The organism is Actinoalloteichus hoggarensis, assembly GCF_002234535.1.
In the GTDB taxonomy this organism is placed as follows: domain Bacteria; phylum Actinomycetota; class Actinomycetes; order Mycobacteriales; family Pseudonocardiaceae; genus Actinoalloteichus_A; species Actinoalloteichus_A hoggarensis.
The window spans coordinates 2648553-2706223 of the sequence record NZ_CP022521.1 but is presented as its reverse complement, the minus strand read 5'-3'; the positions used below and the strand labels follow the sequence as shown (position 1 = coordinate 2706223).

Genomic DNA, 57671 nt, shown 5'->3' with positions numbered 1-57671 from the left:
TCTGGCCCCGTCTGATGCGATGACCCGCATCTCCTCGGCGGTGGTCGCCGTCTCGGCGAGGCCGCCGTGCCTGCCCGCGAACCGCTCGAACCAGCCCGCCAGTCGCGCGGGCTCGACCTCCACGGCCCGGCCGCCGCCCGCGACGCTGCGCACCCGGCTCATCGCGGCGCCACCGCGACCCACACCGGCAGCGGGTGGCCGCTCTCCGCGGGCGAGAGTCGCTGCACCCCGACGAACCCCGCGATCTCGAAGGCCTGGGCGATCTGCTCCCTGCTGAGCACCCGATGCCGCGTGGACGTGCTGTGGGCGACCTCCCAACGGCCCTGGACGCGGTGCAGCCGCATGACCTCGAGCCCGTAGCCGGTGCCGTCCTCGGCCCAGTCCCAGAGCTGCACGATGATCTGCCTCGTCTCCCCCGTGCCGGTGACCTTGGGCGGCGGCGCGGTGGGCCGCAGGCTGCGTAGTCCGCTCAGTTCGGGAACCGCCGCGACCACCAGGCCCCCGGCGCGCAGCGCCCGCCGTGCGGCGGCCAGCGCGCCGCTCACGCTGCCCTCGTAGGCGAGCTGCGGCAGGACGTCGTCGCCGACCCGCACCACGTCGAGCCGCTCGGTGACCTGCCCGTCGAGCACGTCGAGCAGTTCGGCGGTCCGGTGCTGTTCGGACCCCAGCACCGCCTCGGCCACCTGTCCGAGGGCATCCGGTCGCGCAGCGGAGCCCGCCGAGGCGGGCGCGCTGCCGGGAAATCGGCCGCCGGTCATCTCACAGAGCCTAGTGCCGAGGCCGAACGCGGCTGCTCGTGCCGTCACCCGGCGTCGCCGGCACCCCGGGTTCGGGTGACCGCCGGCCGCGCGAATCCAGGAGAATTCGCTTGCCGCCCGACACGGCGAGACGGGATCGTGCCGGGATGTACTCCGACGCCGAGGCCGCCGCGCTCTACGACCGCCTCAACCCCTGGGGTCCCTCCGACGACTTCTACCTCACCTTCGTGACGGCCGCCTCGGCGGTGCTGGACGTCGGATGCGGCACCGGCACGCTGCTGCACCGGGCACGGGAATCCGGCCACGCCGGCAGGCTCCGGGGGCTGGACCCCGATCTCGCGGCCCTCGATCGGGCTCGCCGACGCGGCGACGTCGAGTGGGTGGCGGGTCGGGCCGAGGACATCGACTCGCCGGGCGAGTTCGAGCTGGCGGTGATGGCGAGCAACGCCTTCCAGTGTCTGGTGACCGACGCGGAACTGCGAGCGTCCCTGCGGGCGATCCGCCGCGCGCTGGTCGACGGGGGCCGGTTCGTGTTCGGCACCCGTAATCCCTCGGCACGAGCCTGGGAGGACTGGCATCCCGGCAATCCCACCGACGTCGTCGACGACGCGGGCCGTGAGCTGCGAGTGACGCACGCCGTCGAGGTCGTCCACGCCGACTCGGTCACGTTCACCGAGACGATCGCGACGCGCGACGGCGTTCCGCTGCGCGTCGATCGGTCGACTCTGAGATTCCTGGACGTGCCGGGGCTGCGCCGACTCCTCGGCGAGGCGGACTTCGAGATCGAGGTCTGCCACGGCGACTGGTCCCGCGGTCCGCTCACCGACGACAGCCGCGACATCGTGATCGTCGCCCGCGCCGTGCGGCCGTGACGGCCGCGAACACCGATGGCGAGTCCTCGCCTGTCCGGGAACCCGGGCCCCGAGTGGCAGGGCGGGCCAGAAGGCAGGGCGGGCCCGAGTCACCCGACGGGCCGGAGTGACACGGCGGACGAACCGTTCAGCCGGACCCGCACGACTCGGACCCGCACGACTCGGACCCGCGCGACTCGGGCCGGTCGGCAGGCGAGCGACCGAAGACGCCCGGCGGCCGCCGCGGCAGGACGGCGGTCCCGCCGGCTCGTCGGAGATCAGTGATCGCGACGACCTCGCCGGGGCCTGTGGATCCGAGGACGCTCGCGGGCTCAGAGAACGAGCGCGTCGGCCCAGGTCTGTCCGGAGCGGCCGGACAGGGCGTCCATCAACGCCACCGCCTGTCGATCGCTGAGCGACGCGACGAAGTCCACGACGGCGCGTCCTCTCGCCAGCGCGTACACGGCGTCACGGCCTGCGGGCACCTCACCGGTCGGGCCTGTCAGCAGGCGGGGCTCGGTCGAGGCGAGCTCCTGGTACTCCTGTCCGGCGAGTTCGACGAGGTCGTGCAGTCTGCGTGGCAGCCGGGCCGCCTCCATCCGGTCGGTCAGCCACTGCTCCAAGGCCTCGACGAGGGTGGTGAGCAACCGGGCCTGGCCGCGCTGCTGGAGCGCCAGGTCCGGCCGCAGGAGCACGAAGTGCCGGTGGATGAACTTGAGCACCTGGACGTCGTGCCACTGCTGCGGCGCCAGGACGATGTTCGCGGAGCGGGTGGTGGGCTCCGCGAGCACCCGGACGCCCGCGACCAGTCTGCTCGTCCAGCTCGTGGAGAACCGGGCGACGGTCTGCTCCGCCTCGGTGGAGCCGTCGAAGGGCACCGCGAGCAGACTGTCGACGACCTCACGCTCCACCCGGCTCACCGCCGCGTCGAAGGCGTCGTCGTCGACGATCCACGAGTCCCGCAGATGCAGCCTGCGCCGCAGACCCTCCAGGGCATGCCCGGGCTGGCGGGCGCGGGCGGCGAGGTCGGCGTCGGGCAGGGCGCCCAGAGCGATCGACCGGCTGCGCCATCCGTGCAGTTCGGCCCACACCGTGGCGTGTTGCAGGACGCCGACACGATGGAAGTCGTCGAGGTCGTGGATCGCGTAGGCGATGTCGTCGGCGGTGTCCATCACGGCCGCCTCCACCGTCTGCTGCCAGTTCGGAAGGCGGCCGACGAACGGCGCGCGTGCCTGAGCGAGGTCGTCGAGTTCGGTGACGTAGACGGAGAACTTGGCCGAACCGGTGCCTGGAGAGTCCTCCGGCTCGCTGGCGCCGCGTGGGGGCGGCGACATCGTCCTGGGATGGGGCTGAGGCCGGGAGAGCCTGGTCCACGGGTACTTCAGCACGGAGGCCCGCACCGCCGCGGTCAGATCGAGGCCGGTGGCGACCGGTCCGCCGGGGTCGGTGGTGGTGATGATCCGGAACGACTGGGCGTTGCCCTCGAAGCCGTCGGCGAGACCGAAACGATTGCGGGCCAGCCGGTCTAGCACCTGCTCGCCGAGGTGACCGAACGGAGGGTGGCCGAGGTCGTGGGCCAGCGACGCGGCCTCGACGACGTCGACGTCGAGGCCGCCCAGCTTCGTGACGAGTCGGCCCGCGGCGGGATCGGCGATCAGCCGTTCGGCGATGCCCCTGGCGATCTGGGCGACCTTCAGGCTGTGGGTGAGTCTGTTGTGCAGCAGCAGCCCGGAGCCGGTCGGGCTGACCACCTGGGTGACACCACCGAGCCGGGAGAAGAACGGCGACGCCGCGACGCGGTCCCGGTCGACGCGGAAGGGCAGGGCGGACAGATCCGACGGCGTCCGCACCGCGCCGGACCGCCGCAGTGCGCGCAGCACCTCTGGTGTCGTCTCCTCGGTCACCCGATGACCGTATCCCCGAGCGGCGACGGCGGGGAACGGCGGCGGGCGAGTCGGCGCGGGCGTGCCCAACCGGGAGCCGGTCGCCGCCCGACGGGGCGCGGGAGGCCCTGCGGCGGGCCTGCACCGCGACGAGGCGGACGGGAGCCGCCGGGTCGGCGGAGCCCGCGCGGACCGCACCGCGACGAGCGGGCGCGGGTCGGGCGCACCCGCGCCTCGGCGGCGATCACGGACCGCCGGGGCCGCGGGCCTGCGGTGGCGAACACGTCAGGTCAGCGTGTTCCCGCCGTTGACCGCGAGCCGCTGCCCGGTGATGAAACCCGCCTCAGCCGAAGCGAGGTGGGCCACCGCCGTGCCGACCTCCTCGACGAGGCCGAATCGCCCCATCGGGACCCGCTCCGTGTAGGCGCGTGCCGACTCCTCGGTCACGGTGCCGTGTCGCTCGGTCGGAATCCAGCCGGGGGCGACCAGGTTGACGGTGATGCCGTGGGGCGCGAGCTCTCGCGCCCAGGATCGCGTCAGGCCCAGCTGCGCCGCCTTCGCCGCGACGTAGGCGGAGGACTCGGGCACGCCCAGTTCGACGACCTCCGAGCCGATGTTGACGATGCGGCCGTAGCCGCGCTCTCGCATGCCGGGTATCACCTCCTTGGCCAACAGCAACGGGCTCTTGACGAAGAACTCCAGCTGGTCGAGCATGTCCTGCCAGCTCAGGTCCTCGACCCCGGCGGCGGGCTGGCTCCCCGTGGCGTTGAGGACCAGGACGTCCACCGGCCCCAACGTCTCTCGCACCGCGCGACACAGCTCGGCGACCCGCGCCTCGTCGGTGACGTCGGCGCGGAAGACCTCCGCCGTCCCGCCCTCGGCGCGAATCCGACGGCGCACCTCGCGCGCGCCTGCCTCGTCGCGGACGAAGTTGATCGCCACGGTCAGGCCGTTCCGGGCCAGTGCCTCGGCGATCGCCGCGCCCAAGCCGCGTGAGGCGCCGGTCACCAGCGCGACGCGCCCGGACCGGTCGGACGCGCGCACGCGCGCGCCGAGCGGCTCCTCCCGACCGTCCGCCCCGCCCGCGGTTTCGCGGACTGCGGGTTCGGAGACCGCGGGTTCGGCGGTGGTCGATGTCGTGGCGGCGCGTGACTCGGGTCCGGCGGCGCGTTCCCGTTCACGTTCGACCCGACGCAGGTCCTCGGACGACTCCATGCCCTTGAGGATGCCGACCGGGACGACGAAGATCCACCGATTCTCGCCGTCGGCCGGGCCACACCGCCGCCGGGCAGGCTCCGACGCCCGTCAGGCCGGCGTCGGCGGGTGCAATGCCTGCCGCAGCGTCTCGCCGTACTCGCGCAGCGCACGCCGCGACACCCCGGCGTCGGGCACGCACACGTCGAAGCCGTGAAAGGTGCCCGGGAACAGGTGGAACTCGGTGGGGACGCCTGCCTCCACGAGTCGTCCGGCGTACTCGACCGCCTCGTCCCGCAGCGGGTCGGCATCGGCGGCGGTGAGGTAGACCGGCGGAAGTCCGCCGAGGTTCGCCGCGCGAGCAGGCGCGGCGTACGGGGGGACGTCGCCGCTCCACCCCGCGAGATAGTGCCGCCACATCTGTTCCAGCGCGGGCGAGTCGAAGACGGGGACGCCTGTCAGGCCGGTGCTGGACGGCGTGCGACGTCGATCGTCGAGCACCGGTTGGATGAGGAGCTGGAAGACCGTCTTCGGCCCGCCGTGGTCCCGCGTCCACAGGGCGACCGCCGCGGCCAGCCCGGCGCCCGCGCTGCTGCCGCCGACCGCGATCCGCGCCGGGTCCCAGCCGTGCGCAGCGGCCTCCTCGGCGATCCAGTCGAGCACGGCGAGACAGTCCTGAAGCCCGGCCGGATAGGGATGCTCGGGAGCAAGCCGGTAGTCGACCGACACGACGACGCATTCGGCGGCGTCCGCCAGCCGCGTGCACCAGCTGTCACTGCCGTCGAGGTCGCCGAGCATGAAGGCCCCGCCGTGAATCCACAGCAGCACCGGGGCGGCCACGCCCGCCGAGTCGGGCACGTAGACCCGCACCGGAACCTCGGAAGCGCCCGACCGCCCCGGCACGGTGCGATCGTGCCGGGGGATCTCCGGCAGCTCCGTCAGGCCGAGCAGCGTTCCCTGTCGCGCCCGTTCTTGATCGCGCTCGCGGGCGGCGGCGGCGTCCGACAGGTCGTCGGCCGGTCTCAACGCCGCCTGTTCGACGAGTTCGACGTCCATCTCTCTGGTTCCTCTTCTCACTGTGCACGAACTCCCGACGGGTTCTCGGTGTCCGAGGGCGGGGGTGTGTCGTCGGTCAGGACGATCGACATCGGCGTCGGACCGTCCGGGGTGAGCAGGTGTGTCCGGGGGTCGTCGGTGGGCGCGGCGCGGCCGCCCACGACGCGGGGCAGCCCGTGGCGGGGCAACGTCAGGCGCAACGGACGCGCGGGCGGGCCGGACACCTCGGCCTCGACCCGATCGGGCGTCCAGTGCAGCCGCCGCACCGTGGTCCCGCCCCGGCCGCGCAGGCCGCGTACCGTGCCCGTCGGCCAGGCGGCGGGCGCCGCGGGCAGCAGCGAGAGCGCCCCCGGTGCGGACTGCACCAGCATCTCGGCGACGACGGCGGTCAGTCCGCCGCTGACGTCGACGTTGAACAGCCGGCCGACGTCGTGGGTGGAGGCGAGGTTGGGCCACCAGTAGTCGCCGGTGAGCCGGGTGACGATGTCGTGGGCGTGGTCGGCCAGCCCGAGATGGGCCGCCGCCAGGCCGAGCTGCACCAGGCCGAAGGCCATGTCGCCCGCGTCGGCCGCCTCTCCGGTCCGCCAGGCCAGTCTGCGTTCGATCGTCACCCGTGCCGCCGTCCGCAGTCGAGGGTCGGCGAACGCCGGATCCGGCTCGAACCACAGCGGGTACAGCTGGGAGGCGTGCCGATGGGCGTGATTCTCGTCCTGGCCCGGCGCGATCCACTCGGCGAGTGAGCCGTCGTCGGCGATCCGATAGGCGGGCAGGCGGGCCAGCAGCGCACGCCACCGTCTCGGCCGCTCCGGCGGCACCGACTCCGGGGCCTGCTCGGCCGCCGACAGCAGATTGCGCAGCAGGTCGGCGACGGCGGCGACGTCCATGGTGGCGTCCACGCACGCCTGCGACCCGGTGTTGGCCGGGTGGTTCTCCGGGGAGTAGGACGGCACGAATCTCAACGGTCGGGGCTCGGCGTCGGGCGGCGCACCGTCGCCGGAGCGGTCGGTCAGCAGATCGGCGTAGAAGTCGGCCGCCTCCATCATGAACGGCAGCGCCCGCCGGATGAGGAACTCCCGGTCGCCGGTGTAGAGCCAGTAGTCGTGGTAGTAGCGAGCGGCCCAAGCGGCACCGGCCGTCCAGAAGGTGAGGCAGAACTCCGCGGAGAAGTGATTGTGCAGACCGTGCGTCGGGCTCAGCCTCGGCGGCAGCAGGATGCCCGCCGCCCCGTACAGGCGCCGGGCGTTGCGCCGGAGATCCGGCAGGTGTGCCTCCAGGAGGTCGAAGAACGGCAGCAGGAGTGCGGCGTTGCCGGTGACGAGCAGCCCGGCGATCGCGCTCTGCACGTTGCCGTCCAGGGTCCAGTCGCTCGACCACGCAGGCTCCCAGTCGCCCTGCCACACGCCCTGGAGGGTCGGCGGCAGCAGGCCCGTGCTGGAGATGATGTTGTGTCGTCCCGCGTCGAAGGCCAGCCGGACCAGCGCGGGCGAACCCCGGTCGGCGAGCAGTTCCTCGACGGGACGCGACTCGACGATCGACTCCCCCAGCTCCAGTCCGACCGTGTCGAACAGGGCCGCGTGTTCGCGGGCGTGCGCGGCCAGCAGCCGTTCGGCATCGGCGGGCAGGGCGGACAGCGGCGGCCCGTGGGGCGCGGGCGGGAGGGCCGGTCTGCCCTCGTGCTCGACGGTGAGGCGCAGGAGCACGAGCAGCTCGGCCGCGTCGGCGAAGCGCAGGCGTTCCCCGTCGACCGTCGCCGTGCCACCCGTCCGGATCACGCGGGCCTCGGCACGGACCCCGCGGACACCGCCGGGGAAGGAGTCCAGGAAACTCATCGAATAGGTCAACCCGACCTCGTGGCCCGCCGCCGTGATCTCCGTCGGGCCTGTCCGATCGGGCACGGACTCCTCGCGGTGTGCCCGGACCGACCGCCGCACTCGGGAGGGCGGCACCCCGTCGCCCTCGGGAACGGTCAGCGCCACCACACCGGTCAGCCGCGCGTCGCCGAGGGCACGCAGCCGGAACACCACGACGTCGGCGTCTCGCGACACGAAGGTCCACCGGTCGAGTCCCGTCCACCGAGTGGTGGTCAGCCCGGATCGGAAGTCGACCTCGTGTCGAGGAGCCGCTGTTCGCGCCGCGGGTCGCGTGTCCACGGCCAGGGTGACGCCGGGTACGAGCGGATCGGTGAAGTGCGGCGGCCGATAGCCCTCCGCACGGGCGATCCGCTCCACCAGTTCGGCGGCCTGCCTGGGTCTGCCGCCCAGGATCAGCGACCGCAGCTCCGGCAGGACGGCCGCGGTGTCCGGCGGGTCACGCGGCGGATGCAGGGGCCGGAACAGCCGTTCGTGGGCGACGGTGACGCGATGTTCGCGTTCCGAGCCGAACATCGTGGCGCCGTGCACACCGTTTCCGCTGATCAGACCGCGATCCCATCGTTCGGCGCGCGTGCTTCCCGTGACGCCGCCGCGGGGCGGTTCGCTCGACGTCGACGGCTGTCGTCTCATGTTTCCTCCGACCACGCACGTCGCTGTGCCACGCCCGCATACCCGGCGCGGACTCCTCCCGGGGCAGCCTGGCCCGCGACGCGACGGCTGTCCATGCTCCGATCGCGTACGGCCGCCGGTCGACCGGTTCCGGCCGAGCCCGCAGGCATCCGCCGACCGCGATCGTCGGCGAGCGGACGCGGACCGGATCAGGTCCGTTCGTCAGGTGGCGGCGGTGCCTGGTAGGCATGGGAGCGTGGTCGATGTCGTCGTCGCGGGGGCCGGTCCGGCCGGGCTGGCGCTGGCCGCGGCCTGCGTGGACGCCGGTCTGTCGGTCACGGTGGTCGATCCGGCGCCGCATCGGCGGTGGCGTGCCACCTACGGTCTGTGGCGCGACGAGCTTCCCGGCCTGCCCGACCGTCTCGTGGCGGCCCGCGCACCCGGCGCCGCGGTCGTCGCAGGCATCCGACGTCGGCTGGACGACCGGGAGTACTGCGTGCTCGACGACGCCGCGCTGCGTGCCGAGCTGGCCCGGCCCGAGATCACGCTGCGGCGCGGGCGGGTGCACGGCGTCGACCATCATCGACACGGAACGCACGTCCGGCTGGCCGACGGGACGAGTCTGGCGGCCCGGCTGCTGGTCGACGCGGCGGGCGCCCGCCGCCGCACCGGGCGTCCCGTCACGGCCCAGACGGCCTACGGGCTCGTCCTGCCCGCCGAGGCCGCCCGGCCCTACCTCGGGGCCGACGAGGCGATGTTCATGGACTGGCGGGCCGCGGACCCCGCCGAGCGGACCGGCCTGCCGCCGAGCTTCTGCTACGCCGTGCCGGTGGGCGCCGGCGAGGTGCTGATCGAGGAGACCTGCCTCGCGGGCAGCCCTGCCGCCTCGCCGGGCGCACTGCGGCGGCGGCTGGCCGCCCGGCTGACCGGACACGGCGTCGACGCCGGGAGGGCGCTGCGGCGGGAACGGGTCTGGATCGACCTCGACCAGGTGCCCCGTGGACCCGGTCGGGTCCTGAGCTTCGGCGCGGCGGCCGGGCTCGGCCATCCCGCGACCGGTTACGGGCTTGCCGCCACGCTGCGCCTGGCCCCGACAGCGGCCCGCGCACTGGCGGCACGGCTCCGACACGGGCCGGCCCCCGCCGTCCGGGCCGCGCATCGCGCGATCTGGCCCGTTCAGGCGAGCGTCGTGCTCGCGCTGCGGCGCTATGGTCTGAAGGTGCTGCTCACGCTCGATCAGGAGGAGTGCGCCGCGTTCTTCGGCGCGTTCTTCGGACTGCCCCCGGAGCTGCGCGCCGCATACCTCTCCGGTCGGGAGGACGTGACGGGCACCGCGCGGGCGATGACCGCCCTGCTGTCGTCGGCATCGCCGCCGATCCGACGGCGGCTGATGGGCGGCGGGCGGCCGACTCCGGCGGGCCGTGCCGACCTCGTCGACCCGGCGCCACTCGGTGTGACCGAAGATACAACCGGGAAGGGAAGAACCTCTCGTCTCGGATCTCGCACAGGGGGGAGCATGACCAGGTGACCGCGCCGCCGCAGAACGTGCGCTTCGCCTTCCAGCCGCTGGTCAACCTCGCCACCGGCGGAATCGTCGCGCTTGAGGCCCTGCCCCGGCCGCACGGGGGCGAGATGCGCGAGCTGTTCCGTCAGGCGGTCGCGGCTCGCAGGCTCACCGAGCTCGACGTCGAACTCGCCGTGGGCGCGGCCTCGGCGGCGGCGGCGGGCGGTACCCGGCTGCCGCTGCACCTCAACGTGCTCGCCGGGACCGTCGCCTACGACCAGGAGCGCTTCGACCAGCTGGACGCGGCGCTGGCCGAGGGGGGCAGGCCGACCCATCAGGTGACGCTGGAGGTCGGAGCACCGTTCTACCGGCTGGACCACGAGGCCCTGTTACAGGGCCTCGCCAGGCTGCGAGACCGGGGCTATCGCCTGGCGCTCGACGGACTGGGCCAGGGTGACGCATCACTGCAGCTCGTCACCGCGGGCGCCGTCGACATGCTCAAGCTCGACGCCACGCTCACCGTCGACCTCGCCACCGTGCCGCAGCGTGCCGACTTCCTGGAGTCGATGGCGTTGTTCGCCGAACGGTCCGGCGTGCAGCTCGTCGCCCAGGGCGTCGAGAACGAGGACCAGCTCACCCGGCTGCGGGCCGGGGGCATCGCGCTCGTCCAGGGCGATCTGATCGCGCCCGCCTCCAGAAGGCCCATGTCGCAGCTGGCCGTGACCTCGGTGCTCTCGGAGCTGTCCCAGATCCAGGCGCCCCGCATCGCGGCCCGCTCGGCCGGGCCGCGGATCACCGACTTCCTCCAGCCCGCGGTGCCGCTGCCCACCACCGCGACGGCCGAAGAGGTGCGCGTCGTCTTCGCCGATCACCCCGACAGCACCAGCGTCGTGCTGCTCGACGCGACGGGCAGGCCGCATCGACTGGTGGACCGCAATCGCTTCCTGCTGGCCGTCACCGGCCCGTACGGACACGCGTTGCACGCCCGCCGGGAGGCACTGCGGCTCGCGGAGGAGCCGAAACTGGTCGGCACGCACAACACCGTGGTGGAGGCGCTGGACCTGGTCGCCGACTCCGGGCCGGACCAGATGTACGTCGACCTCGTGGTGGTCGACGAGGCCGGCCGCTGCCTCGGCGTCGTCCGCGCGGGCGACCTCTTCCGGGGCGTCGCCGAGCTGAAGGTCGAGCAGGCCGCCACGCTGAATCCGCTGACCCGACTGCCGGGCACCGACACGGTCGCCGCCGAGATCGATCAGCGTCTGCTGGACGGCGACGCCTTCACGGTGAGCTGGCTGGACATCGACGGCTTCAAGGGCGTGAACGACACCGTCGGCTTCGCGGCGGGCGACGAGCTGATCCGGTCGCTGGGCAGGCACCTGACCGACCTCGCCGCAGGCATGCCGGGAGTCCTCGTCGGGCACGTCGGCGGCGACGACTTCCTCGTGGTCTGCGACCTGGATCAGCTCATGCCGCTGGGCGCCGAGGTGCTGGACGCCCGGCGACAGGCCGAGGACGTGACCGTCAGCGTGTCGCTCGCCTCGCTGGTCTGCGCGCCGGGGACGGTGGCCGACCACTACGACGCCTCCCGCAGGCTGTCCCCGCTGAAGGCGCGGGCGAAGCGACTGCTCGGCACGAGCTGGGTGGTGGGCCGCTCCACCTCCGACCAGGTCGACGAGCTGCGCGGCACGGCACCGCCCACCGCCCCGCAGGGCACCACGCGCGCCCACCCGCCCCGCCGCCAGGCGACCGGCTGAGGGGCGGGTATGCGACGCCTGCAGCGAAGCAGGTGGCGTCACGGTCTTCACGCCTGCGGCCGCTCGGCGTGATATCGGGGTCGCATAAGCCGCCTGCCATGCGATCCGCTGAAGCTTCACGGTGCCGAGCAGCGGACCGGATCACGTCCCTTGCCGGGCGCGCGGACGATGCGACCCGGTGGGCGGTATGGGCGAACCTCGTGCCCGCTCGACTGGCTGAAGACCTTCGTCGGGCTTGAGGGACCGGCAGAACGAGAGTTCGTCTTCGAACCACTGATCGCCCCCGGTCTGCTGCAGACCGAGGCGTACGCGGAGACCGTCACGACAGACACACCCAGAGTGCGCGCTGACCACGGCGAACGGTTCGTGGGCCTCCGCACGGCACGAGCACCACGTCTCAGTGAAGGCGAACGTCTGCTCCACCTGCACGCTGTGACCGGAGAAGCAGCCCCGCGCCTGAAGGTCGGTACCCCGGAGGTGCGTCGGGATCAGCTCAGACATCTGGTGCGGACGGCGGACCTGCCCAATGTGACCACACAGGGTCTCCGCCCTGAGGACGGACCGCACACCGCGACGACCGGTCAGTTCGTCATCCTGGACTTCGAGGAGGCACGGTCGATCGCCTATGCCGAGCTGCACGACGGCTCCGTCCACGTTCAAGATCCCGACCAGGTGCACTCCTCTAACCTGGTGGCGGAGAACCCGCGGCATGTCGCGCTCGGCCCCACACCGTCATCCGCCTTGATCAGGTCGATGATCGAGGTTGAGTACGTCCGGAGGAGCGCGCCATGCACGCATCGACTCGACACGGCGGCGGCTGGCGGAAGTCCACTCGGAGCGCGAACAACGGCACCTGCGTCGAATCGGCCTGCACAGCCGACGCCCATGCCGTCCGCGACAGCACGTCACCTCGTAGCGGAAAGCCATGCCTGACGCCCGACCAGTCGGCTGACTTCTTCGCCTCCATCAAGGCGGGCCGCTTCGACGGACGTCGAGCAGACGGCGGGGCGAACTGTTCCCGAGCTCCTCGCCGACAGGAACGGACCCCGGACAGCATCACGGCCGGGCCCGATCGGGCCCGGCCGTGATGGATCGGCGACTCCCCCCGGAGTCGCCCTACCCCGAGACGGGGTCTTGTTCAGACCGTGAAGCCGAGCGCACGCAGCTGCTCACGGCCCTCGTCGGTGATCTTCTCCGGGCCCCACGGCGGCATCCACACCCAGTTGATGCGGACGTCGTCCACGAGGCCGCCGCCGGAGCCGCCGGTCAGCGCCGCCCTGGTCTGATCCTCGATGACGTCGGTCAGCGGACAGGCCGCCGACGTCAGCGTCATGTCCAGGGTCGCGACGTTGGACTCGTCGACGGTCACGCCGTACACCAGGCCGAGGTCGACGACGTTGATGCCCAGTTCGGGGTCGACCACGTCGCGCATGGCCTCTTCGATGTCCTCGATCTCCGGCTTGTCGGCCCGGGGCGCGGGCGGCTCGGGGAGTCCCTCGACCCCGCGCTGCACCTGCTCGGCCTCCTGGCCGGGGTTCTGGTCTGCCACGCTGGTCATGCTGTCCTCACCTCGTCGACGACGCGGCTCACCGCGTCCTTGAACGCCATCCAGCCCAGCAGCGCGCACTTGACCCGCGCCGGGTATCTCGCCACCCCGGCGAAGGCGATGCCGTCGCCGAGGACGTCCTCGTCGGGTTCCACCTTGCCACGTCCCTGCATCAGCTCCAGGAACGCCTCCGAGACCGCCAGCACCTCGGGCAGGGGCCTGCCGACGACCAGGTCGGTCAGCACCGAGGTCGAGGCCTGGCTGATCGAGCAGCCCTGACCAGCGTACGAGACGTCGAGGACGGTCGCGGCCGGGTCGTGCGCGGACAGGGCGACCCGCAGGGTGACCTCGTCCCCGCACATGGGGTTGACCTGGTGCGACTCGGCGTCGAACGGCTCCCGCAGGCCGTGGCCGTGCGGATTCTTGTAATGGTCGAGGATGATCTCCTGATACATCTGGTCCAGCTGCATGTCAGGCCACCCCCGCGGGCGACGTCATCCCGCCCGAGTCGACGCCGAAGAACCGGCGGGCCTCCCGGACGCCCGCCACCAGCGCGTCGACGTCGGAGAGGTCGTTGTACAGGTAGAAGCTGGCCCGCACGGAGGCGGGAACGGCCAGCCGCCGATGCAGCGGCCAGGCACAGTGATGTCCGACCCGCACCGCGATGCCGAGGCTGTCCAGCACCTGCCCGGCGTCGTGGGGGTGGATGTCCTCCACGGTGAACGAGACCGCCCCGCCCCGGTCGACGGTGTCGGTCGGACCGACGATCCGCACGCCCGGCACGTCGGCGAGGCCCGCCAGCGCGGCCTCCGTCAGCGTCCGCTCGTGATCGGCGACGCGGTCCATGCCGACCACCCGCAGATAGTCCACCGCGGCGCCCAGCGCCACCGCCTGCGAGGTCATCGGCACGCCCGCCTCGAACCGCTGCGGCGCCGGAGCGAAGGTCGAGGCCTCCATCCGGACGGTCTCGATCATCGAGCCGCCGGTGAGGAACGGCGGCAACGCCGCCAGCAGCGCCCTCCTGCCGTACAGGACGCCGACCCCGGACGGGCCGAGCATCTTGTGGCCGCTGAACACGGCGAAGTCCACGTCCAGCGCGCGCAGGTCGACTGCGGCGTGCGGCACGGACTGGCAGGCGTCGAGCACGGTCAGGGCGCCCACCCGACGAGACAGTGCCACCAGCTCCGCCACCGGATTGACCGTGCCCAGCACGTTGGACTGGTGAGTGAAGGCGACGACCCTGGTCCGCTCGGTGATCATCGTGTCGGCGTCGGAGAGGTCGAGCCTGCCCTCGTCGGTGACGCCGAACCACTTCAGCGTCGCGCCGGTCCTGGCGCAGAGCTGCTGCCAGGGCACGAGGTTGGCGTGGTGCTCCATCTCGGTCACCACGACCTCGTCGCCGGGGCCGAGGCGGAAGCGCTGCGCCTCCGGTCCCGCCGTCGCCGCGTTGCCCATCGCGTAGGCGACGAGGTTGACGCCCTCGGTGGCGTTCTTGGTGAACACCACCTCGTCGTCGCCGACGCCGACGAAGGCCGCGATGCGGGCCCTGGCCGACTCGTAGGCGTCGGTGGCCTCCTCCGCGAGCTGATGCGCGCCCCGGTGCACCGCCGCGTTGGAACTCTCCAGGAACGCCCGCTCCGCGTCGAGCACCTGACGGGGACGCTGCGAGGTGGCGCCCGAGTCGAGGTAGACCAGCGGCTTCCCGTCCCGCACCGTGCGGGCGAGGATCGGGAAGTCAGCCTTGATGCTCGCGATGTCCAGCGGTGTCGCCGTGGTCGCCATGGCCGCCGCCTCCTTCTGTGTCACGATCCTCGCCCGTCTCCCGCGCCTGCCGTTCCTGCCCTGCCGTGTTCTCGTCCTCCGCTCGCCGCGTTCGCCCGCGGCGGAGGACGAGGACGACGACATCAGACGGCGGCGGTCTCCTTGCTGCCGGTGAACCGCACGTAGCCGTCCCGCTCCAGCTGGTCGGCCAGCTCCGCGCCGCCCGACTCCACGATCCGGCCGCCCGCGAACACGTGCACGTGGTCGGGCGCGATGTGCTTGAGGATGCGGGTGTAGTGGGTGATCAGCAGTACACCCCGCTCGCCGCCCGCGGTGTAGCGGTTGACGCCGTCGGAGACGACCCGCAGCGCGTCGACGTCCAGGCCGGAGTCGGTCTCGTCGAGGATCGCGAACTTCGGCTTCAGCAGGTCGAGCTGGAGGATCTCGTGCCGCTTCTTCTCACCGCCGGAGAAGCCCTCGTTGACGCTGCGCTCGGCGAAGGACGGGTCGATGTCGAGGTCCGTCATCGCCTCCTTGACCTCCTTGACCCAGTGCCGGATCTTGGGGGCCTCGCCCCGGACCGCCGTGGCGGCCGAGCGCAGGAAGTTCGACATCGACACACCGGGGACCTCGACCGGGTACTGCATGGCCAGGAAGAGGCCTGCGCGTGCCCGCTCGTCGACGGACATCTCCAGCACCTCCTCGCCGTCCAGCAGCACCGAGCCCGAGGTGACCTCGTACTTCGGGTGGCCTGCGACGGCGTAGGCGAGGGTGGACTTGCCGGAGCCGTTCGGCCCCATGATCGCGTGAGTCTCGCCCGCACGCACCGTCAGGTCGACGCCCTTGAGGATCTCCTTGGGCTCGTCGTCGGTGGACACCGAGACGTGCAGATCCTTGATTTCCAGAGTGGCCATCGGTCTTCGTTCTCCTGGTCTCGCGGTGAAGTCTGGGAAGGGTCCGGGCAGGGCGCGAGGTCAGCCCGCGACCCGGACGGCCGGGTCGACGTGGACCCAGCCCTCGTTGATCTCGGCCGGGAACACCGCCACCGGATCGGTGGCGGGCAGACCGGTCGGCGCCCCGGTGCGCAGGTCGAAGCAGGAGCCGTGCAGCCAGCACTCCAGGGCGAGCCCGCCGCGCCGGGTGACCAGCTCTCCCTCGGAGAGCGCCACCTCGGCGTGGGAGCACACGTCGTGCAGGGCGTGCACCCGCTCACCGTCCTTCACCAGGACGACGGGGACGCCGTCGGCCTGCACCCGGACGGGCGTCCGCTCGGCCAGGCCCGCCACCTCGCACACCGGGGTCATCGTCATGTGCCGACCGCCGCCAGCTCGGCCTCGATCGCCGCCTCCAGCCGCTCGCGGACCTCCGGAACGCGAATCTTCTGGAGGATCTCGCCGAAGAAGCCCCGGACGACGAGCCTGCGGGCGATCTCGACCGGGATGCCCCTGGCCTGGAGGTAGAACAGCTGCTCGTCGTCGAACCGGCCCGTGGCGCTGGCGTGGCCCGCGCCCTGGATCTCCCCGGTCTCGATCTCCAGGTTGGGCACCGAGTCGGCGCGGGCGCCGTCGGTGAGGATCAGGTTGCGGTTCAGCTCGAAGGTCTCGGTCGCCTCCGCCGCCGCCCGGATCAGCACGTCGCCGATCCACACGGTGTGGGCGCCCTCGCCCTGCAACGCGCCCTTGTAGACCACGTTGCTGCGGCAGTTGGGCACCGCGTGGTCGACCAGCAGTCGGTGCTCCAGGTGCTGCTCGGCGTCCGCGAAGTACACCCCCAGCAGCTCCGCGTCGCCGCCCCGCTCCCGGTAGGTGACGGTGGAGGCGATGCGCACCAGGTCGCCGCCCAGTGTGATCGCGAAGTGCCGCAGGGTGGCGTCGCGGCCCAGCGCCGCGTGCTGCGCGCCGACGTGGACGGCGTCGGCCGCCCAGTCGTGCACGGCGACGACGACCAGCCGAGCGGAGTCGCCGACCACGATCTCCACGTTGTCGGCCAGCGCACCGGAGCCCCGGTAGTCGAGCACGACCGTGGCCTCGGCGAAGGCCTCGGCCCGCAGCTGCACGTGCCCGTAGGCGCTCCGGCCCTCGCCGGGGCCGGTCACCGTGACGGTGATCGGATCGGTGGGGCGCGCGTCCCGGGGGACGGTGACCACCGTGGCCTCGGCGAAGCCGGACCAGGCCTGCGCGGCCACCCGGTCGGCGGGCACACCGCCGTCGCCGAGACGGGAGTCGCCGCGGTCCACGGTCTCCACCGTCACCGGCGCCTCGGCCGTGACCTCGACGGTGATGCGGCCGTCGCCCGCCGCCGATCCGTCGTGCAGGCCCGCGAGCCTGCGCAGCGGCGTGAACCGCCAGTCCTCTTCGCGACCGCCGGGGACCTCGAAGGCGGCCACGTCGTAGGAGGTGAACCGCTCGCCCCTGGAGGACTGCGGGATCACCGGTCCGCCGTGCGAGTGGGCCTTGCCCGCGACGCCCGGCGTGACGTCCGTGGTGTGAGTAGGTGTCGCCATCTCAGCCGACGGCCCCTTCCATCTGCAGCTCGATCAGGCGGTTCAGTTCCAGCGCGTATTCCATGGGCAGCTCGCGCGCGATGGGCTCGACGAACCCGCGCACCACCATGGCCATCGCCTCGTCCTCGGTGAGACCGCGCGACATCAGGTAGAAGAGCTGATCGTCGCTGACCTTGGACACCGTCGCCTCGTGCCCCATCGCCACGTCGTCCTCGCGGACGTCGACGTAGGGATAGGTGTCGGAGCGGCTGATCGTGTCGACCAGCAGCGCGTCGCACTTGACGGTGGACTTGGAGTGGTGCGCGCCCTTGTTCACCCGCACCAGACCTCGGTAGGAGGTGCGTCCGCCGCCCCTGGCCACCGACTTGGAGACGATGGTGGAGGAGGTGTGCGGGGCGAGATGGGTCATCTTGGCGCCCGCGTCCTGGTGCTGGCCCTCGCCCGCGAAGGCGATCGAGAGCACCTCGCCCTTGGCGTGCTCCCCCATCAGGTAGACCGACGGGTACTTCATCGTGACCTTGGATCCGATGTTGCCGTCGATCCACTCCATGGTCGCGCCCTCTTCGGCCTTGGCGCGCTTGGTGACCAGGTTGTAGACGTTGTTCGACCAGTTCTGGATGGTCGTGTAGCGACAACGACCGCCCTTCTTCACGATGATCTCCACGACCGCGGAGTGCAGCGAGTCCGAGCTGTAGATCGGCGCCGTGCAGCCCTCGACGTAGTGCACGTAGGCACCCTCGTCGACGATGATCAGCGTCCGCTCGAACTGGCCCATGTTCTCGGTGTTGATCCGGAAGTAGGCCTGCAGCGGGATGTCCACGTGCACGCCCTTCGGCACGTAGATGAACGAGCCGCCAGACCAGACCGCCGCGTTGAGCGCGGAGAACTTGTTGTCCCCGGCGGGGATCACCGAGCCGAAGTACTCCTGGAACAGCTCGGGGTGCTCCCGCAGACCGGTGTCGGTGTCCAGGAAGATGACGCCCTGCTCCTCCAGGTCCTCCCGGATCTTGTGGTAGACGACCTCGGACTCGTACTGAGCCGCGACGCCCGCGACCAGACGCTGCTTCTCCGCCTCGGGGATGCCCAGCCGGTCATAGGTGTTCTTGATGTCGGCGGGCAGGTCCTCCCAGCTGGTGGCCTGCTTCTCCGTGGAGCGCACGAAGTACTTGATCTTGTCGAAGTCGATTCCGGAGAGGTCGGCGCCCCAGTTCGGCATCGGCTTGCGGTCGAACAGGCTCAGCCCCTTGAGCCGGGTCTGGAGCATCCAGTCCGGCTCGCTCTTCTTGGCCGAGATGTCCCGGACCACGTCCTCGTTCAGACCTCGGCGAGCGCTGGTGCCCGCGTCGTCGGAGTCGGCCCAGCCGTACTCGTAGTTGCCGAGAGTGGCCAGCGTCTCCTCCTGGGTCAGCGGCTGCTGGCCCGTTGCGGTCGGCGCAGTGGTGGGTGTTCGCTGCTCGGCAGCGGCAGTCATGCGGGTTCCCCTCCATCCGGATTCGGGGCGGTCTGAACTGGTGTCGCGGGAGCGGGCACCAGACGGGCGGTCGATCTGCCGGGGGATTCCGGCCGATCGCTGTGCTCCGCCGCTCGTTCGACGAGCGGAACGTGCGTGGTGCACGCCGCATCACCGCGAGCGATGGTGGCCAGTCGCTGAACGTGGGTGCCGAGCAGGTCGGCGAACAACGCCGTCTCGGCCTCGCAGAGCTGCGGGAACTCCGCCGCGACATGCGCCACGGGACAGTGATGCTGGCAGAGCTGCTCCCCCGACCCGACGCGGCGGGTCGAGGAAGCGTAACCCTCACGGGTGAGCGCCTCGGCGAGTGCTTCGGCGCGCGTCGCGGGGTCGGGCGCGGCGGACACCGCGCCCCGGTGCCGGTCGACCAGTTCGGCCACCCGTTGCCGGGCGAAGGCCGTCACGGCCTGTTCCCCGACGTGCTCGCCGAGGAACCGCAGCGCGGCGACCGCCAGGTCGTCGTAAGCGTGACCGAATCGGGTGCGTCCCGCCTCGGTGAGCAGGTAGAGCCGGGCGGGCCTGCCTCGGCCGCGCGGGCCGCGGGGAGCCTGCCTGGTGCAGGCCTGCCCGTCGGCGATCATCGCGTCGAGGTGCCGACGCACCGCCGCCTGCCCCAGGCCCAGTTCCTCGGCGATGGCGGCGGCGGTGGCGGGCCCGTGCTCGAGGAGCAGTCTGGCCACGGTGTGACGGGTTCGCCCCTCGGAGGAGGATGTGGCCGAGGCGGGGGCCGTCACCTGGGTCGACGCGGGCGACGTCTCCGAGGACTCGGGCCTGCCCGTCTCGGCGGCGATGTCGTCCGCCTCGCCGTGGACCGACCGTGCGTGCTGGACCGCGCCGGGCACCGGGATAGGGTGCTCGGCGTCGTTCGCAGCCCCAGCGGGCGACCCGACGAATTCCACAACGCGAATGTTACCTAATTCGTCCGGGCGATCAACCAGCAGGTCCGTCGGGGTGAGCGTCATCACGGCGGGGCGCACGCCACGCCTGCCCGCGTGCCGCACGAGGGCACATGAGCCTCTCCCGCCCTCCTTGCTCCCGCCCCTGGCGGCGCGGCGGCGAACCGACCCGTGATCGCGGACGATGTCGACCTCGAACGCCTCCGTCGGGAGCGAGCCCGGCCCCGGCACGCGACGCCGACGGCCCGTCACGCGGCGAACGGCCGCCGAATTCCCGACGCGCCGCGGAACTTGCCCCATCCGGCGTCCGCCGACACTCCGTCACGGCTACCCTTCTGCCCCGTGATGTCGGGCGAGGCGATCGGCGGTCAGGCGATCAGCAGTGGATCAGGCGACGAGGGGCAGGCGACCGATCCGCCGACGACGTCCGAGCCGGCCGCCGCGAAGGCGGGCAGGCACCGCGACCCGGACCCCGGCGGGGACGACGAGAACCCGGCCGACGTCGCGGAGGCCGACTCGACGAAGACCGACCGCCCCGCCGGACCGCCGGAAGCCCTGAACGCCGACGAGCATCGCAGCCTCGACGCGGTCCGCCGCTTCGGCACCGTCGCCGCCCTGCTGATGGCCGTCGGCGCGTTGGGCGCGGGCGCCGCGCCGGTGATCAACCCCGTCTCCGGAGTCCGCTTCCTCGGGCTGCTGTCGCGGATGCCCACGGTCGCCCTCGCGGTCACCTACACCGGAATGATCATGCTGGTGGCCTCGTGGCTGTGGCTGGGCAGACTCGCCAGACCCGGCCGCGAACGACTGCTGTCGCGCAGCCAGATGGACCGCACGCTGGTGATGTGGACGCTGCCCTTCGTCGTGGCGCCGCCGATGTTCAGCCGGGACGTCTACAGCTACCTGGCCCAGAGCGAGATCGCCGCGCGCGGCATGGACCCCTACGAGCTCGGCCCCGCCACCGCGCTCGGCGTCGACGACCCGTTGACCAGGGGCGTCACCAACATCTGGCGGGAGACCCCCGCTCCCTACCAGCCGCTGTTCCTGTTCCTGTCCCGAGGCATCACGGCCGTCGCCTCGGACAACGTCGTCGCGGGCATCCTGCTGCACCGCGTGCTCGCATTGGCGGGCTTCGCGCTGATCGTCTGGGCCCTGCCCCGGCTGGCCCGCCGCTGCGGCGTGCAGCCCGTCTACGCGCTCTGGCTCGGCGCGGCCAACCCGCTGCTGCTGTTCCACCTCGTCAGCGGCATCCACAACGAGGCGCTCATGATCGGCCTGATGATGGCGGGTCTGGAGATCGCCCTGGCTCGCTCGGTCTGGGCGGGCGCGGTGCTGATCTCGCTGGCGGCCATGATCAAGCTTCCCGCGGTGCTGGCCCTCGGCTTCCTCGGTGCGATCGTCGCCCGCCGCAAGGGCGGCCGCATTCCAGACCTGCTGCGTGTCGCCACCGCCTTCACCGCCGTGTTCGTCGCCGTCACGGTGGGGGTCTCGATGGGCAGCACGCTGGGCTTCGGCTGGATCGAGGCGCTGAGCGTGCCGGGCTCGGTGCGCAGCTGGCTGTCCCCGGTGACCGCCGTGAGCCAGACCAGCGCCGGACTGGGCATCCTGCTCGGCGTCGGCGACCACACGGACGCGGTGATCTCCCTGGCCAGGGCGATCGGCTACAGCCTCGCGGCGACGATCTGCGCCCGGCTGCTCTGGTCGGCCTTCCGCGGTCGGATCGAGCCGCTGGCCGGGCTCGGCGCGGGGCTCGGCTCGGTGGTCCTCCTCGGCCCCGTGCTGCACCCCTGGTATCTGCTTTGGGCCGCGATCCCGCTCGCCGCGTCGAGCACCCGGCTGCGATTCCGACTCACCGCCACCGCGTACTCCGCCGTGGTGGCGCTGTTGGTGGCCCCGACCGGCTCCGGATTCGACAGCCGCGTCTACGTGGTGGCGCAGGCCATGATCGCCGCGGTGGTGGTGTTCCTGCCTGCGATGTTCGCGATGCGCAAGCACGTTCCCCCGCGTGAGCCGCTGCTGCATCCGGCCGCGCCACCTCATTGAGCTAGTCTCCAGCGTCGTGACCACCACCGCCGACCAGCCCGCCGTCGAGGTCGAGAAGCTGGCCAAGCGGTTCCGCTCCACCGTGGCGATCGACGGACTGAGCCTGCGGCTCGACCGAGGTCGGGTGCTGGCGCTGCTGGGTCCCAACGGCGCGGGCAAGACCACCACCGTCGAGATCTGCGAAGGCTTCCAACGGCCCGATTCGGGCCGGGTGCGCGTGCTGGGCCTGGACCCGATCGCCGACGCGAACGCGCTCCGGCCGCGTGTCGGGGTGATGCCGCAGGGCGGCGGGGCGTATCCCGGCGTCCGCGCCGAGGAGATGCTGCGTCTGGTCGCCTCCTGCGCGGCGCGTCCGCTCGACGTCTCCTGGCTGTTGACGACCCTCGGGCTGGACAGCGCCCGGCGCACCCCGTTCAAACGGCTCTCCGGCGGCCAGCAGCAGCGTCTCTCCCTGGCGTGCGCGCTGGTCGGCAGGCCCGAGCTGGTGTTCCTCGACGAGCCGACGGCGGGACTGGACCCGCAGAGCAGGCACCTGGTGTGGGAGCTGATCGAGGCGCTGCGCTCCGACGGGGTCAGTGTGCTGCTCACCACACACCTGATGGACGAGGCCGAGCGGCTGGCCGACCGAGTGGTGATCGTGGACGGCGGTGCCGTCGTGGCCGAGGGCAGCCCCGCCGAGCTGACCAGCGAGGACGATCAGCGACTGCGTTTCCGATCACGCGCCGGGCTCGATCTGGCGCTGCTGACGACCGCGCTGCCCGACGGCTGCACCGCCCAGGAGATCAGCGCGGGCGAGTACGCCGTGTGCGGCAGGATCGACCCGCAGGTGGCCTCGACCGTGGCCGCGTGGTGCGCCCGCCATGAGGTGTTCGCCCAGGACATGCGGCTGGCCCGTCGCAGCCTGGAAGAGGTCTTCCTCGAACTGACCGGACGGGAACTTCGCTCGTGACCGAGACCGCCAGCCCCGCCGCCCGGTTCGCCCCGGGCAGCTTCCGCCCCGATCCGGGACGGGGAAACCTTCGTCGGATGCTGCTGGTCCAGGCGAGGACCGAGCTGATGCTGACCCTGCGGCACGGCGAGAACCTGCTGCTCACGCTGCTGATCCCGCTCGCGCTGCTCATCGGGCTGAGCACCCTGGAGGTCATCGAGCTCGACGAGCCGCGCATCGACGCGCTCGCCCCGCGCATCCTGGCGCTGGCGGTGATGTCGACGGCGTTCACCGGACAGGCCATCGCACTCGGCTTCGATCGCCGTTACGGCGTGCTCAAGCGGCTGGCCGCCACGGCGCTGCCCCGGTGGACACTGGTCTGCGGGCGGGTGCTGGCGACCTTCGGCGTGGTCGCCGTCCAACTCGTGGTGCTGGGCGCCGTCGCGCTGCTGCTGGGCTGGTCACCGACTCCGGCGGGCCTCGGCTACCTGCTGCTGCTCCTCGTGCTCGGCACCGTCGTCTTCGGCGCGCTCGGCGTGCTGCTCGGCGGCTCGCTGCGTGCCGAGGTGGTGCTGGCCCTGGCGAACACGGTCTGGTTCGCCCTGCTGCTGGCGGGCGGAGTCGTGGTGCCGCTGGACGTCCTGCCGGACGGAGTCGCCTCGGTCGTGGCCTGGCTCCCCTCGGCCGCCTTCGCCGAGGGGATGATCTCGGCCACGACCGCGGGCGCCGCTCCCGGCTGGCAGCCGATCGCCGTGCTCCTCGGCTGGGGTGTCGCGGCGGGTGCGCTGGCGATTCGCACCACCAGGCTCACCTAGCGTGACGTGCGGGGCGGCGTTCGGCCCGATTCGGGGCGGGTCATACGATGCATGCCGTGCCGCAGCGAGACGCCTCCTCCCGTGTGACCGATCGGCTTCCGAACGTCGGATCGCGGGTGATGCGGCTGCTCTTCCTGATCAACCTGATCTGTCAGACCGTCATCGCCGTCACCGGCTCGGTCGTCCGGGTGACCGGCTCCGGTCTGGGCTGCGATGCCTGGCCGGAATGTCATCCCGGCAGCATGGTGCCCGTGGCGCACCCGGAGATGGACGCCATCACCCAGTGGATCGAGTTCGGCAACCGGCTGCTGTCGGTCGGGATCGGCGCCGTCGCGCTGCTCTGTCTGCTCGGCGCGCTGGGGCTGCGGCCGCGCAGGCCGAGGGTGGTCCGTCTCGCCGCGATCACGCTGGCCGGGACGCTGCTCCAGGCGCTCATCGGCGGCATCACTGTCTGGATGGACCTGACCTGGTGGACCGTGGCGACGCACCTGCTCGTGTCGATGTGCCTGGTGTGGACGGCCGTCATCATGCTGCGTTCCGCGAACGAGGGTGATCGGGAGCCGCGCAGGCTGGTTCCCGCCGCGATCCAGCACCTCGCGGGCGTCGCCACCGGAGTCCTCGCCGCACTGATCATCATGGGCACGCTGGTCACGGCGGCGGGCCCGCACGCGGGCGACCCGAACACGCCCCGCCTCGATCTGCCGATCGACGTGCTGGCGCAGGTGCACGCCGAGCTGCTGTTCCTCTTCCTCGGCATGCTCATCGCCCTGGCCTTCATCTTCCGTGCCGTGGAAGCGCCCGCGCGGGCGTGGCGCGGCTACTGGTGGCTGCTCGGCGTCGTGCTGGCACAGGGCGCGATCGGCATGGTCCAGTACTGGACCGGGGTGCCCGAGGTGCTGGTCACGCTGCACGTCCTCGGCGCCGCACTCGTCGTGGTGGCCTGTGCCTGGCTCTGGACGACTCTGCGCGACCGCGGCCCGGCACCCGCCGCGTTCGACGCGGCCCGCCCGAACCGGAAGCCGACCGGCCGTCGCGGCGAGTTCGCGTCCACCGGCTGACCGCCTCGTCGGTCGCCTCGGGCCGGCCGCCCGTTCAGCGTCGGGTACGGCGCTCGGCCTCCCAGCGAGTCCACAGCTCCGGCAGCTGGTCGGTGAGCCAGTCGTAGAACTCACTGACCTCGCGGAGGCGCGCTGCCCGCTGCGAATTGCCCGACAGCAGCCGCAGCCCCTCCTTGGTGAGGTCACGGGCGCGGGCGACGCGGTCGAAACGGTCTTGGACGAAGCCCGGCCAGCGATGTTCCTCCAGCCGGTAGAGGGCCGCCTCCCTGCCTCGGCGAGTCGTCTTGCTCACCAGACCGGCGCGGGCGAGCAGTCGGATGTTGGTGCTCACCGAGCCGCTGCTGGCGTCCACCGCGGCGGCCAGTTCGGCGGCCGTGCGCTCCGGCGGGTCGCAGATCAGCAGGTAGCCGAGGATGCGGCCCGCGATCAGGGGCATCCCCTCTTCGACGTAGAAGGCCGCCACCCGCTCGATCCAGTTCGCCGCCGGAGTGGAGTACGTTCCGCGCTCGGTCATCGACTGCTCCCTCGACTGGGATCAACTTCATTTTACACTGAAGTAACCGTAGTACCTGAATGATCGACTGACAAGCGCGCGAAGGATACGACCCGATCCCGACATCGGATCGGCGGCCGAGAGGGCGACGGAGACGGCGGCCTGCTCGTGACGGCTCGACTCGCTCACGTCGACTCGGCTCGCGGCGGCAGGGATCCGGCGGGTCGGTTCGCGGCGGCAGGGCACGGGTGCGGCGCCACGGCGAGAGCGCACGGGACCGGATACGGCCCGCGTCGCCACGTGAGCCTCCCCGAGGCGACGGCGAGCGCGACCCACGCGAAGGGGTCGCACCCCCGCTGTGAGCGGGCGGAATCCGGCATGAGGGGCGGTCCCACGCGGACAGCGCCGCGATCATCGGCGCCGGCGGGCGAGGGACGGTCAGCCGGCGCGCAGCCGAGCGGCCACGGCGGCGGCGAGTCGTCGCCGCGCCGAGGCGTCGGTCAACCGCAGGCCGAGCAGCGGCTCGCTCAGCTCCAGCTCCAGCACGAGCGGGCTGCCGGTGTCGTCGGCGATCAGGTCCACCCTGGCGTAGAGGAGATCCTGGCGACGCAGCCGTAGCAGTCTGGCCGCGGCGCCGAGAGCGGACTCGGCCACGGCGCGGTGCGCGTCGCCTGCCCGTGCGGGCCGCACGACCTCGGCGTCGGCCAGCGAAGCCCGAGCCCGGGCCGGTCCGCCGTCGAGCATCGCGGGCTTGTGGAACGCGTGGGAGAAGACCCCGGCGAAGAACACCAGCGCGGTCTCCCCCTCGGTGTCCACGCTGGCCTGATACGGCTGGAGCAGCGCCGTCGCGCCCGAGGCGTGCAGGGCGGCCAGGTGTGCGGCGGCCTCGGCGCGGCGGTCGGGGGTGAAGCGGCCGACTTCGACCGAGCCCGCGCCGACCGTGGGTTTGATCACGAACTCCGTCGCGGGCCAGGCAGGCCGCTCGCCGGGCGGGACCACGCTGCCCGGCACCACCGCGACCCCGGCCTCGGCCAGGGCGACGAGATAGCGCTTGTCGGTGTTCCACCGGACCACCGAGGCCGGGTTGGCCAGTCGGGGCAGCGAGTCGCACCAGGCGAGGAACTCGTCGAGCCTGCGCATGTAGTCCCAGGGCGACCGGAGCAGCACCAGGTCGGCGGCGGCGAAGTCGATGTCGGTGTCGTCCCAGGGCGCCCAGCTCGCCGAGATGCCCTGCTCGGCGAACGCCGCGACGAGTTCGATGTCGTCGGCGTAGCCGCCGGGCAGCTCCTGGCACGTCGCCAGCAGGACGAGCGGACGGGCGGTCACCGGACCCGCCTGCCCGCCATTCTGCGCCGGTGGGCGGGGCCGATCGTCAGGGCTTCGGTGGTGTCCCGGTCCCACTCCGAGGGGATCAGGCCCTCGACCTGCTCACACAGTGCGGCGCCGGTGGCGACGTCGGCCACGATGACGTCGCCCAGTGCTCCGTCCTCCCCGACGAGGGTGACCCGCGCGCCCTTCTGCCCGAGGTAGGCGACCACGGCGCGTGCCGTCGTGCCGTGATCGGCGAGGAACCGACGGGCCGACGACACGGCGGCGGACGGCACGACGGGGGTCTGCGTCGGCTGCTCAGACATGTCTTGAGCCTAGGCTGCGGGGAGGGGACGAGCCGAGCCGGCTTGATCCGGATCACATCCGGCGGCGGAACGGGTCGGCCCGACGGGCATTCCGAGGCTTCGGTCCGCTCTCGGCCGAGTCGGCGACCGTCATGGCGCAGCCCGAGGCGGCGCACGGCGACCGTCTCCTCTTCAGGGGAGCGATCGAGGACGCCGGCAGCCGCCCCGGTGGGGAAGGGCGTCCGCCGCCGACCTCCGAAGGGCCGCGGGAGGCTCGCGGCAGGCGCCGCACCCGCGAGGTGACCGGTCCTGAAACCGGCGAGAAGACCGCGGCGGCCGTGTCGACGGCCCGCATGGTCCCTTCAGGCGGACGCGGGCGGTCGTCGGGGCACCGGAAGCCGCGAGTCGGACGATCCAGGACTTTAGCAAGGCGAACGGTTTAAGGTCGTCGCATGAGCCAGCAACCCACTCCCCCGCTGACCGGACTGGTCGACGAGTACCTCGACTGGTACTACGACCGCCATCCCGTGCACGCCGCCACGCTGGGCTCCGAGGCCCACCGTCACACGCTCGGCGACTTCTCCGCCTCGGCGCTACAGTCGGTCGAGGCCGAGCAGGCGCGGTGGCTGCGTCGCTTCGAGCAGATCGACGCCGCGGGGCTGACCGTGGACGACACGGTCGACCGAGACCTCCTGATCGCCACGCTGCGCGGCGGCGCGATCCACGCGCGGTGGCCGTCGTGGCGCCGCGATCCGTCCGTCTACACCGGACCGATCTTCACCAGTCTGTTCCTCACCTTCCTGCGCGGCGGTGCCCCCGAGTCCGAACTGGTGGCCTCCGCCTGCGGCAGACTCGCCGAGGTGCCCGCCGTGCTGGCGGCCTGCCGAGCCAACCTCGACCCGGAGCTGGCCGCGCCCTTACTGGTCGGCCGTGCCCTCGATCAGGCCCGCACCGGCCGGGAGTTCCTGACCTCCGCACTGCCCGCGATGGTGACCGATCCGGGACTACGGGCGCGGCTGGCCGAGGCCGCCGTGCCCGCCGCCGAGGCCTTCGACACCCTCGTCGCCTTCCTCACCGAGTTCGCCGAGCGTGCCAGGGGCGACTGGCGTATGGGCGAGCAGAGCTACTCCGCCCTGCTGCTGGACAAGGAACTGCTCGGCTATGACACGGCGGAGCTGCACCGCCGCGGACTGGCCGCGCACGCCGCCCTCGAAGAGGAGATGCGCGAGGCAGCGCGGCGGGTGCCCGGCGGCTCCTCGGACTGGCGGGCGGTGATGGAACGGCTCCAGGACGACTATCCGCCCACGCTGGAGGCGATGCGGGCGGAGTACGCGGCCGAGACCGAGCGGGCTCGGCGCTTCCTCGTCGAACGCGAACTGGTGTCCTTCGCGGACGGCGAGCACTGCGAGGTCCTGCCCTCGCCTGCCTTCCAGCGGCCGATCCTCTCGGTGGCCTACTACATGGCTCCACCGCCGCTGACCACCTCCCGGCTCGGACACTTCTTCGTGCCGCACACGCCGGACGACTTCACCGAGGAGCAGGTGCGGCAACGGCTGAAGACCAACGCCAGGGCCCAGATGCCGACCATCGCGGTCCACGAGGCCTATCCCGGTCACCACTGGCATCTCTCCTGGGCGGCGGGCGGCCCGCGCCGGGTGCGCAAGACGTTCCGCACGTCCTACTTCAGCGAGGGCTGGGCGCTCTACGTCGAGACGATGATGCGGGAGCAGGGTTACTTCGCCGACCCGGCGCATGAACTCGGACACCTGGAGGCCCGGCTCTTCCGCGCGGCGCGCATCGTGGTCGACACCGCGCTGCACACCGGCGAGATGGAGATCGCCGAGGCCGAGAGGTTCCTGTCCACCAAGGCCGCGTTGACGCCGGGCACGGCCGTCGGCGAGGTACGCCGGTACTGCTCCTGGCCGACCCAGGCCCCGTCCTACCTCACCGGCTGCCTGGAGATCGAGTCGATCCGCGCCGACTATCTCGCCGCCGGGCGGGGCTCGCTGCGCGAGTTCCACGACACCGTCGCGGGCTCCGGCGCGCTGCCGCTGGGTCTGGCGCGGCGCGTGGCGTTGGAGAGCTGAGCCGACGAAACGGAGTCGATCGGGTGCGCCGACGCACGGAGGGTCGCGCCGCACCGAAGATCGGAGTTGGATGGGCCGGGCGGAGCGAGCCACCTCCGTCCGGCCCGCCGCGGCAGCGCCCACCGGCGCCGAGCCGGCGGGGACGACGAGTGAACGGGAGAGACACGATGCGGGCGATCCAGGTTGCGGCGCCGGGTGGGCCGGAGACGCTGGCCTACGTCGAACTGCCGGACCCCACTCCGGGGCCGGGCGAGGTGGTGGTGGCCAGTGCCGCCGCCGGAGTGAACTTCATCGACACCTATCAGCGGTCCGGGGTCTATCCGGTGTCCTACCCCTTCATCCCCGGCCAGGAGGGCGCGGGCCGGGTGGTCGAGGTCGGCGAGGGCGTGACCGCGTTCGCGGTGGGCGACCGAGTGGCCTGGGGACAGGGCGGCAGCGGCTATGCCGAACGGGTCGCCGTACCCGCCGCGAATCTGGTGGCGCTGCCCGAGGGGATCGACGAGCGCACGGCCGCCGCGTTGATGCTGCAGGGCCTCACCGCGCATTACCTGGCGGTGTCCACCCATCCGATCGCCTCGGGCGAGACGGTGTTGATCCACGCGGCGGCGGGCGGACTCGGCCTGCTGCTGACCCAGCTCGCCGCCACGCGCGGAGCCAGGGTGATCGCCACGGTGTCCACCGCGGAGAAGGAGGCGCTGGCCAGGGAGGCGGGCGCCGCCGAGGTGATCCGCTACACCGAGACCGACTTCGTGGCGGGCGTCCATGAGCTGACCGACGGCGCGGGCGTGGACGTGGTCTACGACGGCGTCGGCAAGGACACCTTCGACGGCGGCCTGAAGGTGCTGCGGCGCCGGGGCCTGATGGTGCTGCTCGGCGGATCGAGCGGCCAGGTGCCGCCCGTGGACCTGCAACGCCTCAACTCCAGTGGCGGCCTGTACGTGACCCGACCTTCGCTCGTGCACTACCTGGCCGCGCCGGGCGAACTGGCCTGGCGCGCGGGCGAGCTGTTCGACGCGGTGCTGGCGGGCTCGCTGCGCGTCCGCGTCGGCCACGAGTACCCGTTGGCCGACGCGGCGGCGGCGCACACCGCGCTGGCGAGCCGGGGCACCACCGGGAAACTGCTCCTGCTGCCCTGACGCCGGACATGCGACGACCCCGCCGATCCACCGGACCGGCGGGGTCGTTCGCGGTTCGATCGTGCCCGGCACGCCTCAGGCGGCGGGCTCGGTCTCCACGACGTCGACGACGAAGATCAGCGTCTCGCCTGCCAGCTGATGGTTGCTCTCCTCCGACGTACCGTAGGCCAGCTCCGGCGGGATGATCAGCAGGTTGCGGCTGCCGGTCGTCAGACCGACGAGGCCCTCGTTCCAGCCCTGGATGACCTGAGCCTGACCGACGTTCTCCACGGCGAAGGGCTCGCCGCGCTGGTAGGACGAGTCCGCGATCTCGCCGGTGGACGCCAGCGTGAGCTGGTAGTCCATCAGCGCCGTGTCGCCCTCGGCCACGGCGGGCTCCTCACCCGGCTCCAGCTCCGCGACGATCAGCTCGGCGGGGGCACCGCACGGCTCGGTCAGCGTCACCTCCGGGGCCTCGCCGAACGCCCCGGCGACCTCGACGTCGTCGACGGTGCACGGCGGCAGGTCGGCGGCGGCGTCGGTGGAGTCCTCGGGGACCACTCTCGTCGTCGGAGTCTGGACGTCGTCGGTGCGCTCGGGGTCGGCAGGCTCCTCCGCCGAGGTACAGGCGGCCACCATGACCAGGGACACCAGGGAAAGCCCGATCGGGGCAAGTCTGCGCATGGTCGGACACTCTAACGTTCTTGCTCGCCCGTCGTCGGTGCCCGGCCGACGGAGCGTGGCGCACCGCGCCTGATCCGCCGTTCGCGGCGAGGGCTCGGTACGGCGGGTCGGACGTCGGCACCGCACCGGCAGCGGAGAACGCGGGCCTCCGCCGAGGACGTGACCTCGCGGAATCGCCCTCGGGCCACACGGTCGTACGGAATCCGGCGCGGCGGTCGGGCAGACGACGAGATGATCGACGGAGTAGAAGGCGGCCGATCGAATCCGCGGAGTCCGCCTTTGCGGAACCCCGACGACGGAGCGGGGCGTCGACCGGATGTTCTCGGTCCGGCGCCGGTTCCGCTCGCTCGCACTCGAGGGACCGGTGATCCGAGCCGTACTCGGAACGCAGTCGGTCCCGATCCGGAGGGGCGGCGGTTCGATCCCGATGGCTCCGGACCTCGCTTCGACCGCGGCGCCGCCTGGATCAGGGCGACGAGCGTCGGGCTCGGATCACAGGACGAGTCGGCCGCGCGGCTCCGACTCGTCCCCCCTCAGTCCCGGCGGTACAGGGCCGTCAGCGTCGCGTCGAGCTCCTCGGCCGTCGCCGCGTCGGCCACGCCGCCGGGGAAGCCGCGCAGCAGCCCGCCGCCTCGGTCGATCACCGCGATCAACGGCGGCTCCTCTGCCGCGTAGTGCCGCGCGGCCGTGTGATCGGCGTCCATCGCGACGGGATAGGGCACCTCGTGGTCGACGAGGAAGTCCATGACGGCGTCGGACTCGTCGCGCCCCGCGATCCCGAGGAAGGTCACCGCGTCGCCGTGGGCCGCCGTCAGGTCCGACAACGTCCGCTGCTGATCGGCGCAGGTCGCGCACCACGAGCTGAAGAAGACCAGCACCACGGGACGCTCGGCCCACAACTCCGCCAGACTCACTCGGGTGCCGTCGAGCAGGGCCAACGCGAGGTCGGGCGCGGCGGGCGCCGAGACGGGCTCCGCATAGTCGACGTCCTGCGCGACAGGGCCGGGCAGCCGCTCGCCGCCGCCGGGCGGGCCGTCCGTCCACGCCGCCCGCGCGTCACAAGCCGAGGCGGCGACCAGCGCGGCGACCAGCATGACGAGGAGGCGGTCTGCCCGTCGGGGGCGGCTGATCGGCGGACCGCCGTCCGCCGGGGTGGCAGCGGGGCCGGTGACGGCGGCCGTACGGCGCGCCGACCGTGCTCGGATCGATCGATCGATCGGCGATCTCACGGGGTGCGTCCTCTCTGCGTCGAGGGGCGGGCGTCCGATTCGGCCGGTCCGAGCGGACCACGGACCGGTCCGGACGTCGGAGCCTCAGGGAATCGGGGCACGCCGACCGTCGGGCGGGGCCGTCATCTGATGCGGGCGGAGATCCGCACCCCCGCCGCGTCGTACCCGGATCACGCGACGCGTCACGGCAGTGCCGTGGTCCACTGGTCGTCCTCGGCGGCGGTCAGCGGCAGCGGTTCGCGGTCGGCGACGGCGAGCCGGTAGCCGCTCGACGGCGGCGCGGTCACCGTCATCGTCACCTCGCAGAAGGTGGGCCTGCGGGGTGCGACGTCCTCGTCCAGTGCGGCGTCCAGCTCCGCCGCCATCGCCGTGACGGCGCGCCCCGCGGGCAGCTCTCCCTCGGCCAGCAGCCGATCGTCCTCGTCGAGGAGCCGGTACGGGGCGGTCGCGTGCAGGTCGGCCATCGACGCCGTCCCCGAGCACTCGGCGCCGGGCACCCGGAACACGCCGTCACGCAGCAGCACCCGCACCGTCAGTTCCACACCCGCGGCCGGCTCCGACCTTCCCGAGGTGCCCGGATCGTCCCCGGACCCGCATCCGACGACGGCGCCGAGTGCAAGCAGGAGGACGGGAAGCCGGGCCGGGCGACGACAGGCCGGACCCGGCCTGCCCGCGTCCCGGCGGCGGAGCGGTCCGTCAGCACGGCTCACCGGGCGCGGATCACCCGACAGCGCGCGGTCTGACTCTGCTCAGGATCGCTCTCGGACACCGCGGTGAGCGTGACCTCGGCGGTCCGGTCGGCGTCCCGCTCGGCGATCGCGAGCACCGGAACGTCGACGGTCTCCCCCGGTACGGCCGAGGTCAGCTCGCTGGGCAGGTGCACCGACCAGCCGACGCTCCCGACGTCCGCGCCGAGCCGGTAGACGTCCCCGCCGTGCTCGGCCGCCGCCTCGCCGGTGTTGCGCAGCGGGAACGAGCAGCGGGCGATCCCGTCCTCGGCGTGTGCGGCACGCGACGGCCGCAGGGAGAGCCCCCTGCGGTGTGGGCCGTCCCCGTCCAGCGATCGCACGGCGACGGTGTAAGACAGCACGCCGTCGTCGTCGCGGTGCAGGTCGAGAACGTAGAAGTGCAGCCGGTTGGCCTCGTCGACGTGCTCGGCGAGGCTGCCGGACCCGGTGCCCGCCTTGAACAGCGCGTCGGCGAGCTGACGGGGATCGCCGACCGTGACCATCGCGGGCGTGCCGTCGGGGCGGTAGAAGTCCACCAACCCGATGTCCTCGGGTTCGGCGTCGACGACCCAGATGAAGGGGGCCCGATCCTGGTCCTTCGTCTTGGCCAGCAGCACACCGCTGTCCGGGGCGAAGGAGTCGCTGCCCATCCGGTCGACGACCTCCAGCGTGTAGTTCTGGTAGCCGCCGCCGTCGCACAGCGGGTCGGCCCGCTGATCGCAGGGCGGTGCCAGGTCACCATCGGGAAGCACCACGTTCAGCCCGGTCACCGCCTTGCCGGTGGGCTCGACGGCGCGCGCGGTGACCTCCGCCAGGATCAGGCCGTCCTCGGCGAGGTCGTCCTCGGTGACGCGCAGCACCTCGGACTCGTCGATCAGGCCGAGTTGAAGCTTGTTGCGCAGCATGTGGTGAGCGCCCATGGCGCTGCCCGCGGTCGGCGGGATCAGCCATCGGGTGTGGGTGCCGCCGGGACCGTTGAAGGTTCCTCGACTCATCATGTCCCACAGTCCGCTGTAGGACCGGATCGGCGGATCGGCGAAGGGGTTGTTGTAGTTGTCGCCGATGCCCAGGATGTGGCTCAGCTCGTGGGCGTAGACACCCTGCCCGGAGCTCTCCGCCTGCGTCGACGAGCCCGCCCTGGCGTTGGGCCAGATGCCCGCCGCCGCCCGCCACGAGGTCCAGTCGACGTAGCGGGTGTCCGACCAGTTGGGCATATCCGGGTCCGGCGGCCCGAACTCGTCGGGGACGTCCTCGCGGTCCTCGAACATCATCTCGCCGAACTCCTGCCAGGTGGACGACTCGTCCTGGCCCGCGCTGAGGAAGAAGACGAAGTCGAACTCCTCGGAGACCTGCTCCCCCACGTCGGCCCGCCAGGCGGCGCCCGCGTCGGTCCGCAGGTCGCGGTCACAGCGGTGGCCGCCCGGGCAGAACTCGGGACCCTGCATGTCGATGCCGTACTCGAAGGACTGCCCCGGCAGCCGGTAGGGCCCGAACCCGGTCAGCTCCACGCCGAACCGGCCTCGGGAGTCCTCCATCCAGTACTCGTTGATCGTGTGCCCCCGATTCAGCTCGCCGGGGACGTTGAGGAAGGCCTCGTAGAACTCGGCGACCTCCGCGCGCGGGACGTCGGCGGCGAGCGCGTCCGGGTTGCCGAACACCGTCGACCCGGCGGGCTGGGTGACCACGAAGTCCTGGTCGGGGTAGTCGGCGAGGACGAGCGCACCCCGAAAGGTCTGCTCGGTCGGTGTCAGCGACGGATCTGCCCACGTGGTACCGGGCACCGGCCGGTAGTCCTCCCAGGTCATGTCCTCCGGGTTGACCCAGCTCCGCGGGTCGATCGGCTCGATCCCGACCAATCCCGCCGTTCCGACGTCGTCGACGGCCGTCGCCTGGGCGGCCGGAGCCGCCGAGGAGGCCAGCAGGGCCGCCATGGTGGTCACGACCACCGCCCGTCGTCCGGTCTCGAGATGCCGCACACGCATGGAAGACCTCCACCTGCCCGGCGCGCGACCCCGGCGCGGGCCGCCGAGGTGAGATCCGGGTGAGTAGCCAGTCACAGGCTAGGCAGCGTCGCAGCCGGATTCTGCGGCCAGACGGGGGAACCTTTAGTCACGCTAAGTTCCGATGGACCGGCGGTGACCCTCCGAGCGCGTTCGCCGCCGCGGACCGCCCCGCCGCGTGGAGTCGGGCGCCGAGACCGAACGCCGAGACGAGCGGGCGACCGCGGGGAGAGCTCGAACTCACCGGCACACCGAGCATCACTATGATCATCGACGCATTCATGACCGATTAATCCAATGATGAATAAAGGAGAGAAGTCGATGAGAGCACGAACGCTGGGTCTCCTGGCGGGGACGACGGCGGCCGTAGGGCTGGGGGCCGCCGTGAGCCAGGGCCGCCGCATCCGACGGGAGGTCCCCCGCCTGCCGGAGGCCGCCGGTCCGCGCCGAGGACGCGCACCGGGCGCGGGCCCGCCCCTGCGGATGGCCCTGCTCGGCGACTCCACCGGGGCAGGCGTCGGCGTGGCGGACATCCGAGACTCACTCGCGCCGAGACTCGCCGAATCGATCGCCGCCCGCACGGGTCGCGACGTCCACTGGCGGCTCGCGGCCCGCTTGGGCGCCACGGCCCGCCTGGCACACGCCGAACTGCTCCCCGAGCTGGACGACCCCGGATGGCGACCGGACCTGGTGGTGCTCGCCCTCGGCGTCAACGACGTCACCGCCCTCCGCTCGCCCGCGACCTGGCGGCGCGACATCACGGCGCTGGTCGACGACGTGCGGCGGCGGCTCGGTGACGTGCCGCTGCTGGCGACGGGAATCCCGCCGTTCAGCAGGTTCCCCGCCCTGCCACAGCCGCTGCGGACGTTACTGGCCGCCTACGCCGGACTGCTGGACCGGGGATACGCCGCGGCGATCCGATCGGCCGAGGGGCACCACATCCGCGTCACGCCCGCGGTGATCACCGGAGCGGGGTTCTTCGCCGCCGACGGCTTCCACCCCTCGGTCGTCGGCGTACACAGGTGGGCCGAACTCCTGGCCGACGCCGCCGCCGCCCGGTGGGCGTGGAACCCCGCCCCCGACGAACCGGGCGAGCCGGTCGCGACTCAGAAGGCGAACGTCCAGCCGAAGGCAGGCCAGCCGATCACCGAGTCGACGGCGAGTCCGACGAACAACGCCATCAGATAGGTGTTGGACAGGTGGAACAGGCGCATCGGCCGCACCTCGACGCCACGCCGCACACCGAGGTGCAGCCGATGAGCCGAGATCAGGAACCACGCGCCCGCCACGACGGCCAGCACGAGATAGATCCAGCTCGCCGCGGGAACCAGAAGCAGGGTCCAGACGACCATCACCCAGCTGAAGACCACGATCTGGCGGGACACGTACTCCGCAGGCGCCACGGCGGGCAGCATCGGCACGCCCGCCCGCTTGTAGTCCTCACGGAAGCGCATCGCCAGCGCCCAGGTGTGCGGCGGCGTCCAGAAGAAGATGACGCCGAACATCACCAGGGCAGGCCACTCCACCGTGCCCGTGACGGCCGACCAGCCGATCACCACCGGCATGCAGCCCGCCGCGCCGCCCCAGATGATGTTCTGCGCCGTACGGCGCTTCAGCACCATCGTGTACACCAGGACGTAGAACAGGATCGTGGCCACGGCGAGCACGGCGGCCAGCAGGTTCGTGGTGAGCCACAGGAAGCCGAACGAGCCGAGGCCGAGCGTGACGGCGAAGATCAGCGCATTGCGCGGCGACACCTGAGACCGCACCAGCGGCCGGGTGCTCGTGCGCTTCATCACGGCGTCGATGTCCGCGTCGATGACGCAGTTCAAGGCGTTCGCGCTGGCGGCGGCCATCGTGCCGCCGACCAGGGTCGCCAGCACCAGCCACAACGACGGCACACCGCGCTGGGCCAGCAGCATCGCCGGGATCGTGGTGACGAGGAGCTGCTCGACGACCCTCGGCTTGGTGAGCGCGACGTAGGCCCGCAGCACGGACCCGATCGACCGGGTCGGATTCTCGGTGGCGACGGTGCTCACCGGGTGACTCCCGCAGTGCTCGCCGACGACATGGAGACTCCTTAGCAGCGTGGTTCGCGGCCCTGGACAACCGGGCCGCTCGAATGGTAGCCGCGCTACCTGATCGCCCCGCCCACCGGGTTGGCTCCCGCACCGACGCGACGTCCTGAACTGGCATTCCGCTTCCCCCGGCCCGACCGAGCGGCCGGCGGAGACGGCGGCGACCGCACCACGCTCGAGATCAGCGAGCACGGCGGACGAAGACCGGGAGACACCCGGAGCACACGCGAGGAGGACGCCGTCGAGGGCAGAACCTCGGACGATCGTGACCAAGACCGCCACGGCGGGCCCGGCACGGCATCCTGCGTTCGCGTCCAGCCCGACTAGGCTGGTCGGCGGACGAAGGGCTGCGTGAGCGGAGGCAGGATTCCCAGGAAGTGCTGAGGTACTCGGGTGGCCTCCGGTACAGCCCGCTTGACGAGCGAAACAGGAGCAGATTCCTTGTCCGTGAGCGACGATCTGAGCCGCCTGACCACGCCCCAGCTGCCCGCCGACTGGACGGAGGCGGACCGGCGCGCGGTCGACACCGTTCGAGTGCTGGCCGCCGATGCGGTGCAGCGCACGGGGAACGGGCATCCCGGCACCGCGATGAGCCTGGCACCGGTCGCCTACGCGCTCTTCCAGCGCGTGATGCGTCACGATCCGTCCGATGCGGACTGGATCGGCCGGGACCGCTTCGTGCTGTCCGCGGGCCACAGCAGCCTGACCCTCTACATCCAGCTCTTCCTGTCCGGTTACGGACTGGAGCTGGACGACCTGAAGGCACTCCGCAAGTGGGGGTCCCACACGCCGGGGCACCCCGAGCACCGGCACACCCCCGGGGTCGAGATCACCACCGGGCCGTTGGGACAGGGACTGGCCTCCGCGGTCGGCATGGCGATGGCCGCCCGCCGGGAACGCGGTCTGTTCGACCCGACGCCCGAGGTCGGACAGAGCCCGTTCGACCACCAGATCTTCGTGATCGCCTCGGACGGCGACATCGAGGAGGGCGTCACCTCCGAGGCCTCCTCCCTCGCCGGTCACCAGCAGCTCGGCAACCTCGTCGTGATCTACGACGACAACAAGATCTCCATCGAGGACGACACCGCCATCGCGTTGTCCGAGGACACCGCCAAGCGGTACGAGGCCTACGGCTGGCACGTCCAGGTGGTCAACGGCGGCGAGAACGTCACGGACATCCTCGCGGCATTGGAGGCGGCCAAGGCCGAGACCGGCAGACCGTCACTGGTCCTGCTGCGCACGGTCATCGGATTCCCGGCCCCGAACAAGGCCAACACCGGCAAGGCCCACGGCGCCGCCCTCGGTGAGGACGAGGTCGCCGAGATCAAGCGCATCCTGGACTTCGATCCCGAGCGGTCCTTCCAGGTCGACGACGACGTGCTTGCCCATGCCCGCGCGGTGATGGATCGCGGCGCCCGGGCCCACGCCGAGTGGAAGAAGGACTTCGACGCCTGGGCCGCACGCGAGCCGGAGCGCAAGGCGCTGCTGGAGCGGCTCACCGCGCGACGGCTGCCCGAGGGCTGGACGGACCAGCTGCCCAGCTGGGAGCCCGATCCCAAGGGCATCGCGACGCGCAAGGCCTCCGGCGAGACCCTCGCCGCGCTGGCCGAGGCCCTGCCCGAGCTGTGGGGCGGCTCGGCCGACCTCGCGGAGAGCAACAACACGACGATGAAGGGCGCCGACTCCTTCGGCCCGGAGAGCATCTCCACCAAGGAGTTCAGCGCGCACCCCTACGGCCGCACGCTGCACTTCGGCGTCCGCGAGCACGCCATGGGCGCCATCCTCAACGGCATCGCGCTGCACGGCCCGACACGGCCCTACGGCGGCACCTTCCTGGTGTTCAGCGACTACATGCGCCCCGCCGTACGCCTGGCGGCGCTGATGAAGGCGCCTGCCGTCTACGTCTGGACGCACGACTCGATCGGGCTCGGCGAGGACGGACCGACCCACCAGCCGATCGAGCACCTCGCCGCGCTCCGGGCGATCCCCGGCCTGACCGTGGTGCGACCCGCCGACGCCAACGAGACCTCGGCCGCCTGGCGAGCGATCATGGAACGCCCCGACGGCCCGATCGGACTCGCGCTGAGCAGGCAGAACCTGCCGATCCTCGCGGGCACCTCCACCGAGGGCGTCAGCCGAGGCGGTTACGTGCTGGCCGAGGCCGAGGGCGGCGATCCGCGCCTGGTCCTCATCGCCACCGGCTCCGAGGTGCAGATCGCCGTGGAGGCCAGGGAGGTCCTCCAGGCCGAGGGCGTGCCGACCCGCGTGGTGTCGATGCCGTCGGTCGAGTGGTTCGAGGCTCAGGACCTGGACTACCGCGAGAGCGTCCTGCCGCCCTCGCTGCACGCACGCGTGGTGATCGAGGCGGGCATCGCGCAGCCGTGGTACCGCTTCGCCGGTTCCGACGGCGTGATCGTCTCGATCGAGCACTTCGGCGCCTCCGCCGACTACCAGACCCTGTTCCGCGAGTTCGGCTTCACCACCGACTCCGTGCTCGCCGCCGCCCGCGTCACCCTGACCCGAGCCGAGGAGAAGTGATGAGCAGCAACGATCCGCTGGCCGCGTTGTCCGAGGCGGGGGTGTCGATCTGGCTCGACGACCTGTCCCGCGAGCGGATGGACTCCGGCAATCTCGACACGCTCATCCGAGATCGTCACCTCGTCGGCGTCACGACGAACCCGACGATCTTCGCCGCCGCGCTCGCGAAGGGCACCGCCTACGACGAGCAGGTCGCCGAGCTGGCGGCCCGCGGCGCGTCGGTGGAGACGGCCGTCCACGAGATCACCACCGCCGACGTCCGACGCGCCTGCGACGTGTTCCGGCCGACGTGGGAGGCCACCGACCGCGTCGACGGCCGCGTCTCCCTCGAGGTCGACCCGCGGCTGGCCCACGACAGCACGGCCACCGAGGCGGAGGCGACCGCGCTGTGGCAGGCGGTCGACCGGCCCAACCTCTTCATCAAGATCCCCGCCACCGTCGAGGGCGTCCCGGCGATCACCCGCACCCTGGCCAACGGGATCAGCGTGAACGTGACGCTGATCTTCTCGGTCGACCGCTACCGCGAGGTCATGGACGCCTTCCTCGAAGGGCTGGAGCAGGCGAAGGCCAACGGCCACGACCTGCGCTCCATCACCTCGGTGGCCTCGTTCTTCGTGTCGCGGGTGGACAGCGAGGTCGACAAGCGGCTCGACGCGCTGGGCACCCCGGCGGCCGAGGCGCTGCGCGGCAAGGCCGCCATCGCCAACGCCCGGCTCGCCTTCGCCGCCTACGAGGAGGTCTTCTCCTCCGAACGCTGGCAGGCGCTGGCCGAGGCGGGCGCGCGCCCCCAGCGCCCGCTGTGGGCGTCGACCGGGGTGAAGGACCCGGCCTACTCCGACACCCGCTACGTCGACGAGCTGGTGACGTCGGGCGTGGTCAACACCATGCCGGAGAAGACCCTGCTCGCCGCCGCCGACCACGCGACGGTGGCAGGGGACACCGTGCGGGGCACCGGCTCGGCTTCCCAGGAGGTGTTCGACGCCCTGACCCGGGAGGGCGTGGACATCGACGACGTCTACGTCGTGTTGGAGAACGAGGGCGTGACCAAGTTCGAGAAGTCGTGGGAAGAACTCCTGGAGACCGTGGCCGCTCAGTTGACGAAGGCGAAGGACAGCACTCGATGACCGAGGTGGACAACACGGCCCTGTCGGTCGTGATCGGCGACGGGCCGTGGGCGCAGGAGGCCGGCGAACTCGCCGACCGCCTCGCGGCGGAGGCCGTGGCCGGGGAGCTGACGGCAGGCAATCCGACGCTGTGGGGAGCCGACGCCGAGTCCGAGGCAGCCGTGCGACTGGCCTGGACGACCCTGCCCAAGACCTCCCGGCCGCTGCTCGGCGAGATCGCCGCGCTGCGCGGTGAACTGCATGCCGAGGGCGTCGACCGGGTGGTGCTGGCCGGGATGGGCGGCTCCTCACTGGCGCCCGAGGTGATCACCGCCGCCGCGGGCGTCCCGCTGACGGTGCTGGACACCACCGACCCCGGCCAGGTGGCCGACGCGCTGGCGGGCGACCTGTCCCGCACCGTGCTGGTCGTGTCCTCCAAGTCGGGCTCCACCGTGGAGACCGACAGTCATCGGCGGATCTTCGAGCACGCCTTCGAGGCGGCGGGCATCGCGGCCGCCTCGCGGATCGTCGTGGTCACCGACCCGGAGTCGCCGCTGGAGACGGCGGCCCGTGCGGCGGGCTACCGGCACGTCTTCCGGGCCGACCCCCACGTGGGCGGCCGCTACTCGGCGCTCACCGCCTTCGGACTGGTGCCCGCCGGGCTGGCGGGTGCCGACGTCGAGAAGCTGCTGGCGGAGGCCGCCTCGGCCGCCCCGGTGCTGGCGGCCGACGAGCGGGACAATCCGGCGCTGCTGCTGGCGGGCGCCCTGGGCGCGGCGCTGGCCCGCGGCGCGGAGAAGGTCGTGTTCGCCGACAACGACTCCGGGCTGCCCGGCTTCGCCGACTGGGCCGAGCAGCTCATCGCGGAGTCGACCGGCAAGGACGGCACCGGGCTCCTTCCGGTGGTGGTGGAGGGCGTGTCCGCGCCGAACTTCGTGGACGCGGGCGACGACGCCACGACGGTAGCCCTGGGTTCGCCGGACGCCGCGGCGACGGTGACGGTGTCGGGTTCGCTGGGGGCGTCCTTCCTGCTCTGGGAGTACGCCACCGCGATCGCGGGCAGGCTGCTGGGCATCAATCCGTTCGACCAGCCCGACGTGGAGGCGGCCAAGGTCGCCGCCCGATCGCTGCTGGACTCGCCCTCCGGGGCGACGGCGCCGACGCCGCTGCTGGTCGACGGGCCGGTCGAGGCGTATGTCACGGGGTCCTGGCGGCCGCCGGAGGGCGCGGGCCTGGACGAGCTGATCGGGGCGTTCGTGGCGGCGGTACCCGAGAAGGGCTATCTGTCGCTCCAGGCCTACCTGGACCGCGAGCAGGATGCCTCGGCGGCGGTGCTGCGTCGCGAACTGGCCAGGAACACCGGGGTGCAGACCACGTTCGGCTGGGGCCCGCGCTTCCTGCACTCCACCGGCCAGTACCACAAGGGCGGGCATCAGAACGGCGCGTTCCTCCAGATCACCGGCGTCGCGGAGGAGGACCTCCCGGTTCCGGGTCGGCCCTACAGCCTGGCCACGCTGCAACTCGCCCAGGCCCTCGGCGATGCGACGGTGCTGGCCGACCGGGACAGGCCGGTGCTGCGGCTGCACCTGACCGACCGGCTCGCGGGCATCGCCCGCTTGGCGCAGACGGTGCAGGGAGTGAGCCGGTGAGCGTCACCCGGAAGCAATGGCGCAACCCGCTGCGGGACGATCGGGACAAGCGGCTGCCGCGTATCGCGGGTCCCTGCGGCCTGGTGATCTTCGGGGTCACCGGCGACCTGTCCCGCCGGAAGCTGATGCCCGCGATCTACGACCTCGCCAATCGGGGTCTGCTTCCACCGGGCTTCGCGCTCACCGGCTTCGCCCGACGGGACTGGAACGGCGAGGACTTCTCCAAGGTCGTCCACGATGCCGTGCGGGAGCACGCCAGGACGCCGTTCCGGCAGGACGTCTGGGACCGGCTCGCCGAGGGTCTGCGCTTCGTCCAGGGCAGCTTCGACGACGACGAGGCCTTCGACCGCCTCGCCGAGACGGTCCGTGAGCTGGACGAGGTGCGCGGCACCGGCGGTAACCACGCCTTCTACCTCTCCGTGCCGCCGAAGGCCTTCCCGCTGGTGTGCAGGCAGCTGGCCCGCTCGGGACTCTCGACCGCGACGACGGGCACCGATCAATGGCGGCGGGTGGTGATCGAGAAGCCGTTCGGCCACGACCTGCACAGCGCGCAGGACCTGAACCGGATCGTCAACGAGGTCTTCCCCGAGGAGTCGGTGTTCCGCATCGATCACTACCTCGGCAAGGAGACGGTGCAGAACATCCTCGCCCTGCGCTTCGCCAACCAGCTCTTCGAGCCGCTGTGGAACGCGCACTACGTCGACCACGTGCAGATCACCATGGCCGAGGACATCGGCCTCGGCGGGCGGGCCGGCTACTACGACGGGATCGGCGCGGCGCGCGACGTCATCCAGAACCACCTTCTCCAGCTCTTGGCGCTGACCGCCATGGAGGAGCCGGTCTCCTTCCATCCCAAGGCGCTGCGCACGGAGAAGGTGAAGGTGCTGGCCGCCACCCGCCCGATGGCGCCGTTCACCGAGACGACCGCCCGAGGGCAGTACACGGGCGGCTGGCAGGGCGGGCAGAAGGTGCCCGGTCTGCTGGACGAGGGCGGCTTCGCCTCCGACTCGGTGACCGAGACCTATGCGGCGATGACCATGGAGGTCAACACACGGCGCTGGGCCGGGGTGCCGTTCTACCTGCGCAGCGGCAAGCGGCTGGGCAGACGGGTGACCGAGATCGCCGTGGTGTTCAAGCGGGCGCCCCACCTGCCGTTCGACGCCACGGCGACGGAGGAGCTGGGCGAGAACGCGCTGGTCATCAGGGTCCAGCCCGACGAGGGCGTGACGATGCGCTTCGGATCGAAGGTGCCGGGCACCGCGATGCAGATCCGCGACGTGACGATGGACTTCGGCTACGGGCACGCCTTCACCGAGGACTCCCCCGAGGCCTACGAGCGGCTGCTGCTCGACGTGCTGCTGGGCGAGCCCTCGCTGTTCCCGATGAACGAAGAGGTCGAGCTGTCCTGGCGGATCCTCGACCCGGTGCTCGCGTCCTGGCACGCCGAGGGCGTTCCCGAGCCCTACGCGGCGGGCACGTGGGGTCCGCCCTCCGCTGATCGAATGCTCGCGAGAACAGGAAGGCACTGGAGGCGGCCGTGATCATCGACCTGCCCTCGACAACCACGTCCAAGGTCAACAAGAAGCTCGTCGAACTGCGGGAGACCGGCGGCGCCGTCGCGCTCGGCCGGGTCCTCACCCTCGCCATCATCACCGATGACGGGGCGCAGGCCGAGGAGGCCATCGCGGCGGCGAACGAGGCGAGCCGGGAGCACCCCTGCCGGGTCGTGCTCATCGCCAAGGGTGCCCGCCGGGCGGCGGCCCGGCTGGACGCCCAGATCCGGATCGGGGGCGACGCGGGGGCCAGTGAGGTGATCATGCTGCGGCTCTACGGCCCGCTGGCCGACGAGGGCGCCAGCTGCCTCGTGCCGCTGCTGCTGCCGGACGCACCCGTCGTCGCCTGGTGGCCGTACGAGACGCCGAAGGTGCCCGCCGAGGACCCGATCGGCCGACTGGCGCATCGGCGGATCACCGACGCGAAGTCGGAACGCAATCCGGTCAAGGCCCTGGAGCATCGGGCCGCCGTCTACGCCGACGGCGACACGGATCTGGCCTGGACCCGGCTGACGTCGTGGCGGGCGCTGCTGGCCACGGCGCTGGACCTGCCGCCGCACGAGAAGGTGGAGTCGGCGACGGTCACCGGCCGGGCCGACTCGCCGTCCACGACGCTGCTGGCCGCCTGGCTGGCCTCGGCGTTGGGCGTGCCGGTGACCCGGGTCCGCGCCCAGGACGGCCAGGGCATCGTCTCGGTGGTGCTTCAGCGGCGCTCCGGTCAGATCGTGCTGGAGCGGCCCAACGGTCAGTTCGCCACGCTCACCCAGCCGGGCCAGCCCGACCGGCGGCTCACCCTGCACCGCCGCTCGATCCGGGACTGCCTGATCGAGGAGCTGCGCAGGCTGGACCCGGACGAGATCTACTCCCAGACCCTGCAGGCGCTGCCGAAGGTGGAGGGCGGTTCGGCGGGGGCGTCGACGAGCAGGCGCGGCACAGGCAGCCGTACCCGGACGAAGACGGCCACGGCGGGCAAGTCGGCGGGCCGGGCAGGAGGCAAGACGACGGCGAGGACGGCGGCGGCCGCCCCGGCGGCGACCTCTCCGGTGGCGGGCACGGGCACCACGCGCAGCCGCCGGACGGCCGAGCCCAAGCCCAGCAGGCGAGGGTCGACGGCGGCGGCCCGCAGCAGGAGTCGCGCCAAGAACGGAGAGGACACCGCGGGTGAGCAGGGCTGAGCTGGTCGTCCACCAGACTGGAGAGCTGCTGGCCGACGCCGTCGCGGCGCGGCTGCTCACGGTGTTGGTGGACGCGCAGGCCGAACGGGGCCGGGCGTCCCTCGTCCTCACCGGGGGGCGCACCGGCGGAGCGGTGCTGGCCGCGTTGCGCACCTCGTTGGCTCGGGACGCCGTGGACTGGTCGGCGGTCGACTTCTACTGGGGCGACGAACGATTCCTGCCCGCCGGGGACCCCGAGCGCAACGAGACGCTCGCTCGGGAGGCCCTGCTCGACCATCTCCCGATCGATCCGGCCAGGGTGCACCCGATGGCCGCCTCGGACGGCCCCCTCGGCGATGATCCGGACGCCGCGGCGGCCGCCTACGCCGAGGTCCTGGCGGGGGCGGTCGGCCGGCGCGAGGGCGAGTCGGTGCCCGCGTTCGACGTCTGTCTGCTGGGAGTCGGCGAGGAGGGACACACCGCCTCGATCTTCCCCGACTCCCCCGCCGTGCACGAGCGGCGGCTCGGCGTCGTCGCGGTGCGAGACTGCCCGAAGCCGCCGCCCACCCGGATCTCCCTGACGCTGCCCGCCATTCGCGCCTCGGCGCAGGTGTGGCTGATCACGACGGGAGCGGGCAAGGCCGAGGCGGTCTCGGCGGCGCTGCGGGACGCCGACGAGGTCGCGGTGCCCGCCGCGGGCGCGCGGGGCAGGCAGCGCACGCTGTGGATCGTGGACTCCGCCGCGGCGGCCCTGCCGGACGGCGGCCCGCCGCGCTGAACACGCTGTGACCGGTGCGTCGGGGGTGGTCCGCTCACGGGCCGCCCCCGACGGCCGTCCGGGGTCGCTTCGTACCCGGCCAGGCTCGACGACCGGGTTCGACGAAAAGCTTCCGCGCCGGCGGTGCGGCCGACCGCGCCGTCACACCGCCCTGACGGCGCCTGTCGACGACACCGTCCGGAATGATCGGGGTGGACCCGCCCTGTTCACGCCGATGGCGGTGTCGTGGTCTCTCCCGCCGTGTCCGAGACCCGTGCGCCCACTCCGTCGAGCATGCAGGCCAGCGATTCGCCGCCTGCGACATCACGACTCCGGAGGCGACCGGAATGCTGGTCACCGTCGACGGAGCGACGACCTGGATCTTTCACACCGCCGCCGAGCCGACTGAAAGCGGGGCGGCGCGGTTCACACCACGACGATGCCGCGAGCTGGTCCGCGCCGCAGTGGGCAGTCGTGACCTCGACGTGGCGGTGCTGAGCATCCTCCCGTGGCAACCGCGCGGCCTGCTCGCCGACCGTTTCGGGGAGGGTCGGGTCCTCCTGATCGGAGACGCGGCGCATGCGGTGCCGCCGGTCGGGGCGTTCGGCTTGAACACCGGCATCGCCGACGCGCACAACCTGGCCTGGAAGCTGGCAGCCGTGCTCGACGGCCGCGCGGGCAGCGCCCTGGTGGCGACCTACCAGACGGAGCGGCGACCGGTCGCGGCATTCGCGTTGGAACAGTCCCTGCTGCGGCTGCACGAGCCGCGACTGCACTGGGAGCAGGGCCCACAAGCCGCCGCCGCCCGCGCGGAGGCAGGCGCCGCGAACGCGTCGGTCGTGCACCTCGGGTACCGCTACGACTCGACCGCGGTGGTCGACGCGCGACCCGAACCGCCCTCGTGGGAACACGCCGAGCTCAACCTCGACGGGGCCCCGGGCTCGCGCCTGCCGCACGCCTGGTTGGAGAGCGCCGGACCGCGACGCTCGACACTCGACCTGGTCCGATCCGAGTTCACCCTCCTCACCGGCCCTGCGGGCTCGCCATGGCTCCAGGCGGCGGAGCAGGCTTCGGCCCGTCTCGGTCTGCCCATGACGACACACCAGCTCGAGGTCGCGACGAGCCCGGGCGATCCCACCCGCCGATGGCCGGGTATCGCGGGAATCGCCGAGGACGGAGCACTGCTGGTGCGGCCGGATCAGTTCATCGCCTGGCGACGGAACACGCTGCCCGATCAGCCGAGCGAGGAACTGACCAGGGCACTCCGCCGGGTGCTCGCCCGCGAGCAGCCTGCCGACGCCGAGTGAGACCGCTGCGCGCTCCGCGACGGCAGCGCGGCCACCGTGCGGGATGAGCGGGCAGGGTCGCGGCTCCCACCAGCGTCGGTGTAGCCGACGGCCCTGGCGGGTACGGCGGAGGAGACCCGGAAAGGAGCGACGGCATGAGACATGACGAGTTCATCGGCCAGGTGCAGGCACGGGCACGGCTGTCCAGCCGAGGCGAGGCGGAGACGGCGACCAGGGCCGCCCTGGAGACACTCGGCGAGCGGGTGCCGGAGCAGGCCGCCGACCACCTGGCCGACCAGCTGCCCACGGAGATCGCCGAGCACCTGCGCCGCACCGAGGTCATGGGCGGACTCGGCACGGGCGAGCGGTTCGATCTGGCGGAGTTCATCCGCCGCGTCGCCCAGCGCGGCCACATGCACGAGCCGGACGCCGTCTACCGCTCGCGCGTGGTGCTGGAGGTGACCGGTGAGGCGACCGAGGGCGTGATGGACAAGGTGCGACACCAGCTGCCCGAGGAGCTGCGGACGTTGATCGACTCCGGCAGCAGCGGGACACTGCGCTGACGCACTCGTCCGAGGGCGCCTCGTCCGACGCTGCGTGGCGCGGCGTGGAGCGACGGTGCGGGCAGGGGCTCCCGTCGTCCCGGCCGCACGTCGGAATCGACGGCGCCGCCGACCAGGGCTGCCGACCGAGGCCGCCAGTCGACCGGCGGCCCGCAGTCCGGACGACGACCAACGCGCGCTCGGAAGGCCGCGGTCACCGCGGAGACGATCCTGGTGGCCGTCGCGACGACCGACCGACGACCGTCCCCCGCACAGCAGAACGGCACCTCACCCGTCGCGGAGACGGATGAGGTGCCGTTCACACCGAGGTGACGCCCGAAGCGCCTACTCGCCTCGGCGCTCGCGCAGTCGCTTGAGCGCCTCGTCGAGGATCGCCTTGCCGTCGGAGTCGCTGCGCCGTTCCTTCACGTACGCAAGGTGCGTCTTGTACGGCTCGTTGCGCGGCGGTGCCGGAGGCTGTTCCTCGTCACGACCTGCGGGGCACCCGCAGCGCGGACAGTCCCAGAACTCCGGCTCGTCCGCGTCGACCGCGAACGAGGGCCGCACCTCGTGGCCGTTCGCACACCAGTAGGAGACTCGACGCCGAGGCGCCGACTCCCCTCGCTCCGACTCGCCTATCGGGCCCGCGCCGACTCGCGTGCCTCTGATCGCGTTACCACCAGCCATCGACGCTCAACACCCCACACCGTGGTAGCCCTACATGCCGATCGGGGAGACCGACACGTGCTCGTCGCGGATCAAGCGTCGATCCGGACCAGCAGACCCACCGCCACGATGCAGATGACCCAGATCGCGGCCGTGAAATACGTGATCCGGTCGAGATTCTTCTCCGCGACGTTAGATCCGGACAAGGTCGACTGCATCCCGCCGCCGAACAACGACGACAAGCCGCCCCCGCGACCCTTGTGCAGCAGGACGAGCAGGATCAGAGCCAGGCTGGAGATCACCAGCATGACGTGCAGGAAGAGTCTCATCTCACCCTCGCGTTGTGGCGGTAGGCATCAAAGGGTACCGGGTCGGTGACCGCGGGTGGTACGCCCGGCTAGCTCAGGGCAGCGGTCCGCCCGCTGCGAGCGCGCAGAGCTTAGCGAACTCGTCGCCGTCCAGGCTGGCGCCGCCCACCAGGGCACCGTCCACATCGGCCTGCGCGATCAGCTCACCGATGTTCCCGGACTTGACGGAACCACCGTAGAGGACCCGGACCGTTCCGCCGACCTCGGCACCGTACTTCTCGGTGATGGCGGCCCGAAGCTCGCCGCACACCTCCTGGGCGTCGGCGGGCGTGGCGACGCGACCCGTGCCGATGGCCCACACCGGCTCGTAGGCCACCACGACCTGAGCGACCTGTTCGGCCTTGAGTCCCTTGAGAGCCGCGATGAGCTGGGCGCGGCCGTGCGCGACGTGCCCCCCCGCCTCACGAACCTCCAGCGGCTCACCGACGCACAGGATCGGCGTCAGGCCGTGCTTGAGCGCGGCCCGCACCTTCTTGTTGACCAGGTCGTCGTCCTCGGCGTGGTACTGCCGCCGCTCCGAGTGCCCCACGATCACGTAGGTGCAGCCCAGCTTGGCGAGCATCGCGCCGGACACCTCGCCGGTGTAAGCACCGGACTCGTGCGGCGAGAGATCCTGCGCGCCATGCTTGAGCAGCAGCTTGTCGCCGTCGATCAGCGTCTGCACGCTGCGAATGTCGGTGAACGGCGGGATCACCGCCACCTCGACCTTGGCGAAGTACTTCTCGGGCAGCGAGAACGCGATCTTCTGCGTCAGGGAGATGCCCTCGAAGTGATTGAGGTTCATCTTCCAGTTGCCCGCGATGAGCGGTTGACGTACAGCCATCTGCCTTCAGTCCTCCAGGACCGCGACGCCGGGAAGGACCTTGCCCTCCAGGAACTCCAGGGACGCCCCACCACCGGTGGAGATGTGCGAGAAACCGTCCTCGGGCAGCCCGAGTGCCCGGACCGCCGCCGCGGAGTCACCGCCGCCGACCACGCTGAAGGCCTTGCCCTCCACCAACGCCGTGGCGACCGCTCTGGTGCCCTCCGCGAAGGCGGCGAACTCGAAGACTCCGACGGGTCCGTTCCAGAACACGGTGGCCGCGTCGGCCAGCCGGTCGGCGAACAGCTCCCGCGTACGAGGCCCGATGTCCAGACCCTCCCGATCGGCCGGGATGGCGTCGGAGGACACCACCTCGACGTCGGCGTCGGGGGCGAACTCGGTGGCCGCCAGCACGTCGACCGGCAGCACCAGCTCGACGCCGCGTCGCTCGGCCTCGGCGATGAAGCCGCGCACGGCCTCCAGCTGGTCGGTCTGCAACAGCGACCTGCCGACCTCGTGCCCGCGGGCCTTGAGGAAGGTGTACGCCATGCCGCCGCCGATGAGCAGCCGGTCGACCTTGGTCAGCAGGTTCTCGATGACCGCCAGCTTGTCCGAGACCTTCGCCCCGCCCAACACCACCGCGTACGGCCTGGCGGGCTCCTCGGTCAGTCTGCGCAGCACCGTCACCTCGGCGAGGACCAGCTCGCCCGCGTAGTGCGGGAGCAGCCGAGCCACGTCGTACACCGAGGCCTGCTTACGGTGGACGACGCCGAAGCCGTCCGAGACGAAGGCGCCGTCGGGTCCGACGAGGTCGGCCAGCTCGCGAGCCAGTGCGCCGCGCTCGGCCTCGTCCTTGCTCGTCTCCCTCGGGTCGAAGCGCACGTTCTCCAACAGGGCCACCGCGCCGTCGGCCAGGCCGCCCACCACCGCCTTCGCGGAGGGGCCCACCACGTCCTGTGCGGCGGCGACCTCGACACCGAGCAGCTCGCCGAGCCGCGCGGCCACCGGGGCCAGGGAGAACTTCTCCTCGGGCACGCCCTTGGGCCTGCCGAGGTGTGCGGCGATCACCACTCGGGCGCCCGCCGCGACCAGCGCCGACAGCGTGGGCAGCGAAGCACGCACCCGGCCGTCGTCGGTGATCCGCTGCCCGTCGAGGGGGACGTTCAGGTCGGCGCGCACGAGCACGCGCCGACCTCGAACACCCTCGGCCAGCAGGTCATGAACTGTCGCGACGCCCCCGTCAGGGGACTCTGACGTCGTCACTCCGACCGACCTCTTCCTGATCAGGACAGCTTGGCGCCGACCAGCGCGGCGAGGTCCGCGAGCCTGCTGGAGTAGCCCCACTCGTTGTCGTACCAGCCGACGACCTTCACCGTGGTGTCCGCCTCGTCCGGGCCCGCCGTCTGGGTCAGCGACGAGTCGAAGGTGCAGGAAGCGGGGGAGCCGACGATGTCGCTGGAGACGATCGGGTCCTCGGTGTAGACGAGCACGTTCTTGAGCGCACCGTCCGCGGCGGCCTTGAACGCCGCGTTCACCTCGGCCTTGGTCACCGGGCGCGACAGCTCCACGGTCAGGTCCGTCACCGAGCCGTCCGGCACCGGGACCCGCATGGCCATGCCGTCCAGCTTGCCCTTGAGCTCGGGCAGCACCAGCGCGGTCGCCTTCGCGGCACCGGTGGTGGTGGGGATGATGTTGGTCGCGGCGGCACGGGCCCGACGCAGGTCCTTGTGCGGGAAGTCGAGGATGACCTGGTCGTTGGTGTAGGCGTGCACCGTCGTCATCAGGCCCTTGACGATGCCGAACGCCTCATGGAGCACCTTCGCCATCGGCGCCACGCAGTTGGTGGTGCAGGAGGCGTTGGACAGCACGACCTGGCTGCCGTCGTACTTGTCGTCGTTGACGCCGAGCACCACGGTGAGGTCCTCGCCCTTGGCCGGGGCGGAGATGATGACCTTCTTCGCGCCCGCCTCGATGTGCTTGCGCGCGTCCTCGGCCTTGGTGAAGCGGCCGGTGGACTCGATGACGACGTCGACGCCCAGCTCGCCCCACGGCAGTGCGGCCGGGTCGCGCTCGGCCAGCGCCTTGATCGACTTGCCGCCCACCTTGATCGAGTCACCGTCGGCGGTGACCTCTTCGTTCAGGGTGCCCAGCACGCTGTCGTACTTCAGCAGGTGAGCCAGGGTGGCGATGTCGGTCAGGTCGTTGACGGCGACGATCTCGACGTCCAGACCGGATGCGTTGACTGCGCGCCAGAAGTTGCGCCCGATGCGACCGAAGCCGTTGACGCCTACACGAACCGTCACGGTGCGTCTCCTCAGATACTCGAACGATTGATTGCCGGTGAGTTACACACGAATGGCCACGCTGCCAGCCGCCACCCTATCGCCCGACGAGAAGCACAGGTCATCACGACCTGATGTCTCTCTTGATCGAGCCAGCACACGGTAACCGGAGCGCCTGCCCGCCGCCCACCCCCCTCGAACATCGAGTCTGGTGCGGCACCGCCGACCCGCCGCGGGCCCGGCCGTCGAGTGACGGCGGCGCGCCTCGGCGAGCAGCCGCCCGCCCGTCGCGGTGCGGCACGAGACCGGACGACGGGGCGGAGCGGGCAGCTCGCCGGCCGACCATCTTCATGCTCGCCCGGTGACGACCCGACGACCATTCGACGGCCCGCCGCCCGCCCGCGGACGATGCCGTCCGACCTGCCCGTTCGCTCCGATCATGCCGCACAGCACACGGGGACGCCGCCGCCCCGCGGCCACCCGTGGTCAGACCTCCGCCTCCAGCATCTCGGCAGTCACCGCGGCGTCGGTGTCGGGCACGCCGAGATCGCGTGCCCGCTTGTCCGCCATCGCCAGCAGTCTGCGGATCCGCCCCGCCACCGCGTCCTTCGTCATCTGGGGATCGGCGAGCTGCCCCAGCTCCTCCAGCGACGCCTGCCGATGTGCCAGCCGCAGTCGGCCCGCCGCGAGCAGGTGCTCGGGAGTCTCGGGGCCGAGCAGCTCCAGGGCACGCTCGACCTTGGCCGCCGCCGAGACGGCCGCTCGCGCCGAGCGCCGCAGGTTGGCGTCGTCGAAGTTCGCCAGGCGGTTCGCGGTCGCCCGCACCTCTCGACGCATCCGGCGCTCCTCCCACGCCAGCACGCTGGAATGCGCGCCGAGCCTGGTGAGCAGCGCCCCGATGGCATCGCCGTCGCGGACCACCACGCGGTCGGCGCCGCGCACCTCCCTGGACCGGGCCTGCACGCCGAGTCTGCGTGCCGCGCCGACGAGCGCCAACGCCGCCTCGGGTCCGGGGCAGGTCACCTCCATGGCGGACGAGCGACCCGGCTCGGTCAGCGAGCCGTGCGCGAGGAAGGCCCCGCGCAGCGCGGCCTCCGCATCACAGACTCCGCCGGAGACGACGTGGGCGGGCAGCCCCCGCACCGGCCTGCCCCTGGGATCGAGCAGCCCCGTCTGACGGGCGAGCCCCTCGCCGTCCGCGGCGACTCGCGCCACGTAGTGGCTGCCCTTGCGCAGCCCGCCGGACGTGATCACGTGTACCTCGGCGGTATAGCCGAAGAGGTCGTGGATCTCCTTGCGCAGTCGCCGGGCCACCGAACCCGTGTCCAGCTCCGCCTCGACGACGACCTTCCCGCCCACGATGTGCAGGCCCCCCGCGAAACGCAACAACGAGGAGACCTCGGCCCGACGACAACACGTCTTGGTCACCGTCAGCCTGCTCAGCTCGTCTTTGACCGACGCGGTCATCGCCACGATCAGTCCTCCTCTCCCTCGGCTCGCCGCGCCACACCGCGGCGGCCGGACTCCGCGTCCCGACCCTGCGCCCCCGCAGTGGCGAACGCCTCGGCCAGGGCCGCCGCCAGGGCCTCGGGATCGTGCCGCTCAGGTGCGCCGACGACGGCGACCCGACGAAGAAGCGCCGTGCCGCCCAGTGATTCGGCCGCTCTGCGCAGCCGATCCGGAGTCGGCACCGAGTCCACGTCGGCGACCACCGCGTCCACCCGTAGTCGGGGGGCGTGTTCGGAGAGTACGTGCAGGTGTTGTTCCGGTGAGAACCCGGCCGTCTCACCCGGCTGGGGCACGAGATTGAGCACGACGACCTTCCTGGCGGCCGTCCGAACCAGCGCCTCGTGCAGCTCGGGCACCAGCAGATGAGGCAACACGCTGGTAAACCATGATCCCGGACCCAGCAACACGACGTCCGCGTCCAGCACGGCGTCGACCGCCTCCGGGGTGGCCCGAGGTGTCCTGGTGGGGCCCGTCGCGTTGTGCAACCGGACTCTTTTCACTCGTCCGGGGGTAGTCGCGACGGCGACCTGACCGCGAATGCGGCGGATCACGGCGGGGTCCTCGTCCAGGCCCGCCACGTCGGCCTCGATGTCCAGCGGCTCGGTGGACATCGGAAGCACCCGACCGCTCGCCCCCAGGAGCAGTCCGGCCTGGTCCAGCGCGACGACCGGATCGCCGACCACCTCGAGCAGCCCGGCGAGCAGCAGGTTCCCGACCGCGTGACCCGCCAGCGCGCCGTGACCCCCGAACCGGTGCTCGAAGACCTCGCTCCACCGCATTCCCGGCGCGTCGTGCGTGGCCAGGGCCGCGAGGGCCTTGCGCAGATCGCCCGGGGGCAGCAGCCCCAGCTCGCGACGCAGCCGCCCGGACGACCCCCCGTCGTCGGCGACGGTGACCACGGCGGTCGGTCGCACCGCGAGGCGACGCAGGGCGGCGAGCGTGATCTGAAGTCCGTGCCCGCCGCCCAACGCGACCGCCCGCAGCCCGCCGTGCCGCGGTGTCGGCGAGTCCAGCGTCCCCGCACGCCGTGTCGTCACTCGCGTCCCAGATCCCGGTGCACGACCTTCACGGTCAGCCGATCCTCGCTGGAGAGACGACGGGACAACTCCTCTGACAGCGCGACACTGCGGTGCTTGCCGCCCGTACAGCCCAACGCCAGCGTCAGGTATCGCTTGCCCTCCCGCCGGTATCCGGCGCTGACCAGTCGCAACAGTTCGTGATAGCGGTGTAGGAACTCCTCGGCCCCCTCCTGGGAGAGGACGTAGTTGCTGACGTCGGAATCCTGCCCCGTCTGGTCCCTCAGCTCCGGGATCCAGAACGGATTGGGCAGGAATCGCACGTCCATCACCAGGTCGGCGTCCATCGGAAGGCCGTACTTGTAGCCGAACGACAACACCGTGACCCGCGTCCTCGTGCTCGCCTCCGAGCCGAAGGCGTCTTCGATCTTGCCGCGAAGCTGATGCACCGAGAGCCCGGTCGTGTCCAGCACCAGGTCGGCCTCCTCGCGCAGCCGCGACAGCAGCGCGCGCTCGGCCCCGATGCCGTCGGCGAGCCGCCCGTCGCCCTGCAACGGATGGCCCCGCCGGACCGCCTCGAACCGGCGGATCAACACCGCGTCGGTGGCCTCGAGGAACAGCACCCTGGGCTTGTAACCCCTGGCGTCCAGATCCTTGATCACCGAGGCAAGGTCCTCGGTGAACGCCCTGCTCCGCACGTCCATCACGACGGCGACCCTGGTGATCACGGAACTCGACCGGGCGCCGAGCTCCACCATGGTCGAGATGAGCTCCGGCGGCAGGTTGTCCACCACGAACCAGCCGAGATCCTCCAGGCACTTGGCCGCGGTGCTCCGCCCCGCGCCCGACAGCCCGGTGACCACCGCCACCTCGATGCCCGCCTTGTCCTGCGACCCCTGGTTCTCGGGTGCGCTCGTCACGTCCCCTCCTGTTCCCCGTTCGATGTGCTGCTCCCACCCCCGGTCCCGTTCAACGCCTGGTGCACCGCCTCCGCGGTACGCCGTCCGACGCCGGGAACAAGGCTGATCTCCGCCACGTCCGCAGCCCTCAATCTGCGGAGCGAACCGAAGTGTTTCAGCAAGGCGGACCGCCGGGTCCGGCCGAGTCCGGGGATGTCGTCGAGTACCGAGGCGGTCATCCGCCGGGAACGCTTCTGTCGGTGATAGCCGATGGCGAAGCGATGCGCCTCGTCCCGCACCCGTTGCAACAGGTAGAGGGCTTCGCTGGTGCGCGGCAGGATCACGGGGTCGGCCTCGCCGGGGAGCCAGACCTCCTCCAGTCGCTTGGCGAGCCCGATCACCGCCACGTCGGTGACCCCCGCCTGGTCGAGCTCCTCGGCGGCCGCGGCGGCCTGCGGTCCGGCGCCGTCCACCACGAGCAGGTTGGGCGGATAGGCGAATCGCTTCGGCCTGCCGGTCTCGGGGTCGATGCCCGGCCGAGCGGACGGCGTGTCGAGATCGAGGGCGAGATCGTCCGCGGCACGTCCACCGGTCGTGTCTCCGGAGGAGGCGTCGGTCTCGTCGGCCGGGCCTCCGACGGGTGCGGCCCCGGCGTCGTCCCGTTGATCCGCGGTCTCGGCCGTGGCCCCCGCACCGCTCGTGGTCTCCGCGCGGTGGCGGGCGAAGCGTCGACGGACGACCTCGGCGATGGACCCGACGTCACCGCCCTCGGCGCCCTCTCGGATCGCGAAACGCCGATAGTCGGACTTGCGGGGCAGACCGTCCTCGAAGACCACCAGCGAAGCCACCACGTCGCTGCCCTGCACGTGACTCACGTCGACGCACTCGATCCGCAGCGGAGCGCTGTCCAGGGCAAGCGCCTCTTGAAGCTCCTGCAAGGCCTTGGAACGCGCGGTCAGGTCGCCGGCCCGCCGCATCTTGTGCTGAGCGAACGCCTCCACGGCGTTGCGCGCGACGGTGCTCATCAGGGCCCGCTTGTCCCCGCGGCGCGGCACCCGGAGGCTGACCCGTCCGCCGCGCAGTCGCGAGAGCCATTCCGTCATCGCCTCGCCGTCCTCGGGGAGCCGGGGCACCAGCACCTCGCGCGGCACGGGACTGCCGCCGCCGTCGGCCTGCTCGGCGAGGCTCGCCTGCTCACCGTAGAACTGGCTGAGGAAGCGACCGACCAGGATCGGGGAGATCGAGTCTGCCGCGCCCGGCTGCCGGTCCTCGGCGTCGTCGGCCGCGTCGGAGTCCACTCCGGGTTCGGTCTCGGTCTCGGTCTCGATCCGATCCGATCCGGGGTCCGCGTCGGGACGGCTCGGGGCCTCGGCCGAGTCGGGCTCGGCGGTCTTGTCGATGACCCAGCCGCGCTGCCCGCGTACCCGTCCGCCCCGGACATGGAAGATCTGGACCGCGGCCTCCAGCTCGTCCTGTGCGAAGGCGATCACGTCGGCATCGGTGCCGTCACCCAGCACCACGGCCTGCTTCTCCATGGCCCGTCGCAGCGCCCCGAGGTCGTCGCGAAGCCTTGCGGCCCGCTCGAACTCCAGCTCCGCGGCGGCCTCCTGCATCTCACGATCCAGCCTGCGGACCAGGGAGTCCGTCCGACCGGCGAGGAAATCGCAGAAGTCGTCGACGATGGTCCGGTGCTCCTCGGCGTCGACCCGCCCGACGCAGGGCGCGGCGCACTTGCCGATGTAGCCGAGCAGACACGGCCGTCCGATCTGCTGATGCCGACGGAACACCCCGTTCGAACAGGTCCGGGCCGGGAAGACCCGAAGAAGCAGGTCCAGGGTCTCCCGGATCGCCCACGCATGGGCGTAAGGACCGAAGTACCGCACGCCTCTGCGGCGCGGCCCTCGGTAGACGAACAGCCGGGGGAACTCCTCGCCCAGCGTGACCGCCAGCACCGGGTATGACTTGTCGTCTCGGTAACGGACGTTGAACCGCGGATCGTACTCCTTGATCCAGGAGTACTCGAGCTGAAGCGCCTCGACCTCGGTGCCGACGACCGTCCACGAGACCGACGACGCGGTGGTGACCATCTGTCGCGTGCGAGGGTGCAGAGTGGCCAGGTCGGCGAAGTAGGAGGAGAGCCGCGAACGCAGGCTCTTCGCCTTCCCGACATAGATCACCCGGTCGGTGTCGTCACGGAAGCGATAGACGCCCGGCTCGTCCGGGATGGCACCCGTTGCGGGGCGATACGTCGAGGGGTCTGCCACCCGCCCAACCCTACGGCGGCGCTCCGACACCGCCGCCACTCCCGGCAGGAGATCGTGCCGATCGTCCCGCGAATCCCGGTGTCGAGACGGGTGACGACGAGAAGGACCGAGCGACGCCCGCCGTCTCCTCGGCCGCCGCGGCGGCTGCCGGGACGGCACCGCAGGGGCCCTGCTCGGTGTGCGGGCGTCGGTACGGCCGATCCGCCGCCGAGCGTGAGCAGGGTCAGCGGGCGCCGAAGCCCGCGGGTCCCGCCAGAGCCCGGACCGTGTCCCCGACGGCGGAACCTTCGGCGGAGGAGGCCACAGGATCGATGACAGGCCACGTCACGACGGCCGGGCTTGCGCCGGGCGGAAGCTCCCCGATCCGCGTCTGCCACGCCGAGGCGAGGAACGGACCGGAATCCGACGACGAGAGCGGACGGTGTTCGCGGTCGACGGCCGGGCGCGCGCCGTCCTCCTCCGCATCGCCGCCGACCCCGGAGACGAGGTCGCCGATGCCCCGGCCCAGCCACAACAGCAGCAGCACCAGGAACACCACCGCGAGGACGACGGGGACCACGAAGGCCGGGATGACCAGGGTCTCGGGTTTGAAGCTCTGGCGAGCTCGGAACCTGCCCTTCGGAGGGTCGGAGGCGTCCACGGCGCCGTCCGGGTCCGCAGGCGAGCCATCCTCGCGGCCGCGCCTCGGCTCCGGAATGGAGTGCTCGGTGAAGGACTCC

Annotated in this window: 51 protein-coding genes and 1 pseudogene (2 of these 52 cut by a window edge); 20 read left to right on the top strand and 32 right to left on the bottom strand. The window is 71.9% G+C overall.

Annotation, left to right across the window (positions count from 1 at the left end; all coding sequences use genetic code 11):
* Positions 1-162: the 5' end (the start) of an acVLRF1 family peptidyl-tRNA hydrolase gene (locus tag AHOG_RS11930; protein WP_093944385.1), read on the bottom strand. It extends 567 nt beyond the left edge of the window; 162 of the gene's 729 nt are visible here — the first part of the coding sequence; the start codon lies at positions 160-162; its stop codon lies off the left edge, out of view.
* Complete coding sequence (locus AHOG_RS11925) at positions 159-758, bottom strand: hypothetical protein (protein ID WP_093941419.1); 600 nt, start codon at positions 756-758, stop codon at positions 159-161. Before AHOG_RS11925 ends, AHOG_RS11930 begins: the two co-directional genes overlap by 4 nt.
* A gap of 146 nt (positions 759-904) precedes the next feature.
* On the opposite strand from AHOG_RS11925, the gene AHOG_RS11920 reads away from it, so the two are divergent.
* The gene (locus AHOG_RS11920) at positions 905-1630 is read left to right on the top strand and encodes a class I SAM-dependent methyltransferase (protein WP_093941418.1); all 726 of its coding nucleotides are present in this window, start codon (positions 905-907) and stop codon (positions 1628-1630) included.
* Between the two features lie 311 nt (positions 1631-1941).
* Here AHOG_RS11920 and AHOG_RS11915 read toward each other — a convergent pair whose 3' ends face one another.
* The 4 genes from AHOG_RS11915 to AHOG_RS11900 all read right to left on the bottom strand — a co-directional run bounded on the left by AHOG_RS11915 (position 1942) and on the right by AHOG_RS11900 (position 8243).
* Positions 1942-3513: a deoxyguanosinetriphosphate triphosphohydrolase family protein gene (locus AHOG_RS11915; protein ID WP_093941417.1), complete on the bottom strand. Its 1572-nt coding sequence runs from the start codon at positions 3511-3513 to the stop codon at positions 1942-1944.
* Positions 3514-3777: 264 nt separating this feature from the next.
* Positions 3778-4707, bottom strand: a complete 930-nt coding sequence (locus tag AHOG_RS11910) for an SDR family NAD(P)-dependent oxidoreductase (protein WP_093941416.1) — start codon at positions 4705-4707, stop codon at positions 3778-3780.
* A gap of 90 nt (positions 4708-4797) precedes the next feature.
* Positions 4798-5742: an alpha/beta hydrolase gene (locus tag AHOG_RS11905; protein WP_093941415.1), complete on the bottom strand. Its 945-nt coding sequence runs from the start codon at positions 5740-5742 to the stop codon at positions 4798-4800.
* Between the two features lie 17 nt (positions 5743-5759).
* Complete coding sequence (locus tag AHOG_RS11900; protein WP_093941414.1) at positions 5760-8243, bottom strand: glycosyl hydrolase family 95 catalytic domain-containing protein; 2484 nt, start codon at positions 8241-8243, stop codon at positions 5760-5762.
* A gap of 235 nt (positions 8244-8478) precedes the next feature.
* Here AHOG_RS11900 and AHOG_RS11895 point away from each other — a divergent pair, with 235 nt between their 5' ends.
* From AHOG_RS11895 to AHOG_RS11880, 4 genes and pseudogenes are all read left to right on the top strand, one after another.
* Complete coding sequence (locus AHOG_RS11895; RefSeq protein ID WP_093941413.1) at positions 8479-9750, top strand: lycopene cyclase family protein; 1272 nt, start codon at positions 8479-8481, stop codon at positions 9748-9750.
* On the top strand, positions 9747-11480 hold the full coding sequence (locus AHOG_RS11890) for a GGDEF domain-containing protein (protein WP_245856703.1): 1734 nt from the start codon (positions 9747-9749) through the stop codon (positions 11478-11480). Before AHOG_RS11895 ends, AHOG_RS11890 begins: the two co-directional genes overlap by 4 nt.
* A 168-nt stretch (positions 11481-11648) precedes the next feature.
* Positions 11649-12170 (top strand): annotated as a pseudogene (locus AHOG_RS30490) (DUF5753 domain-containing protein); the annotation flags it as partial.
* Between the two features lie 98 nt (positions 12171-12268).
* On the top strand, positions 12269-12568 hold the full coding sequence (locus AHOG_RS11880; protein ID WP_093941411.1) for a DUF397 domain-containing protein: 300 nt from the start codon (positions 12269-12271) through the stop codon (positions 12566-12568).
* Positions 12569-12618: 50 nt separating this feature from the next.
* Here AHOG_RS11880 and AHOG_RS11875 read toward each other — a convergent pair whose 3' ends face one another.
* From AHOG_RS11875 to AHOG_RS11840, 8 genes are all read right to left on the bottom strand, one after another.
* Positions 12619-13038 (bottom strand): metal-sulfur cluster assembly factor, encoded by a 420-nt coding sequence (locus tag AHOG_RS11875; RefSeq protein WP_093941410.1) that lies wholly within the window; start codon positions 13036-13038, stop codon positions 12619-12621.
* On the bottom strand, positions 13035-13496 hold the full coding sequence (gene sufU / locus AHOG_RS11870) for a Fe-S cluster assembly sulfur transfer protein SufU (protein WP_093941409.1): 462 nt from the start codon (positions 13494-13496) through the stop codon (positions 13035-13037). Before sufU ends, AHOG_RS11875 begins: the two co-directional genes overlap by 4 nt.
* A gap of 1 nt (position 13497) precedes the next feature.
* On the bottom strand, positions 13498-14808 hold the full coding sequence (locus tag AHOG_RS11865; protein WP_093944384.1) for a cysteine desulfurase: 1311 nt from the start codon (positions 14806-14808) through the stop codon (positions 13498-13500).
* Positions 14809-14930: 122 nt separating this feature from the next.
* Positions 14931-15701: a Fe-S cluster assembly ATPase SufC gene (gene sufC / locus AHOG_RS11860; RefSeq protein WP_093941408.1), complete on the bottom strand. Its 771-nt coding sequence runs from the start codon at positions 15699-15701 to the stop codon at positions 14931-14933.
* Positions 15702-15761: 60 nt separating this feature from the next.
* Complete coding sequence (locus AHOG_RS11855; protein WP_093941407.1) at positions 15762-16097, bottom strand: non-heme iron oxygenase ferredoxin subunit; 336 nt, start codon at positions 16095-16097, stop codon at positions 15762-15764.
* Positions 16094-17290: a Fe-S cluster assembly protein SufD gene (gene sufD / locus AHOG_RS11850; protein ID WP_093941406.1), complete on the bottom strand. Its 1197-nt coding sequence runs from the start codon at positions 17288-17290 to the stop codon at positions 16094-16096. The genes AHOG_RS11855 and sufD overlap by 4 nt, the downstream gene beginning before the upstream one ends.
* Before the next feature lies 1 nt (position 17291).
* On the bottom strand, positions 17292-18761 hold the full coding sequence (gene sufB / locus AHOG_RS11845; protein ID WP_093941405.1) for a Fe-S cluster assembly protein SufB: 1470 nt from the start codon (positions 18759-18761) through the stop codon (positions 17292-17294).
* Entirely contained in the window at positions 18758-19534 is a 777-nt protein-coding gene (locus AHOG_RS11840; protein ID WP_093944383.1) for a helix-turn-helix transcriptional regulator, read from the bottom strand. Before AHOG_RS11840 ends, sufB begins: the two co-directional genes overlap by 4 nt.
* 507 nt (positions 19535-20041) lie before the next feature.
* Between AHOG_RS11840 and mptB the strand changes: the two genes are divergently transcribed.
* Genes mptB through AHOG_RS11820 form a run of 4 tightly spaced genes read left to right on the top strand, consistent with a single transcriptional unit; the run spans position 20042 to position 24537 of the window.
* Positions 20042-21736: a polyprenol phosphomannose-dependent alpha 1,6 mannosyltransferase MptB gene (mptB, locus tag AHOG_RS11835; protein ID WP_169725933.1), complete on the top strand. Its 1695-nt coding sequence runs from the start codon at positions 20042-20044 to the stop codon at positions 21734-21736.
* A 16-nt stretch (positions 21737-21752) separates the two neighbouring features.
* A complete protein-coding gene (locus AHOG_RS11830; protein WP_093941404.1) occupies positions 21753-22685 on the top strand; it encodes an ABC transporter ATP-binding protein in 933 nt (310 codons plus the stop codon).
* Entirely contained in the window at positions 22682-23479 is a 798-nt protein-coding gene (locus AHOG_RS11825; RefSeq protein WP_376700026.1) for an ABC transporter permease, read from the top strand. Before AHOG_RS11830 ends, AHOG_RS11825 begins: the two co-directional genes overlap by 4 nt.
* 56 nt (positions 23480-23535) lie before the next feature.
* Positions 23536-24537 carry a COX15/CtaA family protein gene (locus AHOG_RS11820; protein WP_245856702.1) on the top strand — a complete coding sequence of 334 codons (1002 nt, stop codon included), beginning with the start codon at positions 23536-23538 and terminating at the stop codon, positions 24535-24537.
* Positions 24538-24571: 34 nt separating this feature from the next.
* Here the strand turns inward: AHOG_RS11820 and AHOG_RS11815 are convergent, their stop codons facing one another.
* From AHOG_RS11815 to AHOG_RS11805, 3 genes are all read right to left on the bottom strand, one after another.
* Positions 24572-25051: a GbsR/MarR family transcriptional regulator gene (locus AHOG_RS11815; protein WP_184450832.1), complete on the bottom strand. Its 480-nt coding sequence runs from the start codon at positions 25049-25051 to the stop codon at positions 24572-24574.
* Positions 25052-25468: 417 nt separating this feature from the next.
* A complete protein-coding gene (locus AHOG_RS11810) occupies positions 25469-26356 on the bottom strand; it encodes an ATP-grasp domain-containing protein (protein ID WP_093941402.1) in 888 nt (295 codons plus the stop codon).
* Positions 26353-26664, bottom strand: a complete 312-nt coding sequence (locus tag AHOG_RS11805) for a hypothetical protein (RefSeq protein ID WP_093941401.1) — start codon at positions 26662-26664, stop codon at positions 26353-26355. The genes AHOG_RS11810 and AHOG_RS11805 overlap by 4 nt, the downstream gene beginning before the upstream one ends.
* Before the next feature lie 431 nt (positions 26665-27095).
* Here AHOG_RS11805 and AHOG_RS11800 point away from each other — a divergent pair, with 431 nt between their 5' ends.
* Positions 27096-28730 (top strand): DUF885 domain-containing protein, encoded by a 1635-nt coding sequence (locus tag AHOG_RS11800; RefSeq protein ID WP_093941400.1) that lies wholly within the window; start codon positions 27096-27098, stop codon positions 28728-28730.
* Positions 28731-28897: 167 nt separating this feature from the next.
* Positions 28898-29866, top strand: a complete 969-nt coding sequence (locus tag AHOG_RS11795) for a quinone oxidoreductase family protein (RefSeq protein ID WP_093941399.1) — start codon at positions 28898-28900, stop codon at positions 29864-29866.
* Positions 29867-29941: 75 nt separating this feature from the next.
* On the opposite strand, the gene AHOG_RS11790 is transcribed toward AHOG_RS11795, so the two are convergent.
* From AHOG_RS11790 to AHOG_RS11775, 4 genes are all read right to left on the bottom strand, one after another.
* A complete protein-coding gene (locus AHOG_RS11790; protein ID WP_093941398.1) occupies positions 29942-30529 on the bottom strand; it encodes an FKBP-type peptidyl-prolyl cis-trans isomerase in 588 nt (195 codons plus the stop codon).
* A 533-nt stretch (positions 30530-31062) separates the two neighbouring features.
* Positions 31063-31758, bottom strand: coding sequence for a TlpA family protein disulfide reductase (locus AHOG_RS11785; protein ID WP_157736772.1), 696 nt, complete (start codon positions 31756-31758; stop codon positions 31063-31065).
* Between the two features lie 182 nt (positions 31759-31940).
* Positions 31941-32300, bottom strand: a complete 360-nt coding sequence (locus AHOG_RS11780) for a hypothetical protein (protein WP_093941397.1) — start codon at positions 32298-32300, stop codon at positions 31941-31943.
* A gap of 164 nt (positions 32301-32464) precedes the next feature.
* A complete protein-coding gene (locus AHOG_RS11775; RefSeq protein ID WP_376700027.1) occupies positions 32465-34468 on the bottom strand; it encodes a M6 family metalloprotease domain-containing protein in 2004 nt (667 codons plus the stop codon).
* Between the two features lie 339 nt (positions 34469-34807).
* Here AHOG_RS11775 and AHOG_RS11770 point away from each other — a divergent pair, with 339 nt between their 5' ends.
* Positions 34808-35674 carry an SGNH/GDSL hydrolase family protein gene (locus tag AHOG_RS11770; protein WP_093941396.1) on the top strand — a complete coding sequence of 289 codons (867 nt, stop codon included), beginning with the start codon at positions 34808-34810 and terminating at the stop codon, positions 35672-35674.
* Here AHOG_RS11770 and AHOG_RS11765 read toward each other — a convergent pair.
* The gene (locus tag AHOG_RS11765) at positions 35593-36573 is read right to left on the bottom strand and encodes a heme o synthase (protein ID WP_221438410.1); all 981 of its coding nucleotides are present in this window, start codon (positions 36571-36573) and stop codon (positions 35593-35595) included. The two genes, AHOG_RS11770 and AHOG_RS11765, sit on opposite strands and share 82 nt — an antisense overlap.
* 432 nt (positions 36574-37005) lie before the next feature.
* Here AHOG_RS11765 and tkt point away from each other — a divergent pair, with 432 nt between their 5' ends.
* The 8 genes from tkt to AHOG_RS11725 all read left to right on the top strand — a co-directional run bounded on the left by tkt (position 37006) and on the right by AHOG_RS11725 (position 47167).
* Entirely contained in the window at positions 37006-39102 is a 2097-nt protein-coding gene (gene tkt / locus AHOG_RS11760; RefSeq protein ID WP_093941394.1) for a transketolase, read from the top strand.
* Entirely contained in the window at positions 39102-40226 is a 1125-nt protein-coding gene (gene tal / locus AHOG_RS11755; protein ID WP_093941393.1) for a transaldolase, read from the top strand. Before tkt ends, tal begins: the two co-directional genes overlap by 1 nt.
* A complete protein-coding gene (locus AHOG_RS11750) occupies positions 40223-41854 on the top strand; it encodes a glucose-6-phosphate isomerase (RefSeq protein ID WP_093941392.1) in 1632 nt (543 codons plus the stop codon). Before tal ends, AHOG_RS11750 begins: the two co-directional genes overlap by 4 nt.
* On the top strand, positions 41851-43395 hold the full coding sequence (zwf, locus tag AHOG_RS11745) for a glucose-6-phosphate dehydrogenase (RefSeq protein WP_093941391.1): 1545 nt from the start codon (positions 41851-41853) through the stop codon (positions 43393-43395). Before AHOG_RS11750 ends, zwf begins: the two co-directional genes overlap by 4 nt.
* Entirely contained in the window at positions 43392-44582 is a 1191-nt protein-coding gene (opcA, locus tag AHOG_RS11740) for a glucose-6-phosphate dehydrogenase assembly protein OpcA (RefSeq protein WP_093941390.1), read from the top strand. Before zwf ends, opcA begins: the two co-directional genes overlap by 4 nt.
* Positions 44569-45339, top strand: a complete 771-nt coding sequence (gene pgl, locus AHOG_RS11735; RefSeq protein WP_093941389.1) for a 6-phosphogluconolactonase — start codon at positions 44569-44571, stop codon at positions 45337-45339. Before opcA ends, pgl begins: the two co-directional genes overlap by 14 nt.
* Positions 45340-45521: 182 nt before the next feature.
* A complete protein-coding gene (locus tag AHOG_RS11730) occupies positions 45522-46625 on the top strand; it encodes an FAD-dependent monooxygenase (protein WP_093941388.1) in 1104 nt (367 codons plus the stop codon).
* A gap of 134 nt (positions 46626-46759) precedes the next feature.
* Positions 46760-47167, top strand: a complete 408-nt coding sequence (locus tag AHOG_RS11725) for a DUF2267 domain-containing protein (protein ID WP_093941387.1) — start codon at positions 46760-46762, stop codon at positions 47165-47167.
* Between the two features lie 324 nt (positions 47168-47491).
* Here AHOG_RS11725 and AHOG_RS11720 read toward each other — a convergent pair whose 3' ends face one another.
* From AHOG_RS11720 to AHOG_RS11675, 10 genes are all read right to left on the bottom strand, one after another.
* Positions 47492-47833 carry an RNA polymerase-binding protein RbpA gene (locus AHOG_RS11720; protein ID WP_075740391.1) on the bottom strand — a complete coding sequence of 114 codons (342 nt, stop codon included), beginning with the start codon at positions 47831-47833 and terminating at the stop codon, positions 47492-47494.
* Between the two features lie 71 nt (positions 47834-47904).
* Positions 47905-48141, bottom strand: coding sequence for a preprotein translocase subunit SecG (gene secG / locus AHOG_RS11715; protein WP_093941386.1), 237 nt, complete (start codon positions 48139-48141; stop codon positions 47905-47907).
* A gap of 73 nt (positions 48142-48214) precedes the next feature.
* Entirely contained in the window at positions 48215-49003 is a 789-nt protein-coding gene (tpiA, locus tag AHOG_RS11710) for a triose-phosphate isomerase (protein WP_093941385.1), read from the bottom strand.
* 6 nt (positions 49004-49009) lie between these two features.
* Entirely contained in the window at positions 49010-50245 is a 1236-nt protein-coding gene (locus tag AHOG_RS11705; protein WP_093941384.1) for a phosphoglycerate kinase, read from the bottom strand.
* A gap of 20 nt (positions 50246-50265) precedes the next feature.
* A complete protein-coding gene (gene gap, locus AHOG_RS11700) occupies positions 50266-51285 on the bottom strand; it encodes a type I glyceraldehyde-3-phosphate dehydrogenase (protein WP_093941383.1) in 1020 nt (339 codons plus the stop codon).
* 465 nt (positions 51286-51750) lie between these two features.
* On the bottom strand, positions 51751-52737 hold the full coding sequence (whiA, locus tag AHOG_RS11695; protein ID WP_075740386.1) for a DNA-binding protein WhiA: 987 nt from the start codon (positions 52735-52737) through the stop codon (positions 51751-51753).
* Positions 52738-52739: 2 nt separating this feature from the next.
* Entirely contained in the window at positions 52740-53756 is a 1017-nt protein-coding gene (locus AHOG_RS11690) for a gluconeogenesis factor YvcK family protein (protein ID WP_093944377.1), read from the bottom strand.
* Positions 53757-53806: 50 nt separating this feature from the next.
* A complete protein-coding gene (gene rapZ, locus AHOG_RS11685) occupies positions 53807-54664 on the bottom strand; it encodes an RNase adapter RapZ (RefSeq protein ID WP_169725932.1) in 858 nt (285 codons plus the stop codon).
* A 41-nt stretch (positions 54665-54705) separates the two neighbouring features.
* Positions 54706-56952 (bottom strand): excinuclease ABC subunit UvrC, encoded by a 2247-nt coding sequence (uvrC, locus tag AHOG_RS11680; protein ID WP_093941381.1) that lies wholly within the window; start codon positions 56950-56952, stop codon positions 54706-54708.
* Positions 56953-57175: 223 nt separating this feature from the next.
* Positions 57176-57671 carry the 3' portion of a hypothetical protein gene (locus AHOG_RS11675; RefSeq protein ID WP_093941380.1) on the bottom strand. Its footprint extends 611 nt past the window's final position, so 496 of the gene's 1107 nt are visible here — the last part of the coding sequence; its start codon lies off the right edge, out of view; the stop codon is at positions 57176-57178.

Excerpts from the sequence above, each read along its gene's own strand:
- AHOG_RS11925 (WP_093941419.1), bottom strand. The coding sequence starts at position 758 with ATGACCGGCGGCCGATTTCCCGGCAGCGCGCCCGCCTCGGCGGGCTCC.
- AHOG_RS11920 (WP_093941418.1), top strand. The coding sequence starts at position 905 with ATGTACTCCGACGCCGAGGCCGCCGCGCTCTACGACCGCCTCAACCCC.
- AHOG_RS11910 (WP_093941416.1), bottom strand. The coding sequence starts at position 4,707 with ATGGAGTCGTCCGAGGACCTGCGTCGGGTCGAACGTGAACGGGAACGC.
- AHOG_RS11905 (WP_093941415.1), bottom strand. The coding sequence starts at position 5,742 with ATGGACGTCGAACTCGTCGAACAGGCGGCGTTGAGACCGGCCGACGAC.
- AHOG_RS11900 (WP_093941414.1), bottom strand. The coding sequence starts at position 8,243 with ATGAGACGACAGCCGTCGACGTCGAGCGAACCGCCCCGCGGCGGCGTC.
- AHOG_RS11880 (WP_093941411.1), top strand. The coding sequence starts at position 12,269 with ATGCACGCATCGACTCGACACGGCGGCGGCTGGCGGAAGTCCACTCGG.
- AHOG_RS11875 (WP_093941410.1), bottom strand. The coding sequence starts at position 13,038 with ATGACCAGCGTGGCAGACCAGAACCCCGGCCAGGAGGCCGAGCAGGTG.
- sufU (WP_093941409.1), bottom strand. The coding sequence starts at position 13,496 with ATGCAGCTGGACCAGATGTATCAGGAGATCATCCTCGACCATTACAAG.
- AHOG_RS11865 (WP_093944384.1), bottom strand. The coding sequence starts at position 14,808 with ATGGCGACCACGGCGACACCGCTGGACATCGCGAGCATCAAGGCTGAC.
- sufC (WP_093941408.1), bottom strand. The coding sequence starts at position 15,701 with ATGGCCACTCTGGAAATCAAGGATCTGCACGTCTCGGTGTCCACCGAC.
- AHOG_RS11855 (WP_093941407.1), bottom strand. The coding sequence starts at position 16,097 with ATGACGATGACCCCGGTGTGCGAGGTGGCGGGCCTGGCCGAGCGGACG.
- sufD (WP_093941406.1), bottom strand. The coding sequence starts at position 17,290 with ATGGCGACACCTACTCACACCACGGACGTCACGCCGGGCGTCGCGGGC.
- sufB (WP_093941405.1), bottom strand. The coding sequence starts at position 18,761 with ATGACTGCCGCTGCCGAGCAGCGAACACCCACCACTGCGCCGACCGCA.
- mptB (WP_169725933.1), top strand. The coding sequence starts at position 20,042 with ATGTCGGGCGAGGCGATCGGCGGTCAGGCGATCAGCAGTGGATCAGGC.
- AHOG_RS11815 (WP_184450832.1), bottom strand. The coding sequence starts at position 25,051 with ATGACCGAGCGCGGAACGTACTCCACTCCGGCGGCGAACTGGATCGAG.
- AHOG_RS11805 (WP_093941401.1), bottom strand. The coding sequence starts at position 26,664 with ATGTCTGAGCAGCCGACGCAGACCCCCGTCGTGCCGTCCGCCGCCGTG.
- AHOG_RS11800 (WP_093941400.1), top strand. The coding sequence starts at position 27,096 with ATGAGCCAGCAACCCACTCCCCCGCTGACCGGACTGGTCGACGAGTAC.
- AHOG_RS11795 (WP_093941399.1), top strand. The coding sequence starts at position 28,898 with ATGCGGGCGATCCAGGTTGCGGCGCCGGGTGGGCCGGAGACGCTGGCC.
- AHOG_RS11790 (WP_093941398.1), bottom strand. The coding sequence starts at position 30,529 with ATGCGCAGACTTGCCCCGATCGGGCTTTCCCTGGTGTCCCTGGTCATG.
- AHOG_RS11775 (WP_376700027.1), bottom strand. The coding sequence starts at position 34,468 with ATGCGTGTGCGGCATCTCGAGACCGGACGACGGGCGGTGGTCGTGACC.
- AHOG_RS11770 (WP_093941396.1), top strand. The coding sequence starts at position 34,808 with ATGAGAGCACGAACGCTGGGTCTCCTGGCGGGGACGACGGCGGCCGTA.
- tal (WP_093941393.1), top strand. The coding sequence starts at position 39,102 with ATGAGCAGCAACGATCCGCTGGCCGCGTTGTCCGAGGCGGGGGTGTCG.
- AHOG_RS11750 (WP_093941392.1), top strand. The coding sequence starts at position 40,223 with ATGACCGAGGTGGACAACACGGCCCTGTCGGTCGTGATCGGCGACGGG.
- AHOG_RS11730 (WP_093941388.1), top strand. The coding sequence starts at position 45,522 with ATGATCGGGGTGGACCCGCCCTGTTCACGCCGATGGCGGTGTCGTGGT.
- AHOG_RS11725 (WP_093941387.1), top strand. The coding sequence starts at position 46,760 with ATGAGACATGACGAGTTCATCGGCCAGGTGCAGGCACGGGCACGGCTG.
- AHOG_RS11720 (WP_075740391.1), bottom strand. The coding sequence starts at position 47,833 with ATGGCTGGTGGTAACGCGATCAGAGGCACGCGAGTCGGCGCGGGCCCG.
- secG (WP_093941386.1), bottom strand. The coding sequence starts at position 48,141 with ATGAGACTCTTCCTGCACGTCATGCTGGTGATCTCCAGCCTGGCTCTG.
- tpiA (WP_093941385.1), bottom strand. The coding sequence starts at position 49,003 with ATGGCTGTACGTCAACCGCTCATCGCGGGCAACTGGAAGATGAACCTC.